The organism is Paenibacillus wuxiensis (assembly GCF_040195695.1).
GTDB classification, from domain to species: domain Bacteria; phylum Bacillota; class Bacilli; order Paenibacillales; family Paenibacillaceae; genus Paenibacillus_B; species Paenibacillus_B suaedae.
Genome location: NZ_JBEFZI010000006.1, coordinates 403,700 through 461,370 on the forward strand (window position 1 = coordinate 403,700; position 57,671 = coordinate 461,370).

Consider the following 57,671-nt stretch of genomic DNA (forward strand, 5'->3'; position numbering starts at 1 on the left):
CTGCTGTCAGCTCTGGACGGTTCCAGTAACCGCGCGCCAACCCCACTCCCGCGATGCACAGTTCACCAGCAACGCCGATCGGCTGCACTTGATTATGTTCATTCACGATATAAATGCTCGTATTGTCAATTGGCTTGCCAATCGGCACACTTACATAAGTCTGGCCTGGCTCGCAGTCGAAGTACGTTACGTCCACCGTCGCCTCAGTCGGCCCGTATAGATTAATAAGCTGCGCTCCGCTTGCAGTTGCAATATAACGGTGGAACCGCTCGACCTGTGAGGCAAGCAGTGCCTCGCCACTCGTGAACACCTGCCGCAGCGGTGCGAGACCGCGCTCACGCTCTGCCTCTGTCATTTGCTCCACATGCTCAAGGAACGCGTGCAGCATGGATGGAACGAAGTGCATCGTCGTTATTCGGTGACGCTCAATCGCATCCACAATCGCATGTGGGTTCTTCTCCCCACCGACTGAAAGCATAAGCACCTTCGAGCCGACAAATGCCCACCAGAACAGCTCCCAGACCGATACGTCAAACGTGATCGCCGTCTTCTGCATAATCGTATCTTCCGATCCTATCGGATAGCGTTTCTGCATCCACAGCAAGCGGTTGATGACCGAAGTATGCTCGACCATAACCCCTTTTGGACGTCCGGTCGTTCCCGACGTATAGATGATGTAGGCGATATCGGTCGGCTTGTTGACTGGCTCAGGATTCGAACCGTCCTCATCGTATGCTTCTGCATCATCCAGATTGATGATGCGGCCCGCGAAGTCAACCGCTTCTCCCGCGCTTCCTTGAACAAGCAGCACCTGAGCCTTGGAATCGTCCAGCATATATCGAATGCGATCCTCTGGATAATCCGGTGCGATAGGCACATAGGCGCCTCCTGCCTTCAGAATCCCCATAATGCCAACCATTAGCTCCAGAGAACGCTCTGCCATAATACCGACAATCTGATCGGGTTCAACCCCTGCCGCACGCAGCGTCCTTGCCAGCCGGTTCGCACGTTCGTTCAGCTCTCGGTAGGTTATGACGTCATCCCCATACAGCACTGCTGCAGCATCCGGCGTCCGCTGCACCTGCTCTTCGAACATCCGATGAATCGTCTGTTCGCGAGGGTAGTCGACAGCTGTGTCATTGAATGCAGATTGGACTTCTGCCTTCTCCGCTTCGGTAGCGAGCTGCACTTCAGCAATGGAGATTGCAGGATTGCCTGTTACTTGCTCCAGTACATGCATCAGATGATGATGCAGCCGTTCCATATGACCGCGATCATACACTTCCGAGTTGAAATCAAAGCGAATGATAAGTTCATCACCCGGCACGACCATTAGATTGAAATCATAATTGGTCTGTTCAGCTGCTTGAACATCGGTTAAAGCGAGAGCTCCGTCGTTACCGTCTCCGGTTTGCTCCATTCGCTCGTCCAATGGATAGTTCTCAAACACCATGATGTGGCTGATTAGTTCCGACTTCTGTGACGTTCTCGATTGAATCTCATAGAGCGGATAATAATCATATCGCCCAGATTCGAGTGCCGCATTTTGCAGCTGCTCCATCACGTCTGAGAAGCTTGCGCCGGCTTCGCAGCTTACACGAACCGGAATCGTGTTAATGAATAGTCCAATCATCGATTCGACACCCGGAACATCAGCAGGTCGACCCGATACGACTCCGCCGAACACCACATCTTGCGTCCCGTTATACTTCTGAAGCACGATCCCCCAAGCCGCTTGCAGCAGCGTATTTAACGTAACTTGATGCTGCTTGGCAATCCGAATCATACGGGAAGTAAGCTCAATTCCGAGCTTGCGGGACGCTTGTTCCAGCACATATGGCTTATCCTTGCCTGTGATCTTCCCATTTGGCAATCGTGTCTGCTGCTCGTAGCCCGCCAAGTACCCGTTCCAATATTCTGCCGCCGCACTCATGTCCTGCTCTGCCAGCCATTCGATATATCGGCTATAGTCTGGCAGGTTGGCCTCTTTGTTCCACATGGATCCTGCAGATCCGGAAGTTCCGACCGTTCCAGTAGCTTCAGTAGTTCCGGCTGCATGATTCGTGACAGCTGAGTATATGCGGAACAACTCGTCCGTCAACTGCGGCAAGCACCAGCCATCCATCAGAATATGATGAGAACTCCACAGTACATGGCAGCTAGATGCCTCCGTACGCATCAATGTGACGCGAACAAGCGGATCGCGTTCCAGATCGAACCCTTGCAGCTTGTCGCTCGCGACAACACGTTCCATCACAACTGCTTGCTCATCAGCTGGCAATTGGCTCAGATCCTCGTACGTGAATGTAATTCGTCCTTCCCGGAACACCACCTGTACCGGTTCCCCGTCCAAGCTGCAGAAGTTCGTCCGCAGCACGGAATGCCGGGCAGCCAGCTCGTGCAGGCTCTGGGCAAACAGGACAGGCTCAAGCTCACCTCGCAGCGTAAATCGGGTTTGTTCGAAATAAGCACCCGATGCGCCTTCTTGACCATCGAGAGCGTTATGGAACCACATCCCCTTCTGCATCGGGGTCAGCATGTACATATTTTCGATGATGCCAAGCTCTTTCGTCTCTTCAGCAATCTGCTCCAGCTGTTCGATACTCAGTCCTTGCAGCAGTAGATCACTCGGTGTCAATTCTGTCTGCTCACGTGAGACACAGTGGTCGATGATCTCGAGCAGACTCTCGTGGAAATGGCCTGCCAGCAGTTCCATCGTCTCCTTGCGGTACTCTTTCTCGCTGTAGCTCATATCCAAGGTCAATATGCCGTCAGTTATGGCGCCATTGATGTCGAGGACATATTGACGTGTATGCAAGGCGCTTCCATCGGAACCTTTCGAATATGGAGACAACATCAAGCCGCTTCCCATCGAGTCTTGAACGAATTGTCCCAAGTAGTTGAAGCTAATCTCTGGGGCAGCTCCCCATTCCAAGCTATCTTGCGGCTCAGACAAGTAGCGGCATATGCCGTAACCGATTCCCTTGTTCGGAATCTGCCGCAATTCTTCCTTCGTTCTCTTGATGTGGTACGCCAAACCTCGATCTTGCTCCGCTTGCAGCAGAACCGGATATTCGCTTGTGAACCAGCCGACTGTCCGTGAAATATCTAGGTCGCCTGCGATTGGCTCACGTCCATGACCCTCTAGGTTGACGAGAATTTGATTGTGCCCACTCCATTTCTGTATGGCTATCGCGAGAGCGGCCAGCAAGATCTCATTCATATCGGTGTTATAAGCTCGGTGCACCCGTTTCAGTAAATGCTCCGTATCCTGTTGATCCCAAGCTACGGTGACGGAATTACTGTCCTGCTGCAGACTTGATTCTGTGTCAAAGTCCTTCGGCAGCGGATTCGCTCCAGCGTTCAAGACGTGTCTCCAATAGCTGCGCTCATGACCCAAATCCGTGTGTTCAGCATATTCGACCAAACTCCGTGACCACGCGGCATAAGAATCGGTCTTCGAAGGCAAGCGGATGTCGTCACCCTTGCACGCTTGCTCGTAGCCTGCCGCGATATCTTCCAGCAGGATACGCCATGATACTCCGTCTATGACAGCATGGTGGATCGCGATGAGCAGATGATGGCCTTGCTCGCAGCGGAACAATCCAGCCTTCACAAGCGGCCCGCCCTGCAAATCGATGCTAGCCTGTATGTCGTTCGCTTTCGCTTCGATAACCTGTTCAGCATCTCCACTGTTTGCGATATCGAAGGCAAGGAAGTCGAACAGCTCCCCCTCTTCGATTGCCCGATTCCAAGCCGTAACCCCAGCGTCTGATTTACGGAATACCATTCGCAGCGCATCATGATGCTCCACGATGGTTCGTAAAGTCTTGCGCAGAACCTCCTCATTAAATCCGTCCTGCCGATACAGCATGAACGACTGGTTATAATGATGCATGTCATCCAGATCCAGTCCGAAATACCAGCGTTGGATTGGCGTCAGCTCAGCCTCGCCAGACACCTCGCCTTGATCGGCTATCCTGCCGATCGGCTGAAGCTGTAGACTCAATTGCGCTATCGTTGGGTATTTGAACAGGTCGCGTATTTCCAACTTGTATCCAGCCTGATGCAGACGCGATGACACTTGAATCGATTTGATCGAATCTCCACCCAGTTCGAAGAAATGATCATTCGTTCCAACCCGCTCCACATGCAAGACACTCTGCCATGCGGCAGCCAACGCAATCTCTGCATCCGTGCGTGGAGCTTCATATTCCGTCCCCGTATACGCAGCGCCTTCCGGTGCTGGAAGTCCCTTGCGATCCAGCTTGCCGTTCGGCGTAAGCGGCATTCGCTCAAGCCTCATAAAGTGCGATGGTATCATGTAGGCCGGCAATTCCTTCGCTAACGCAGCTCTCCATTCACCTGCCGTAAGCTCACGCTCGGATGTGTAATAAGCACACAGTACCTTCCGCCCGCTACCATCTTCCTTCGCGACGACGGCTGCTTCGCGGATATGCGGCGTTTGCTGCAGCTTCGATTCGACCTCTCCGATTTCGATGCGGTAGCCGCGAATTTTCACCTGATGATCGGTGCGCCCGATTAATTCAATGTTGCCGTCCGGCAGCCATTTCGCCAAATCCCCTGTACGATACATGCGTTGACCGTCAGCGAACGGATCGCGCACGAATTTGTCTGCTGTCATTTCCGGCCTATTCCAGTATCCGCGTCCGACTCCGGCGCCTGCGATATACAGCTCCCCAGCCAGACCAACAGGCTGAAGCGACAAGTTCTCACCGAGAATGTACATCGATACGTAAGGAAGCGGCTTACCGATTGGCACAGAACGCACTGGATCTGATGAAATCGGCTCATAATAGCTCGAGTCAACGCAAGCTTCAGTGACGCCATAGCTGTTAATGATGCGTAAATGTGAACCGAAGCGATCGAGCAGCTTGCGGAATTCATCTGCAGGACACAGATCGGAGCCAATAATTAATAATTTCAAGCTGTCGATGTCCATGCGATGCTCATACACATGCTCCATAAGCGGAATGACGAGAGCAGGTGTCGATTCGAACATCTGAATGCCGCTGCTGCGAAGAAGCTCTGCTAATGCACCCGGGTTCGCTCTTGTATCGCTCGGGCAGAGTACAAGCTCTCCTCCATGCAGCAGTGTGCGAGCGAGATCACCTGAGAATACGTCGAACGAGAAGCTCGCCCATTGCAGCCAGCGAATGCCCGGCTCATGCAATTCATACTCGGCCTTCCAAGCCTCTGCCATCGCAGCGAGCTGACGATGCTCGATCATGACTCCCTTCGGATTGCCGGTTGTACCCGATGTATAGATGACATAACAGAGATGGTCAGGCTCGCAGTTCGGCTCCAGGTTCGTATCGTCCTCATGATAGGAAGCTTCGTCTTCCAGCAGCACCCACGTTCCCTCGAAGGACACTTTATCTTGTAAATGACACTGCGTCAGAAGTATTCTTGCCTTCGCATCTTCCAGCATGTAGCGAATGCGATCCTCCGGATATTCCGGATCAATCGGGACATAGGCTCCGCCTGACTTCAAGACGGCCATGACTGCCACGACCATATCAATCGAGCGATCAGCCATAACGCCAATTAAGTCATCTGACTCCACACCTTCTGCCCGCAATGTTCTCGCAAGCTTATTCGCCCGTTCGTTCAACTCGCGGTAAGTCATGCGCTTATTCCCGAATACGACTGCTGGTTGCTCCGGTGTCCGTTCTGCTTGTTCTTCGAACAATCGATGAATCGTTCCGTCAGGAGTTTTCAATGAGCGAGTTGGATTGAACACCTGCAAGATCTCGTCGCTCTCCTGCACGGTAAGCATCCCTAGTTCGCCCATTTGCGCATCCGGGTGATTGACGATGTCCTTCAACAATTGGCTGAAATGCTCTGCCATGCGGTGGATCGTCTCTGATTTGAACAAGGAAGTCGCATACTCGAAGCTGCAATCCAGCCCCGCCTCATCCGCCTTCACATCCAAGCTTACATCGAACTTCGATATTGTGTATTCCAGTGGATATGGCTTCATTTGAAGCTCGCCCAGGGAATCAGCCTTCATGTCCGTATTGTCTAGAGCGAACATGGTGTCAAACAGCGGATTGCGGCTTAAATCCCTAGTCAACTGCAGACCTTCCACCAATTCCTCAAATGGATACTGTTGATGCTCGTAGGCCCCCAGCATTGTGCTTCTAATCTCATCCAGATAGGAACGGAATGCCTTAGCACCTGCCGGATAAGCACGAATGGCAAGCGTATTGACGAACATACCAATTAACGGTTGAAGTTCTTCATGTGTTCTGCCGGCAATCGGTGTTCCGACCACGATGTCTTCTTGGCCCGTATACTTGTGCAGCATGACGGTATAAGCAGCTAGGAGAACCATGTATAATGTCGTTCCGGTGTCAGCGGCAATTCGGTTCAAACCATCTGCCACGTCCTTATCGATTCTAAATGGCAGCGTTAGACCACCGTATTGCTGCATGGCCGGACGAGCATAGTCTGTTGGCAGCTCCAATATCGGCAATTCACCTTGGAATTGGTCAAGCCAATATGCTTGCTGATGCCTCAACTGTTCCTTCTGGGCCTCTGATTGCTGCCATGCAGCATAATCCTTGTATTGAATATGAAGCGGCGGTACCTGTTCCCCGTGATAGTGCCGCATGATTTCCTGCAGCACGATACCAATCGATACGCCGTCGGAAATAATATGATGCATATCGAACAGAAGCACATGCTGTTCCTTCGTCTCCGCAATCTCGATCAACCCGACACGAAGCAGCGGCGGCTTATCAAGCTCGAATGTGCGGATAAACTGTTTTACTTGCTGCTGAACCTCTTGTTCTTCGACTTTCCGATATTCAATCGCGAAATCCACAGTATCATGTATTCGCTGTACAGCCTCTCCCTGCACAAGCTCGAAGCCGGTACGCAAAATATCGTGACGCGCAATCAATTTGCGGAATGCAGCCTCGAACCTGCTTCGATCCAGCTCGCCTTCGAGCAGCATGATGCCAGGCATGTTATAGCCCTGCTCCGCCCCTTCAAGCTGGTGAAGGATATACAGCCGCTTCTGAGCGGAAGATACCGGATAATGATCCTGAGCCTCAGCAACCGGAATTGAAGAATAGGATTCCTCCGCCATCTCGGACATGGCAGCTGCCAGTTCTTCTATCGTAGAGAAGCGGAACACATCGCGCAGCGGCAACTGGATATTCATCTCTTGGTGCACCCTGTTAACCAGCGCAGTTGCCCTTAAGGAATGTCCGCCTAGCTCGAAGAAATTGTCTGTCACGCCGACCTGCTCAATTCCAAGCAGTTCCTCCCACATGCGGGCTAAGCTAGCTTCCATTGGTGTACGCGGCGCTACGTATTCCTTGCCCGTGTTGATGCTGCCTTCCGGTGCAGGCAGCGCCTTGCGGTCAACCTTCCCGTTGGAGGTAAGCGGCATCCGCTCCATCTGCACGAAGTAGGATGGAATCATGTAAGCTGGCAGCTCCTGCGCCAATTCGGTTCTCATTTCTCCTACGGTCAGTTGCCGATCCGCCACGAAATATGCACACAACAGCTTTTCGCCATTCTCCTCTCGTGCAATAACAATGGCTTCACGAACCGATTCTACCTTCGTTACTTGGGCTTCTACCTCGCCTAGCTCGATTCGATACCCGCGAATTTTTACTTGATGATCAATCCGGCCAAGGTATTCAATGTTGCCGTCAGGCAGCCACTTCGCCAAGTCGCCTGTCTTGTACATCTTGCTGCCCGGTTCGAATGGATTGTCAACGAATCTGTCCGCGGTCAACTCAGGGCGATTCAAATATCCACGTGCAAGCCCTTCTCCTGCGACGAACATTTCCCCGGCCACGCCTATCGGCACGCATTGTCGATTCGCATCCAGAATATAGATGCGCAAGGTCGGGATTGGGAATCCGATATTGCTTCTTGCCTGCTCGATCTCGGTTTCCGTGATCTCTTTGTACGTGACATGAACCGTAGTCTCGGTAATCCCATACATATTGATCAATTGCGTGCGCGGATATTTCGCTCTCCAGTCCTTAAGCAGCTGCGGACTCAGCGCTTCTCCGCCGAAGATCACCATTCGAATGTTCAATTCTGGGCTTCCATCCGTAAGTGCTTCCCTTATTAATTGATAGAAATAGGTCGGCGTCTGATTCAAAATCGTTACCCGCTCTTCAGCCAGCAGCTGCAGGAACATCGCAGGGTTTTTGGCTGTCAGCTGCGGAACAACCACCAATTTCCCTCCGTATAGTAAAGCGCCGTACATTTCCCATACCGAGAAGTCGAAGCAGAAGGAGTGGAACAGCGTCCATGTATCGGTTGAACGGAAGTCGAACAGATTTCTGCTGTTGAACAACAGCCGCACGACGTTCTTATGTTCAATCAATGTACCCTTCGGCTTGCCCGTCGTTCCCGATGTATAGATGACATAAGCCAGATCGGAAGGTTTGTTGACTGATGGCGGGTTGGACTTGTCCCCGCTGTATGTCTGCTCGTCATCAAGGAACAACACGGTGCCCTCATAGGCGACTTGATTCTGCAGATGTCGAGGCAATAGCAAAATATCTGCCCCGGAATCGCTCAGCATATAACTGATGCGCTCATCTGGATATTCGGGATCGATTGGTACGTAAGCTCCTCCGGCCTTGAGTATGGCGATTAGCCCCACAAGCATATCCGTCGTACGCTCGGCCATGATGCCTACCAGCTTGTCTGCTCCGATGCCTTCTGCACGCAGTACCCACGCCAAGCTGTTAGCCCGTTCATTCAGCTCCTGGTAAGTCAAGAATCCGTCTGTTCCCGTTACAGCAATCGCATCAGGCGTTCTTTCGACCTGTTCCTCGAACAGTCGGTGAATCGTCTTATCACGCGGATAATCCGCTGACGTATCGTTGAACTGTTCGATCAATTGCTGCTTCTCTGTCTCCGTTATGATGCCAAGCTGCTCCAACCGAGCTTCGGGATTGCTTATGACTGCTTCCAGCAATTGATTGAAATGGCATGCCAGCCGTTCGATCGTTTCTCGATTGTACAAAGCGGTTGCATATTCAATGCTGCACGCCAGGCCATCGACATCTTCTTCGACATGAAGTGTAAGGTCGAACTTAGCAACGGCATGCTCAATCGGATTCGGCGTCACGGCAAGTCCATCGATGGACCATGCGCCTTTTTCCGTATTTTGCAGGACAAGCACAGTATCGAATATTGGATTGCGGCTAACATCCCTTGTTGGTTGTATATGTTCAACGAGCTCTTCGAACGGATATTCCTGATGCTCGTACGCTTGTAGTGTGGACTGCCGAACCTCCTCCAGGAAGGAGCGGAACGTCTTCTCTCCAGCCGGATAATGGCGAAGTGGAAGTGTGTTGACGAACATACCGATAAGCGGCTCGATGTCTGCATGCGTTCTACCGGCTATCGGCATCCCCACGATGACGTCTTCTTGTCCGGTATACTTGTGAAGCAAGGCCGTATACAACGCCAGCAGCACCATGTACATCGTGGCATCCGAACCCGCTCCAAGCTGCTTAAGCTGGTCCGCCTTGTTGGCAGGAACAATGAATTCCAACGTGCTTCCTGCAAAGCTGCGGAATGCAGGCCGAGTGTAATCCACTGGAAGCTGCAGAACCGGAAGCTCGCCTCGTAATGATTCCAGCCAATACGCCTTCTGCTCTTCCATCTTGGACAAGAATGCTTCCGAATGCTGCCACGAAGCATAATCCTTGTACTGAAGACGCAATTCAGGCAATTGTTCGCCGCTATACAGTGCAACGAATTCATCTAGCAGAATGCCCATGGATGCCCCGTCCGAAATGATATGATGCATATCGAACAGCAACAGGTGCCGACCTGCGTCCACTTCGATCAGTCCGACCCGAAGCAGCGGTGGCTTATTCAATTGGAACGCCCGTACGAACGAGCGAATGACGGACTCCGCTTCCGATGCAGCTCCAACTATCCAATGCTCGACAGTAAATTCTACATCGCTGTAAATTCGCTGCATGGGTTCCCCGTTGTGCATTTCGAACCCAGTACGCAGCACTTCATGTCTTGCTATCAAGCTGCGGAATGCCGTCTCCAAGCGATCGCGATGGAGCTTGCCTTCAATCGCCATGACGCCCGGCATATTGTAGGACAGTTCTGCGCCCTCCATCTGATGAAGAACGAACATCCGCTTCTGCGCGGAAGATACCGGGTACCACTCTCGGTCTTCCACCCGAGGTATGGATGCAAAGCTTTCCTTATGCATCCCCTGTATGGCGAGAGACATTTGTTCAATCGTCGGGTAGCGGAAAACATCCTGCAGTGGCAGCACAACACTCAACTCCCGATGCACCTTGCTGACGAGGGTCGTCGCGCGCAAGGAATGGCCGCCCAGTTCAAAGAATGAATCTGTAACGCCTACGTTCTCGAGACCAAGCACATCCTTCCAGATGAGTGCGAGCTTAGCTTCCAGTTCCGTGCGCGGCTGGATTTGCATATTCAAACGCATTCGTTCCCCTGGTTGAGGCAGGGCTCTGCGATCCACCTTGCCGTTAGGTGTCAAAGGAAGTTCTTCAATCTGAATAAAATGCGACGGGATCATGTAAGCTGGCAGTTCACGAGCCAGTGTCTCCCTTAGTCCACTAGCCGATAGCTCAACTTCCGCTGTGAAATAGGCGCATAGCTCCTTCTGTCCACTCGAATCCTCCCGCGCGATTACAGCCGCCTCTCCTACTTCATCGACCCGCAGAAGATAGGCTAATACCTCACCTGGTTCAATCCGGTAACCGCGAATCTTCACTTGTTCGTCGCAGCGCCCGATAAATTCGATTGAACCGTCTGGCAGCCATCTCGCCAAATCGCCTGTCCGATACAAGCGTTCACCTGGGAGAAATGGATCATTCACGAATTTCTCTGCTGTCAATTCCGGACGATTCAAGTATCCTCGTGCCAAGCCATCTCCGCCCGCATACAGCTCTCCACATACGCCAACAGGAAGAGCGTTCCCAGCTTCATCCAGCACATACACTCGCGTATTGCTAATCGGTCGGCCAATCGGAATCGAGCAGCCTCGATCCAAATCAGCAGCCGTAATGGTATGGCAGCAGGTGAAGGTTGTATTTTCCGTCGGCCCGTAGCCATTAATCACCCTTATACCTTTATGCTTCTCCATCACTTTACACACGTGTGTAGGAGATACAACATCTCCCCCCACAAGCAGCTGCTTGACTCCGTAGAAGCCCTCGATTTGCTGTTCAACCATGACCTGGAACAAACCAGCTGTCATCCACAACGTCGTCACCCGATGACGCTGAATCGCTTCGCTCCAATCTGTAAGCGACACATTGCCAGGAGGCAGGATGGCCAGCGCAGCCCCATTCAGCAGACTTCCCCATATTTCAAAGGTTGCTGCATCGAACGAGATTGTGGAACCTTGCAAGAAGACATCCGAGCTGTCGATCTCGACATACGTCGCGCCGCATACGAGCCTGACCACCCCGCGGTGCGTTACGCAAACCCCTTTCGGCGTTCCCGTAGACCCTGACGTATAGATGATGTATGCCAAATCGTCTCCAGCCCCATCAATAGACAGGTTTGTACTTTCTATATCTTCCATTAAGTTGCTTACGTCTGTCTCGTTAACATCCAGCACGATCACGTTAAGATGTTCAGGCCATAAACTGCACAGATGCTTCTGCGTAACCATCGTCGCAATGGATGTATCTTCGAGCATTGCACTAATCCGCTCTTGAGGGTAAGCCGGGTCGATCGGTACATAAGCCCCGCCGGACTTCATAATTGCCAGTAAGCCGACGACCATATCCAGCGATCGATCCGCGCAGATGCCAACCAGTTCACCGCTCGTCACCCCGGCATGCCGGAGTCTCCGAGCCATTCGATTGGCTGCGGCATTCAACGCTCCGTAGGTCATCTGTTCATTTCCAAACACGACAGCAAGCGCGTCTGGCTCATGTTCAGCTCGCTCCTCGAACAATCGATGGATCGACTTCTCGCGCGGATAAGCCACGAACGTATCATTAAATTCGCTCATCATTACGGCACGCTCTTCATCCGTCGCCAGCTGCAGCTCTCCTATGGATATCCGCGGATTCGATGCAACTTGTTCCAGTACATGCAACAGATGCAGCTTCAACACATTCATATCCGCTTCTTCGAGTGCTTGTTTATTAAAATCGAAGCGAATGACGATATTGTCGCCAGGTATGATGATGAGGTTCAGATCATAATTCGTCTGTTCTGTTACGGTAACGTCTGTCAGTTTCAGTCCACTGCCGTCTGAACTGTTAAATTGATCGAGCTGCTGCTCCATCGGATAGTTTTCAAGCACCATGATGTGAGTAATGAGATCCTGCTTCAGGGTGCACTGTGCTTGGATTTCGTACAACGGATAGTAGTCGTGCTTGGCAGATGACAATGCATCTTCTTGCATACGCGTCATTACTTCTGCAAATCTCTCGTGCGCCTGACTGCTCACACGCACAGGAATCGTGTTAATGAACAAACCAACCATCTCTTCGATTCCGACTAGTTCTGCCGGTCTGCCGGATACAACGCTGCCGAATACAATATCTGAAGTTCTGTTGTATTTCTGGAGCAAAATTCCCCATGATGCCTGCAGCAATGTATTCAGTGTCACTTGATGCTGCGTTGCAACTTGATTGAGAGCGAGGCTCAGGCTTGTACCTAGATCGATCTGAACCTGACCTGCTTCATATTGACCAGAATGTCTGCGCCCCTTGCTATGCGGAAGTTCTGTCGTCTCTTCAAATCCAGACAAATAATTGTTCCAATAGGCCGCGGCTGCGGAATCATCCTGCCGCTCCAGCCATTGAATGTAATGATTATAGGAAGGTACCGAAGCAAGAATCGGCTTCTTGTCTTCCACCAGCGCGGAGTACGTGTTGAATACTTCAGCAGCGACGAGCGGGAGACACCATCCATCCATGACGATGTGATGGGAGATCCATAGAACTTCATACACTTCGTCTGCCGTCTGGAGTACGGACACGCGCATGACATCCCCATTCTCAAGGTCAAAGCCTTGTGCGCGTTCCTTGGCCGCTTCGTTCTCAATCGCCACAGCCTGCTCATTTGGATTCAGAGAACGCCAATCTTCGTACTTCACGCTGATGCGCTTGCTCCGAAATACAACTTGCAGCGGCTCGCCGTTCGAATCAACGAGGAAGTTGGTACGGAATACAGCATGCCGAGCCGCCAGTTCATTCCAGCTTGCGGCGAAGGCTTCGATGTTCAGCGTTCCCTCAAGCGTTAAGCGTGTAAGCTCGAAATAGGCCCCCGCCTGGCTATCCATAGCTGTATGGAACCACATTCCCTTCTGCATCGGCGTTAATGCATAGATATCCTCCACTTCACCGATACCGCTTGTCCGTTCAACGATCTGCTCCAGCTCTTGAATGCTAATGCGCTGCAATGACACGTCACTTGGCGTGAGCTCTGTTCGCTCCTTGGCCACACAATGATCGATGATTTCAAGTAAGCTGTCCCGAATCAAGCTTGCCAGTCGCTTAATCGTCTCAACACGATATTGCGTCCGTCCATAGCTGATGTCGAGCTGCAATTTGCCGTCCGAGACCATGCCATTCATGTCCAGCAGATAAGGTCTTAGCTGATCTCCCCCAATATTGCTGCCTGTAGAATACGGCGATGGAGAAAAACCGCTGTTCTGGAAATCTTGGTCGAACTGCCCCAAGTAGTTGAAGCTAACCTCAGGTGCTGTTCCCCAATCATCCTGCATACCCGCGTCTGATAAATATCGACAAATGCCGTAACCGATCCCTTTATTCGGAATGCTGCGCAAAACTTCTTTGACCGACTTGATGATTCGCGGCAGTTCTTCCTCAGAGCCCACCTCGAGAAGCTGCGGATACTCACTCGTGAACCAGCCTACCGTGCGTGTGATATCAAGATCTGGCAGGATCGACTCCCGACCATGTCCTTCCAAATTAATTCGGATGCGCTCATGCCCACACCATCTCCGGAATGCAATGCCGAGTGCCGTTAAGAGAAGATCGTCCATCTGCGTGTTATACGCCCGATGCGCCTGTTTCAACAGCAGTTCGGTCTCACTAGCATTCCATTCAACCGTGACCGATTCGCTATCTCGTTGAAGAGCAATTCCCGCGTAATCCGTCGGCAGTGGAGTAATCGTCGTCTGTGCGACTTGCTGCCAATATTTCAGCTCTTCGTTCATGTTAGACTGCTGCGCATATGCTGAAAGCTGTCTGGACCATAACCGGAAGGAGTCGGTCTTGTCAGGGAGACGAATCTCGCTGCCTTGAAGTGCCTGTTCGTATCCGGTGGCAAGATCCTCGAGCAAAATGCGCCAAGATACGGCATCAATAACAGCATGATGAATGACGATAAGCAGGTGATCTCCATCTGGGCAGCGGAACAATCCTGCGCCTACAAGTGGCCCTGCCTCTATATCGAACCCCGCCTGAATCACATCGGCTTCAGCTATGAACATGTTGTGAAGAGATTCTTCGCTTTCTACGCCAGCGGAACGTTCCTTGATATCCAACACATCAAGACGGTAAAGCTCGCCTTCTTCGATTCTCCGGTTCCAGGCCGCGTATTCTCCCTGTTCCGTGCGGCGGAATACCATGCGCAGCGCATCATGATGTTCAGTTATCTTGTGCAATGCATTGCGAAGTGCCGCTTCATCGAATCCATCTTTGTGGTGCAGCATTATGGATTGATTGTAATGATGCAGACTCACTTCATCTCGATCAAAATACCAGCGCAATATAGGAGTGAGCCCAACCTCGCCGCTCTCTTCTCCCTGCTCAGCTTTTCGCTGAACCTCCACTAGATGTGGACTTATTTGTTCAATGGTCGGATACTTGAACAGATCCCGGATATCCAGCTTATATCCAGCTTGCTGCATGCGAGAAGATACTTGAATGGACTTGATCGAATCCCCACCTAGCTCGAAGAAATGATCCAAAATACCCACTCGCTTGACTCCAAGCACCATTTTCCAGATGCTAGCCAGCGTTTGTTCCGCTTGGTTACGAGGCTCCACATAAATCTTGCCGGAATAGTCCTGACCAGACGGTGCAGGCAATCCATTCCGATCAATTTTGCCGTTCGGCGTAAGCGGCAATCGTTCCAGCTTCATGAAATAAGACGGAATCATATAATCCGGTACTTGTTCTGCTAGGGTTGAACGCAATTGCTGTACGGATATCTCGCTGTCGGCAACATAATAGGCGCACAGAGCTTTCAGTCCATTTTCATCCTCTCGCGCTACGATAACGGCTTCCCGCACGAGTGATGTTTGCAGCATGCGCGTTTCAATTTCACCTATTTCTATCCGGTTACCCCGAATTTTAACTTGATGATCGAGCCTTCCAAGGTATTCGATGTTTCCGTCCGGCAGCCATCTTGCCAAATCACCTGTCCGATACATCTTTCCTTGTGAGTAGGGGTCATCAACGAATTTTTCTGCTGTCAAGTCATCACGGTTCAAATAACCTCTGCCGACACCGGCTCCACCTATGTAGAGCTCTCCTACAATTCCAATTGGCTGAAGCGCCTTGTTCTCGTCTAGAATGTACATAGATACCGAAGGCAGTGGTTTACCTATCGGAAGCATGGTGATGGAATCCACACTACCATTTCTCTCGTAATAGCACGCATCGACGCAAGCCTCAGTCACGCCATAGCTGTTCAGGATTCTCATTTGCGAGCCGAATCGTTCCATCAGCTTGCGATATTCCGCAGCCGGGCAATGATCCGAGCCCACAACGAGCAGGCGCAGACTGCTTACATCCTTCCCTTGTTCATGCACGTATTCCATCAACGGAATAACGAGGGCTGGGGTTGATTCGAATATGTGGATGCGATGTCTTGCGATTAGCTCGCATATCGCTTCAGGATTAGCTCGCGCTTCGCTTGGGCAGATGATAAGCTCGCCTCCGTACAGCAGCGCTCGCACCATGTCTCCCGTAAATACGTCGAAGGAGAAGCTTGCCCATTGCAGCGTCCGAATTCCCGATTCATCTAATTGATAGGCATGCTTCCATGCATCCCCCAAGGCTGTAATCTGCTTATGCTCAATCATGACGCCCTTCGGCTTGCCAGTTGTACCGGATGTATAGATGACATAAGCCAAATGATGTGCTTCGTTGACCGACTCCAAGTTATCGCGGTTTGCTTCATAGTCGTTCTCATCATCAAGCAATACCCATGTTCCTGTGTAACCGAGCCGTGTCTGTAAATGACTTTGCGATACGAGTACTCTTGCATTAGAGTCTTCCAGCATATATAAAATGCGCTCTTCTGGATATTCAGGATCTATCGGAACGTAGGCTCCACCCGCCTTCAATATTGCAAGTATACCGACGACCATCTCAATCGAGCGGTCTGCCATGATGCCTACGAATTGCTCTGCTGCTACACCATGGGCTCGCAATGTTCGAGCGAAGCAATTGGCTTGTTCGTTCAGTTCCTTGTAGGTTAGGTGCCGATCTCCGAACACGACAGCAACCTGATCAGGCGTGCGTTCGACCTGTTCCTCAAACAACTGGTGAATCGTTCGTCCAACAGGCTGCGGCGTTGACCAATTCCCGTTGCTGAAGCGTGTCAGGATGATCTGAGCTTCCTTATCACTGATCATGGACAACTGCTGCAAGCTCTGGCTCGGATTACTCAACATCTGATCAACGATGGTCATCATTTGATCGATGATACGAATGACTTCATGCTCTTCGAACAACTGTTTGCGATAATCGATATTGAAAATGATCTGATTATCATCCATCATATCTTCTACGTGAACTGCAAAATCGTCTACCTCATGACCGCAAAAGCTGCTGCGTTGGCGGGCGGCTAGTTCTCCGTGACTGAACCAGCGTATCGGCATATAGTCGATGGAAATACGGTACAAATCCCGAATCTCAACACTATTATTTTGCTCTCTTAAATCAAGAATAAGCTGGTTGTAAGGATACTTCTGATGCCGCAAAATTGCTTTTTGCTCTTTGGCAACGTTATGTAGGAAGGTTAGTACATCTTGGTCTGGGGTAATCGTCAAACGAGCGGCTACCGTGCTTACGAACATGCCCAGCGCATCCTTGTCTTGCCTGGAAGTTCGATTCGCATAAGCGGCACCGACAGCAATATCGTTGTTCCCTGTCGTCTTATATAGAAATGCGTATAAAGAACCTAGAAATAGAGTAAAGAGACTGATATCGTGCTGCTGGCTAAATCGGTAAAGCTTCTCGTACATTTCTCCGCTAACCGTGATGCTTGTCCGACTGGCCTCAGTGCCGATTGAATGAGGAGGGTAAGATTTGATACTTATCACTTCTGGCATTGTGCTGAACTTATCCAGCCAATATGCCTTATCTTTCGCGTATCGATCAGATTGTTCATACTCTCGTTCCGCGAATATGTAATCCAGGTAAGTGCTCTCTTGTTCATCCGTGTCCGCGTTGCCACTCAACATTGCTGTATAATTCTTCATGATTTTATAAACGATAAGATGAGAAGAGACTCCATCCGTTACAATATGATTCATTTTCAAATTGAACCATGCTTCCTCATCATTGACGTTAAATACGACAAAGTGATATAACGCTGGGTCGAACATATGGATAGGAATATGATTAAATCGATGTAACCAGCTCTCAGCTTCTATCTGATTATCCCACTCTAAGTAATCAACGTGAGGGACGATTTGCTCTACAGGAGCAAATTGCTGCTTCGGCTGATTGTCTGTCATTGCGATTCGTATTCGGAAGGCATCATGCTGCATGATCACTTGATATATCGCCATTTTCAAAATCTCAACGTCTACCTTGCCTCGTATGTACATTGTTCCAGCAACGGTAGTAACTGACGTATTAGGATGCATCATTTCTGTGTACCAGATTCTGCGCTGCGCTTGCGTCAAAGGATACCATTCGTTAGGATTCGCGTTCACGTTGACTCTCCCCTATTCGAAAAATATTCGTAAGCGTCCGGAAACATCATCAGTAGATTCTGTTCCAAAAGAGTTCACAATCATATCCGCAGAAGAGATAAGATCCATGGCTATATGAAGTTATAATTGCTCGTCATGATCGTGGCTATCAAGGTTATTGTTGAAAAATCGTAAACTGTGATGGGGATCTAAGTTGGATTACGGGCAAAACCTGTTCCTGACAAATTGCGACGAAGTAGTGTAGAGGCAGAAACGAATATAGACATGTATGAGGCTCAAATTAGGCATTGCTTGTGATGCTGGACACCTCCTCATATAAAACTCTACATGCGTAATTCTATGGAGGAAGAAGATGCACCTTTTGTAGAGAAAGTTAATGATTTCCATAACGTATTATATACAGTATTGAGGCCATTAACAATATCATTTACTATAAATTAGCATAATTCTTTAATTTCTTGTAAATGATCACCGTTTTTTGTCAATCATTTTTCACAATTCACCCACTGCTGCACAATCCCCTAAAACAAAACAAGACAGAAGCCCCTCTTCCTCTATGCAATCGAACTGAAATTTGCATGAAGAGCGGGCTTCTGTCTTTTATGAATTTACGTACATCTGATTCGAACATGCATGGATTTAACCATCATAATTGACAACATAGCTATGAAGTTCCGTATGATAATACCCTTCGCTATATTCAATCAACGCCCCGTCAATGTCATATGAATAGCGGGAACGCTTTAATAGCGGCATTTCGTGACTGACTTCAAGTATTGATCTCGCAGCCTCTGGTGCAGTCGCAACAGCAAACTCGTCTTTATATTTTCCAAGCTCGATATGCTGATCTTCGAGCCATTCATACAGCGACTGCTCGCTCAATTCAGATAGATCGAGCCCTTCCTCCTGAAGCCTTACATAATGGGTATAGTGAATATATGGCGTTCCGTTCAAATCATATACCCGTTCAATGCACAGGCAATGTCCCCCGAACAACTGGAATGGAATCGTTCCTGCTTCATTGTGTATGACCTCGGCCCGAATGACTCTTTTCTGAATTTTGTGGCCTTCTTCGACTAGGATTTCCGTGAACCGCTTCCATTTGGACAGCTTCGAGACGGAAGTATTGCGAATGACCTTGGTTCCCTTGCCGCTTCCTTTCTCCACATACCCTTCCTGCACAAGCTCAATAATTGCATTGCGTACTGTAATTTTGCTAACTTGGAACTCTTCTTCAAGCTGCGGTTCCGAAGGGATGTATGTCCCTAACGGATATACACCATGCAAAATGCGCTCTCGCAAAATATTTCTTACCTGTACATACAAGGGACGTTTGTTGCGTGACAATCTCAATGTTACTGCCTACCTTTCTACATCTATCCCAGACTCCACCATCGCTCGCAATACCTCACGCTCCGTGGCCATTGGTGTATCACCCTCAAATGTGTGCGCAAGCATACTGGAAGCTGCGGCGAACTCTACCGTCTGCTCTGGAGCGAAGCCTTGGAATTCTCCGTGCAAAATACCGCATGTATAGGCATCCCCCGCTCCGATCCGATCATGAACCGCAAACGTTAATCGTTCCGAGAAGGTAAAGGAATCCTGCTTATACATGAAGCCTTGCAAGGAATGCGTCTGATTCTCGTGAATAGCGCGGTGAGTACCTGCTATGACCGAAATATTATACAGCTTCGCAACTCGAGGAATCAACTCCTCCAGCTGTTCGCGCCGATCCGTCTTCTCTGTCTCCATCCCGAGCGTCAGCATCGCGTCCTTCTCATTCATCATGACGATGTCCGCGAACCTGAGCATCTCTTCATAATGTACTCTTGCCTTCACATAGCCCTCTTCGCCCCAATGCGCAGGACGATAGTTGCAATCGAAGATGACAGTACCTCCCGCAGCCTTGACGGCGGCAGCTAATGCCTTCATATGTTTTCGAACACCATCATTCATCGCGAGTGCAATGCCGCAGAAGTGAATCGCATCGATGCTGCCAGCAATCCCACTGTATGGATACACATCATCGGGCGCCGTATTGAAGCTGCTTCCAAGCCGATCTGTATAAGTTACGCGCCCAGGACGGGGACCGAATCCTTGTTCTAAAAAGTACATGCCGATATATTTGCCGCCACGGCTAATAAATGCCGTGCCTATCCCGAGCTTGCGCAAATATGCCTCCGCAGCTTCGCCAAGCGGATTGTCTGGCAGCCGCGATATCAAATAGGCATCATGGCCGAAGCGAGCAAGCTGCGAGCTAACGTTGACGCCTGTACCCGAAAACGAGTAATCCAGATGATTTGCTTGGCTTAATCGCTCCACGCCAGGCACCGTCAGCCGCATCATCACTTCGCCGAAGGCCGCTATTTTCTTCATGCCCAGCTTAGGCACATTAGGCATAATACTCGACCCATTTCTTCATCTCAGCGTATAAAGTGCGAATATCCTCTACCTTCGTGTTGCCCGTTGCTTTGTCCACGATTGAAGAGTACACATGTGGAATGACAATTGGCACCTTCGCTTCTAGTGCAATGCGCAGGATCGCTTCGAAGTTATCCAGATCAATGCCACCCGTCGGTTCTAGTGCGAACCCTTCTTCACCGCACGCCTTTGCAACCGCCCGAAGCTCTTCTTCGCAGGCAAGCCCGTTCATCGGGAAGTATTTCAATGCATTCCCACCCATATCGCGTACAAGCGCGATTGCACTCTTAATAGGAACAATAGCCTTGTCTGCCTGATCCGCACTTACCGGACCCGTCGAAATGTTAACGTATCCCACCTGTCCAGTCGGCGATACCAAGCTGTTAATCCAGCTATCCTTGCCATTCAAGTTCGCGTGTGTTGCCCCAACCGAAGGGAATACTTGATTGATATGACCGCCGCCATAATGCTTCGCAATCTCTGCCACTACTGCCGCTTGACGATTGTCGCCAGCCCCGAGTCCAATTGAAACTGCATCGTCAATCGCAGCGCCGTATTCCTTCATCGCTTCTACAGCCGACTCAACCGTCGGATAATTTTTGGACAGGACGCCAACAAGTACATGACCTTCTGCCGCCTCGAAAATTTCCTTTGCATTTTCCACACTGTTTGCCAGCACATTAAGCGCCGCGCGTCCTTTGTATAAACGTTTATCCATATTAGACATGAGTAGGCCCTCCCACTAATTTGCGAATATGTGACTCAATGACGTCCATGTCATCCCCCATAAGCGGACGCGGATCGATATCGAAGTATCCTTGTCTAACCCCGTAGTCACGGGTATAAATGGCGATCTCCCCTTCTTGCAAGCCCTTCACAACGTCCTTCGCCGTCGTGCTGGCCAGAGCAGGATCGATCTGAATGCGAGCACGGTATATTGCACGCCCCGCTTCATCCTGTACAATCGTGCATGTGACACCCTGGAGCTCATTCAGCGGCATAAGCTTGGCAAGCTCTGCCTTCTCCTGTTCGCTCTTGTCTTCCTTCACCATATATTCGTCCAAAGCCTGCAGCAGTCCGAACACGGATTCTTTGCCTACCTTCATGCTCCGCCCGATCCCGTGAAGCTGTACCTTCACCCATTCGATGGCTTGACGTTTGCCCGCCACTATACCTGTCGTTGGCCCTTCAATTGCTTTGGAGCCGCTATAGATCGCAAGGTCAGATACCTGCACATACTTGTGCAAATCTTCTTCCGCAGCCGCATCGACGATGAGCGGTACCCCATTACGCTGCGCAACTTCCCAAGCTTCCTCAACGGATATCATGTTTTTTTGCACAGCATGGTGGGATTTCACATAGAGAAATGCCGCGGTGTGCTCATGAATGGCATCCTCGATATGCTCAGCCTTGCCTTCGTTCGCATACCCAACCTCCACGAGTTTCCCGCCGCCTAAGTAGACCATCGTCTCGACAGGTGCACCGTATTGGACATTATGACCTTTTAAAATAATGATCTCGTTCTTCTCGATCGGATCTTGATGCAGGCGAAGACTCTTGCGGCGGTTGCCTTGCGTCACGATTGCCGCAACAGACAGTGCAATCCCGCTTGATGCTGAGTTGACAATAACGGCTGCTTCGGAATCGATGAGCGCTGCAACGTAATCGCCTGCTTTATTGACGAGGTCGGCAATTTCTACATAGCTCTGTCCGCCGATCTTCATCGCTTCCATTACCGTATCGGACACAGCCGATACGCCCAGAATACTCATGCGTCCGCTGGCATTAATGACGCGCTTCAGTCCGTACTTTACATGCAACGTACTCGCCATTCGCAAACACTCCCTTGGTTACGATATGTTGATGCCCGATACGGACATCGCCTTCTGAATCGATAAGTTCAATTGGCTCATTGCGTACTTCGAACAGCGTCAAGTTCGCGCGATCTCCTACTTGAATGCGACCAAGCTCCGGCTTGCCTAACCATCCCGCAGCACGTGTCGTCACGCCGCCGATCACTTCTTCAAGCGTATACCCTAAGTACAAGAACTTCGACAGCACATGCGCCAAGCTGTATACAGGACCGTTCTGCCGGTTACCGCGATAAATGTCTGAGCTGATTGTATCCACGGGAATGTGATGACACTTAGCCGCTTCCGCTACCTTGAAGGAGAAACTAGCCGTTCCGTGTCCAACATCAAGATGGATACCGCGTGCTACCGCCTCCTTCAGCACATGAAGCGGTTCTCCCTTCGCATCAAATAAGTTATTTGCTTTACCATTTAAATAATGTGTGATGATATCCTTCTGCTGCAAATAAGGAACGATCTCTTCAATATCCGGAGGTGCTGACCCGATGTGCACCATAATAGGCAGCCCCATGTCCTCGGAAAACTGCCGTGCCTTGCGAAGCGGTTCAATGCCGCTATCCAGCACAACACTCCGACTAATCCGAGCTTTGAGGCCAACAATGAAGTCTTTATATCGCTCTACCGCTTCCTTCACCGCTGATTGATCGATCCAAGACATATCCGATAATTCATCGATACGCTTCAGCCCAATTTTGGAGATATTGAGGAATGCCAGTACATTCGTGACAGATTGTTCTGCCTTCTCCTTCAGTTCCCCTATTCGCTCTGCCCCCAAGCTTCCGGCGTCAATGATGGTCGCAACTCCCTGCTCGACACCTACCTTATCAATAGCGTCGCCATAAGGATCAAATTCTTCAAACGCATGGACGTGCATATCAATCCAGCCGCTTGACACGTATGTATCCGTACCGCTATAATCCAATATCCGGCCACCTTGACCCTTGCCTGCTTCCGTGATGGCGGAGAGAGTTCCATCATCGACTACGATGTCTATTGTTGTGCCGTCCACACACTTCACGCCTCTTACGACGATCCGTTCGCTCATACTGCTCACCTCGCTTCGTGTAAACAATCTATCAATCTAACAACTTTATTTCACATTGGAAGGATAAAGACTAAGCGAAACATTATAATGTTTGAATTCATAGTAGCACCGCATGTTACCGACGTCAATATAACGTTATAATGTTTATGGATATAAAAAACGAGTTATCACGTTTCTGTCATAACTCGTTAACTAGACACCTAATAGTGCTCTTTATTCCTCCGGAAATAACTCTCTTAATCGACGCAGAATTATCGAAACATTCCCATTTTGAATAACGGCTGCGAACATTCCTTCATTGAATCGATCGCCACGAATATAGCAGGTCATAAGTTTACGAAGCGTATCGATATCCGCGTTCCTAATTTGTTCATCGATATTATTCCTGATGTCCTGATAGGTTTCGTGCTCCGCGAGCCAAGCTTTCCAATCAAACACAACCAAAAATCCAATATCATCAAGCGCTTTTCGAAATGCGGTAACCACTTCACTTTCACAAGGATACCCGTTCACGATTCGAATATGTTCATGATCGGCGTCTTGTAAACAATCAATGAAAACGAGAAGTCTTTCTATTTCTGTCCTTGCTAGAATATGAATGTCACTCAATGCGCCAACCACCCTTTACAAAAAATATTCGTCTGCAAGTTGTAGATTTCCTGCATTCAATTCTCGTGCGGTATAATCCTCAAGGACAATTGCTTCTGTCCCCTTAGTGTCAAGGAGCTGCATCGGAACCCATCCGCTGATTTTTTGGTTCCCCTCTGATTGCGTCGTGCAGAAAATCCAGTTCTCCCAATTTTCAGGCCCTTCATATTTTTCCCCCATAATGACGGATTGTCCCTTTATTAACGTCAGCGGATTGGGATAATTGGATCTATGCTTCTTGATCACGATATAATCATTCATTTGCGCACACCTCATCATGTAATTACTGCTTCACATACGAGTATTGTACCATCATAGCCTTTCCCAGAAAAGAACAAATGTTCGATGTCATGAAACGTTACTTACCCCGCGTACTAACTGCTGAGGCTGAACATTCACATCCCTCAAAACATCATTCTCGCCTTACTTGTAATACAGTTCATCGCGCTTCTTTAACGGCAAATTTTAAGGCCATCCAGTGTGGATGGCCTACATATTGTCACAATATATATTCATATTCTCCTTTAATCACAAAATACGAGCCTCGAATTGTTCCCGCCAATTTTGATTTCTGTCTGGCAAACTTAAACTTCCCCTCTAACTCCTTTGGTACCTCCATCCCCTCAGAAAGCTTAAATCCAACAGCTCGCTTCTTCGGGTCATCCACCGTATACATGACATTGAGCCCAAGACCATCCTCATAAAAAACGTAGGTGATTTGAATATTTTCCACTTGAAAGTGCGACGTTTCTAAAGGTTTGGCCGCAAACTCAATATCACGTTCCTCTTTTAAGATTCGGTTCACGTAATCAAGGTTCTCCTGACTTTCGCTAGCTGGTACAACCGTAAATTCATGTTTGTATTTATTCATGAAGTAACGGGCTTCGTTAGCACGTAAACCAGCAAGTGTTTCTGCTACAGGTGAAGATTCTAAACCAACCGTAGACACATTTTTAAAATCAACGATATACGACACTTCGATCCCTCATTTCTCTTTCTTTGGTTTCCTAATTCTCTTATCAAAACTAATGCCAAACATGATGATTCAAGGGAAAATTTCGACTGGCAAATTTGCTGGTTTATTAAATGGTGTTCACATAGACTGGTATTAACAAATGTCTCTCTAGATATACGACGTTGTTGCATCCAATCCCCTTATCTAGCGGGGCGAAGCAAAACACTCCATTCCGCCAATCTCATGCTGTATTTAATCAAATTGGATCGACCGTATCGATTACGAAGGAGCAGTTCATGCAGACATTTAGCCGCTTGAAAGAGGGGAAGACACCTTGACCATCTCTTTATTGTCAGCATGAATGCTTTTCATTCCTTCAAAAAATGGATACTCCCTGCTTAAGTATTTTTCTAACTCTCCGTTATCATGAAGCAGCTGTTTTAAGTAATATTTTGAACTGTTTATCCTTTTTTGAATTTCCTCCTGATTCTGTGTTGTCGATCCATGTCCAGGTATGTGAGTCGTTATTTGATGATTTAGCAAAATATTTTCTGCTTTATTGATCGTATGTACATAGTCTTCATAACTGCTAAAAATGAACGGAAACTCAACATCTGACAGGTAATCTCCAGAACAAAATAGACCATATGGTTCGATCACTGTAAATAAACCATCATTCGTATGACCAGGTGCTTGATAAAATGTCATGGTTATCGAATCTAGCTCTAATTTATGTCCATCGGCTGAAACAACAATATCTACCGTTGGATATACGGGTGAATAGCTTCTATGTAAATAGTACTTTTGATCAAATTGTTTAATCTTTTGAATGCTGTCTTCTTTGTTCGGATTTTCATCCAATTGTTTAGATGCAATTACCTTAGCTTCTGGAAAGGCCCCTGACCCAATAATATGGTCAAAATCGCTATGTGTGTAAATAATATATAGTTGCTTATCACCTTTCATTTTATTTATATAGCGCTTAATTTCTTCAATTTCGGCAGGCAACCAATTAGGATCTGTCATAATGATTGCTTCATTAGTTTGAATGATTGCCGTGGTAGTCATATATAGTGCACTTTGAAAAACAGTAATATTATCTTTTTGGAATTGAATCATCACGAACCTTCCTTTTCCCTTTATTATTCGCGCCTTTAATCCCCTAATTTATCCTCTCTTAAATTAAAAAAGTTCGAAGAGTATCGATAAACTCCTTCTTATCGTTATTCTTCCAACAATACAGCCTTCTCTATTTAGAATATAAGTAAATTAACCTTTTAACTATTTAAGAAAATAAAATTTTAATTAAATTTAATAATAACTCCTGCAGAAAAGAGATGGATACTTTTGGAACAAGTTTTTATCCGTTATATCTGAATAATAGTATGTGATTCATCCTTAAAATAAAGTATAGTTAGTATCTAATTAAATAATCCTCTCATTAAGGATGTGTCAGCATGCGTATTAATAAATATATAAGTGAATCTGGAAAAGCATCTAGACGAGGTGCCGATAAATTAATTACCGATGGAAGAGTTACTATTAATGGTAAACTTGCAACTATAGGAAGCCAAGTTGAAGCTGGGGATGACGTTCGAGTAGATGGCAATCCAATCCAAAACCGAGAAGCAAAGCATAATGTCTATATTGCCTTAAATAAACCTGTAGGCATCACTAGTACAACAGAAAAAGGGGTAAAGGGGAATATTGTTGATTTCGTCAACCATCCATTACGAATATTTCATATTGGACGCCTGGATAAAGATTCAGAGGGCTTAATTCTACTTACAAACGATGGCGACATTGTTAACGAAATTCTGCGTGCTGAAAATAAGCACGAAAAGGAATATATCGTTACAGTAGACAAACCAATTACTCCTGAATTCTTGAAGAGGATGTCAGAGGGTGTCAAAATATTAGGTACAACAACACTGCCTTGTAAAGTAGTTCAATTATCAAAATTTGATTTTAAAATCATTTTAACACAGGGGCTTAATCGTCAAATTCGCCGCATGTGCACTGCATTAGGATACAACGTTCGCCGATTGCAAAGAATCCGAATCATGAATATTCATTTAGCCAACCTTCCTGTTGGACAATGGAGAGATTTATCCAAGAAGGAGCTATCTCAATTATTTAAAGACTTAAATTATGAGCCAAAAGAATGGTAAAAACTAAGGGACATCAAGTTTAAGTTAACTTATCATCGGATTATTATCCAACGGCAAGTTTTGAGCAAGTCCATCCTGCTTAAGGATGGACTTCCTTAACGTTTGTCTTAGATTAACTCGATCGCTTTTTCAAGAACTGCATCTCGCGCACTATAAATATCTTCACGCTTGTATTCCACTTGGATGTCCGGTGTGATACCAATGCCTTCGAACGGTTCCCCGTTTGGAAAGAAAGCTCGTAGAGAACCTACTCCGACCTGAATATCTTCACCGAAATTCCGAACTATTGGCTGACCAGTTGACCCCCAAGTTTTCTCCCCGACAATCGTTGCTCGAGCATTATCCTTAAACGGCATGATAAAATCTTCAGCAGCAGAACCGACAAACCTGTCAGCAAGTAAGACAAGCTGTCCATTAAAACGTTCCCTTTCCCCTGCTGGCTCTTGCCATTCCGGGCGCCACTCAGCAAAGCTGTAATTTTCCGGAAAGATGATATCTCCACTGCTATGACGCTTCCTTAGCCATTCAGGATGGCGTGACCGTTCTACCCACCATCGGTAGGGACGATCCATTAGTTTCTTGGTCAACTGGCTTGGCGTAGACCCTCCACCGTTTCCACGCACATCAACAATAATTGTTTGAGCATGACCGTACTCTTGAACAAGCTCTAATGCGCGTTGTTCATATCTGGGCTCTCCGAAGCTGGGAATTCGAATGAAGGCTACTTTGCCTTCCTGAATCCATTTCCCCTCAGTTTCTAGGGGTTTCGAGGACAAGGTAAACCGATCATCATTGCGCGCTAATCGTGGTAGAAAAACCGTTCTTCGGGAATTGTTTTGATCCTCGATTTCTACTTCGATTGATTTGCTATGAATAAAGGAAGAGAGCAATTGGTCAGCTCGAATTTTTTGAGAGATTTTATTCGTTATCCCTGTATACGGTTCAATTGCCCTGAACCACTCAGACGGATGTTTTCCCTCAATGGAGAGAACCAAATCACCTGATTTTAAAATATCCGTTACATCTCGATTTACAACCCAATGCTCCTTGAGCTCCAATAAGGAAAAACTAAGTCTTCCATTCTCAGGTGCTGGCTTCAGCTTGTCGAAGTACCAAGAATGAGCATTCCTCAATTGCCCAAACAACTCCCACATCACCTTTTGAAAGTCAAGACGTGTCTCTGCTTCTACTGCTTTTTCAAAAAATGTTTTCGCCATCTGATCCAACTCATCCGATTTTAGATTTGCATCATCCCAATGTATGAAAGCACGCTCTACCAACCGAATAGTTTCCGACACGATAAAGAGTCGCCGATCCAATTGTAAATGCTTCTCGTCCATCCTAACCACCACTCCCCCTCGAAAATCTCGTCAGGTAGAGATATTCGATATTAACTTATAAAATCCCTACAAGTAAGAAAGAGGATTATCATGACAGAGCAAGACTTCAAGCTGCACTCCTCGATCAAATCATGCCAGCCGTTAAGCAGCTTTAACAGAAACCTTTATACGTTAATCCCAAAAAACTTGCCATAACTTAGGATACGGTACTCCGCGCTGTCTGTAACAGCAAGTAAAGAAAAAGGACGCAATCCAGTTGTCCTTAGATGCGTCCAAAATTGAGTTCTGTTATGCGGTCTTATTCTGGGAATATGATGACCATTTTTTTGCTGCCTAAATATTCAACCGAAGTATTAAGCTGCTCCGACACAAAGCGTACTGGAACAAACGTGCTGTTATTTCTCAGTAGTAAAGGAGCGTCGGACATCACAGTTTGCTGGTTTATCTTAACTTGCTTATTCCCCACAACCCAACGAATCGTTTTGCTGTCTTTTTGAATCGTTACCTCCTTCGTACTCTGGTTCCAACTTACATTTGCCCCAAGTTTCTCGGAAATGAAACGGATAGGTACGTAGGTACGACCTGTCTGAATGAATGGCGCTGCTGTTAGATTGTAGATACTGTCGCCCACATAGGCTGTCTTGCTGCCGATCACCAAGCGTTGAGTCTTACGCTGAGACTTAATACCATAAGGATCCGCATTCAATTTATTAAATATTTTATAGGTTTGGGTTCCTTGGCTTAATTCCAAGTAGTTATCGTTCAACTGCAGTCCGTAGCGTTCCGCCCCCGTATCCCAATGAAAATCATAACTATTATTTTGAATCGGCTCCAAATCCCACACCCGGTTGTTGTTCAAATGTAAGATTTTTAGGGCTTTCAATTTTCTTAACGGTTCCAAATTCCACACTCGGTTGTTATTCAAGTAGAGGGAATCCAACTTGTTCAAATGGTTTAATGGTTCTATATCTTTAATCTTGTTAGAAGAAAGATCCAAAGTAGACAAGTTAGTTAATTTTGCTAAAGGAGCAAGACTCTCGATGTTATTGTTGTTAGCAGAGAGACCTTCGAGATTTTTGAATCCTTCCAGCAGCTTAAGATCAGTTACCTGGTGTCCATCAATCCCCAGATATGTCAGACTTTTGGACAGCATTCGTAGCGGCGAGAAATCCTTAATTTTATTGTTAGATACATTAAGATATGTCAACTTTTTCATGTTGCCGAGAGGAGCTATGTCTTCTATCGCATTGTCGTCCATTTTCAAATACGCTAATTCTGCGGCACTAGAGAGTGCTGGAACATTCGAAATTTGATTGTGGGCGGCGCCCAACTCAATTAGACGAGGCAATTGTTTCACTACATCTAGGGATGAGACCCGATTCCAACTTATTTCTAGATATTTCAACTGCTTCAGAGCTGACAATTCCTCAATTGATGAAATTTTATTGGCTTTGAGGCTGAGAGTATGGATCTTTGAGAGTTTCTTTAGCGGTGCAAGATCAGTAATTTCATTAATGTCTAAATCGAGATCCGTGATATTGACGGCATACTCCAATCCCTGCAGATCTTTAATTCCTTTACCTGACAAAGATACAACGGTGAGAGATTCTAAATCCGCTTTGGTAAGGGGTTCATCGTCTTTTATACCTATCCATGAACGAATCGATTTTTCGAGATTTCCATCTTTAATAATCGGTTCTTGGCTAACCGCTTCCATCGAAGCTTGTCCTGGAAGGGCCAAACTTAGGAGAAAAATAAAAATAAGTAAGCTTACAGCACGTTTCTTCATGATGATCATTCCCTCTGATGACTGAATTTTATTACCTTGAGCTACTCTTGATAAGAACAGACATAATGAATATCCGTTACGCTATCGACAAATTAGTGTAACACCTAAAGTTTTCTAAATAAATAGGAGAATGTTGGGTATCGTGAGGTTGGCTTATACGACATCCGCGCCCTCAACGCTGTGGACTAACAGGTGCTCTGAATTTCAAAGGATTGAGAAATAATTTCTTGCAATCCTTCAAGTCCATCTATCGGGATACGCTCTTGAGTTTCAACGTAATCAATATGATGTTCCCGATAATACTTCTTCCAAAAGGCTACCGCTCGTTGGTTTGCTGCTAACTGACAGATGGAAATCTTCCCAGAAAGCTGCCCAAGCACCTTCTCTACTGTGATTGATGCAATTTTCGTACCCCGATATTTCTTCAATACAAACAACTCTTGAACGGTATAATCAACATCTTCGGGTACAAATGGTGAAGCACAAACCAAAATGAAGCCGTCTGTACGAAATCAAGGTTCATAAATAACAACGACAACCAGTAATGCTGCTAGAGGGAAAATGATCGCGGTTACGATACACTGTTTTCGATTGCTGGAATACTTCCATTCGATGAAAAAATTGAACGCTCCTGAAATCGTCAAAAATGATATCCAAAACATCTTCAGTACGATGGTATTGGAATAGATGTAATCATAATAGTAGAAGAATACACCTAAACAGATGATCGCTACTAGGATCAAACCCCACCATTGTAATTTCTTTCCTTCTTCACGAATCTCCGTTTTTTCTGGCCCTATAATCAATCTGCTGAGTATCGATTTAAGCAGCACTATAAAAAGAACGATAAATGAGATCATAGATGAGTTGGGTATCGTATTCACCCCTTTATTTTTATCAGATTCGAAATTCTACATGGGTACGTTCAAGCAGTCGTATTTCTTCTACTCGCTCTTCCCCGATTTGTTGATAACTTCCCGCAGTTGATTGGCATAGGTTTTTCCTATTTCGTATCCTACTTCAGAATGATTCAGGTCGACTAGTAAGCCTTTCTTTCCTCTCTCTGCACCTAATGATAAATCGTACTTCGCAATCGTATGGTCAGAATAAGTAATGGTCATGCGATATTCTGCTGCGTAATCTAATGCGCCTGGCAATTTCGTCGCTGTATCGGTTGCCCTTTCGAACTTCTTCATGATCTGCTCATTACTACTGCTATAATTGCTGCACTTCTCCACTCGTTCCAACCCTTGACACTCTAGCTCTATAGAAACTATGGATTTACTTCCACAACCGGTAATGCCTAACAACATTAATAAAAGCAGTAATGTAAAGATTCCTTTATGCATAAGTATCAGCTCATTTCAAAATAAGATTGCTGTTTAGACCAGACACACTATAGAGCAGTATTCACGAGCGTGCGAAAATTTAGGAACAATTTATGTATCGTTCAAGCAGCTTCTGAATGGCATTATATAGAAACTGATTTTATGGGGAGAGGTGCTCATTTATGAGCTTTTACGGCACGATTGATTCCATCAAGTGGTTTACGGTCTGGGATTTAATCCTTAGCGCTTTGAATTTATTTGTTCTGATCTGGTATACTGTACCGATTCAGAAATATTACAGGTGGTTAGACTTTGTGCCGAGTATCACCCTTCTTGGAGCAGTTATAAGCATTTTAGATGGGGATACTTCAGATCTATCCTTGCTCATCTATTCTTGGACATTCCTCATATTCATCTGCACCATCAAAAAGGTATTCAAGCCTTCTCGACACATCCTTGTTCCTAAGTATCGAATATGGCGGATTATAGTTTGTATCGTCGGGGTGGTCCCGCTTGTAGCTGCACTGATGTTCGCAGGGCAATTGAGGTACAATCCGGTAAGCGACTTAAGCAACCTGAGTTACTCCCAAGCATTTGTAAAAATGAATGAGCGACTATCAGTGGAATACCCGTTCAGTGATTGGAAAAAAATCAATTGGGATGCGCTAAGAAGTAAGTTCGAGCCTATCTTCCAAAAAGCTGAAAAAAATCAGGATAAAGCTCTCTATTACCAGACCTTGAAGGAATACGTCAGTTCCATTCCCGATGGTCATGTCGGACTTAAAGAAAATAAGTCAGAGCTTAAGGCTCAAATTGGCGGCGGATTCGGCATAACCGCGATCCGGCTGGATGATGGTACGATACTCGTGAACAAGGTCATTAAGGATAGTCCTGCTGAACAGAAAGGAATCAAAGTCGGTGCAGAGATTGTGACTTGGGATGGCCGTGATGCGAAAGAAGCTTATAATAACTCAGGCTTCATTGTTACCTCTTTAGCCACAGAACAAGCGAAGATGCATCATCAAGGTCTGCTTATGACGCGAGCCCCAATTGGCAGAGAGGTTGAAGTCGCCTTTATCAATCTAAACGAAACGAAAACCCAAAAAGTTACACTTCAGGCATACGACGACAACTTTTTAACTTTACAAAGGGAGAATGCTGGACAGGACATCATTGAAGGTCAATTATTAAGCAGCTGGTACGGCTATTTGAAGATTAATTCTTTTCAGAAGGAGCTCTTCGCTACAAGTCCGGAAGAAATATTGATTACCAAGTTGCAGGCATATCTGGATCATCAAATGAAAGGATTGATCATTGATGTTCGAGATAATCGAGGCGGTGAAGACCAATTAGTAGCGGAAATAGCCCGGCATTTTGTACAGGAGGAACGCTTTTACGAAATTACGAGCTATTATAACAGGTATACCCACAAATTCGAGTTGGATCATAATGAAACTAGAACGCTCACGCCTACAGAACCATCGTTCAACGGGAAAATCGCCATCTTAATCAACAGTCAAACGGTCAGCTCTGGAGAAGGAATTCCACTTGCCTTGAAAGGACTGCCCAATGTCAAAATCATTGGATTTACGCCTACCAATGGCTCATTTGGTCTATACACGGCTCCGATTACCATTCAGCTGCCAGAGGGATATGTCGTTCAACTGCCAGACGGCAGATCATTGAACCGCAACCATGAGATTCAAGTCGACAGCGACTTTAGCGGAAAAGGTGGCGTTACCCCAGATATTCAAATTCCGCTAACAAGAGAAACGTTTAAGGCCAAGTATGTTGATGGTATAGATGTGGAGTTGAAATATGCGATTCAAGCACTGCAATAACTTCAGATGTGACCGGTCTAATTAGATGACATAGGAAGGAGCAACCGTCTCCCATGTGTGGAAGCTGTTGTTCCTTCATTACTAACCATGTTCGCACTCCCTACTCCAGTTTCCTGTAAGCAATGAATCTATGGCTCCGCTACCTCTTGTCTACGTGAATGCGATGGGAGCGGCACTTCGATATTGCTACACTGAAGCATCTGAGCTGCTGGACTCCTGTGCAGATGAAGTTTCTCCTTTAGCAGCCTTTATCCACCTTCGTAGTCGGCGTATGCATAACGCCAATCCAAAGCAAGACCCAGAGTGGCGCATTGCCAATTGCATGTGCAGCGAACGAAGCCCATGTCGAACCCGTATACTGTGCAATCCATGGTGCAATGAGCATGCCCGGAAGCATTCCGATAAAATGCCATTTTAAGCATGCATGTATTAACAAAGCCCACAGCAATCCGTTAACGACCCAAGCATATGATCCGAATAGCTCGATTTGCAAGGGAAGCATATACCCTCTCCACATTAGCTCTTCGCTGAACATAGCAACCAAATGCAGCGGAATGAACCAAGCAAGCAGCTTCCCATTTCGACGCAGCGGTGTATGAAAAAATTCAGTAGGCGGTATGGAAAATTTCTTAAGCGGATTGAAAGGCGCCGGAAGGTATGGAGGTGGAGCAAAAAGGCGTTTGCGTGCGAAATATTTACCTACCGGTTCTAATAACTGATCAAATAAAATAGTAAAAACAACGGCTCCAATGACCCACAGCCAGTCCTGGCTATCAATGGGCGTTAAGCGGAATCGCTCTACGAAAGATGCTAGAGACAGAACGCCGCCATCTATCCAATACAGCAGTATGCTCAAGGGTATCAACAGGAGGACTGGTGACCATAAAAAGAACCAAAACGAGAACAAAAGAGAGACGCCCCTGTTTACGAGCTTTGGTGTCCAAACATACAAACCGCAGTACACCAGTGCTCCTACTACTCCGTATAGTAAAATCTGAGCCCACAGTGACATCCACATTCTCCCGCTTTCTACCTAAAAGTTTGTCGGTTCTTTTTTCCTATCTTTTAATTGTTGCTTCAGCTTGCGTATTCGCATTTCCTGTTGCGTTTCATATTGCTTTTTATGCTCATTTGTTTCAAGGTTTGAACGACAGTCCTGCTTCTTGCAAAGCATTTCTAAGCTTAGGCAATGATGCTGGGCCCATTCCGTGATACTGCATAATCTCTTTTTCACTATACTTAGCTAGCTCTGCCAACGTGGTTATTCCATTGTGCTCCAACGCACGTCTAGCTGGTGCTGAGAGAATCGCTAGAAACCCCTCCTGCGGCTTGCGCGCTTGCTCACAAACCGGACAAGTTGGACAATCTGTGCTTTTATAATATTGGTGTCCCTGTTTACATGTTCTTAGCGTTTTATTGGACGCGGTCATAGTGGTTGTCCCCTCTCCTATTGCTAGCTGTTAATTGTACATGATAAGCAGATCTTAGGCCGAGATGCTGCAGCCACAACACCTTCCACGATTATACATTCAATTGTGTTATGACAAAAGATATTTGCTTACATCTGAGGGAATTTGACGTTTTTGCTTCCCTTTCACCTTCGCTTCGGAAGAACGGAAACGGAATCATTATTAGAAATCCTGCGAAAAAACAAACACTAGCTAATCGTCTTGACTCTCCTCTTAGGGAAGGCCTTACACTACATAAAGAAGGGAGGAAGAAAACGTTTGTACACCGTAAAAGAAGTATCCGAGATGTCCAATATTACAATCAAAACGCTTCATCATTATCACAAAATCGGTCTCCTCTTGCCTAGCAAGAGAAGCGAGGCTGGATATCGGTTATATGGAACGAAAGAGCTTGAACGTCTGCAAGAGATTTTATTTTACAGAGAATTAGATTTCTCCTTAGATCAAATCAAGGACATGATGGAACATCATTCAGATCGATTGTCTATTCTTGCCCAGCAAGAGGAGCTGCTCCTCCATCGTAAAGACAGATTGGACACCATTGTTCAAACATTACGTAAATCCATTGAGTGTAGTAAGGATGGTGAATCTATGGATAACAAAGAAATGTTCATAGGGTTTGCAAGCGAAGAAGAGTGGAACAAAGCGCTGATTGAACAAAATGAGTATTTGAAGGCTTCGTACGGGATGGATTCTCTGGAGGTTGCTCCTGAGGAAGTTCAGAATATCAATGAACAAGCAGTTGAAGCCATGACATTCATGAATAAAATGGCTAATTCCTTACGAGATGGAATTAAGCATAACGATGAGAAAATAGTCAGTCTTATTCGATACCATCTAGCGTTTATGAATAACCATGGGCACAATACGTCTGCTAAAGACTTTGCCGCACAGACTCAATTTTTTCTTAGTGATGATTTTCATCTTAATATGCTCGAGAGTCAGCAGACTGGATTGGCTTATTATCTTGCAGCTGCGGCATCGTCTTTCGAGACAACAAATCCATAACTCATCGCCCAGAACAAATGGGCATATAGGCTGATATATTTGATTACTAAAAAGGCCTTGATCCTGTAAATCTCAGGATTAAGGCCTCTTCATTATGTTTATCGTCTACACAACGGGCTGAAGCTCACTGTTAAGACCAAGCGTACGTTCAGTTAACGCATGAATTTCTTTAAATAGCTCCGGGTTTTCCGCAAGCGCTACACCATAGGAAGGAATCATTTGCTTGATTTTTGGCTCCCACTCCTTCACATACTGTGGGAAACATTGCTTAATGACCTGCAGCATGACATGAACGGCTGTTGAAGCACCTGGAGATGCACCAAGCAAAGCAGCAATCGATCCATCAGCAGCACTAATTACTTCTGTGCCGAATTGAAGTGTGCCTTTGCCGCCGTGTGTCGTATCTTTAATAACTTGCACACGCTGACCTGCCACGACCAAATCCCAATCCGCACTTTTTGCGTCCGGGACAAAGTCCCGTAAATCCTTCATGCGCTTTTCTTTTGATAACATGACTTGTTGAATAAGGTATCTTGTCAATGGGACGTTCTTCGCTCCAGCTGCTAGCATCGTAAAGAGATTATGCGGCTTCACCGATGTAATCAAATCGAACATGGAGCCCGTCTTCAAGAACTTTGGCGAGAAGCCAGCAAACGGTCCGAACAACAATGTTTTCTTGTTATCAATATATCTAGTATCCAGATGCGGGACAGACATTGGCGGAGCGCCAACAGGAGCCTTCCCGTATACCTTGGCATGATGCTGCTCTACTATTTCCGGATTATTGCATACCATGAACAATCCACTTACCGGGAAGCCACCGATGCCTTTGCCTTCAGGAATTCCTGATTTTTGCAGCAAATGAAGACTGCCACCCCCGCCGCCGATAAAGACAAACTTTGCCGAATGGCGTTCGACGGTACCGCTTTGCATATTCCGAACCTTCAGCTCCCATAAGCCATCCTTCGTCCGCTTCAGATCATCCACACTATGCTTGTATTGAATCGCAACGTTTTTGCTCTTCAGATGGTCAAGCAGTATGCGCGTTAAAGCGCCAAAGTTAACATCCGTTCCGGTGTCAATTTTGGTAGCTGCCATCGGCTCATTCGTCGTTCTGCCTTTCATAATAAGCGGAATCCATTCCGATAGTTTGGCCGTATCATCGGAGAATTCCATACCTTGAAACAGCGGATTATTTGATAGCGCTTCAAAACGTTTTCTTAAAAAGGCGACATTGCTTTCCCCTTGGACTAAGCTCATATGAGGCAAGGGCATAATAAAATCCTGCGGATTACGAATTAATTTGCTGCTTACGAGATAAGCCCAGAATTGCTTTGAAAGCTGGAATTGTTCATTAATCTTAATCGCCTTGCTAATATCTATGGTTCCGTCCTTCTTCTCGACGGTGTAGTTAAGCTCACATAGCGCAGCATGCCCTGTTCCTGCATTATTCCATTCGTTAGAGCTTTCTTCTCCTGCGTTAGCGAGCTTTTCAAAAACTGTAATTTCCCAATCCGGTGCTAATTCTTTCAGCATTGTCCCCAAAGTCGCGCTCATAATTCCGGCACCAATTAAGATAACGTCTGTTTTAGTTTGTCTGTTGATCATTTTTACCGTCCTTACATGCTAATGTATTTGTAGAAAAGATATAGGCGCACCTGCCTGCTTGACTCATTCATCCAGATAGTCAATCGGGATGCATAAAAACCAAGGCCTTCTCCCAACTACTTGCAAGGAATGTTGCTTTGGTTTGCTCCGATTCCAGTGAATAACCGCCCTGCGAGCCCCCTAGTTTGCGCTGTACTGCTTTTTTGGACTTGAAAAATGCTCTTCGCAATAACATCGTGGTACCACCAATTTTGGATTAGCGATCATCCCCAATATGCTTTTCTCACCAACGACTTGTAAACAGCAATCTTAACAGCAAAAAATTCAACCTGAGAGCAAAGTTCCATGTTCTCAGTGGAAAGGAATATCAATTGAGACCCCTTTGTCAAACTCTAGATTCAAAAATGATTGAATCTCCTCAGTTGCTGTATATCTGGGGTGCCGTGACTCCTTTAGAGGATTAATATTATCATAACATAAAAAAATCCATTTGTTAGTATTGATTTTAAACATAAATGTATGGATAGTCATTGATTTTTGTTTGGATCAGGTCATACCGTCCAAACCCTCATTGTAAATAAAATGAGGCTCCCACCTAAGTCGCCTTGGACTGGAGTAGCCTCATTGTATTATTTAACTGTTAATGGACTAGATTACTTCCACTTGAATGGCATTGTCGGCTTTCAAGACACTAATTTAAATAGAAACAAATTAAAATAACTTGAACTTTAACATGTACATCAGAATTCTTTTTACAAAAACATATATAGATTCTACATCATTAGAATTCATTGATTCCCACGGTGCAGTTTTCTCTAGTTTTCCCCTAACGACTTGATTCTGTGGTGATAGAGATACGATTGTTCCATATACAGTATCCTTTTCATTTGCAGTTACTGTTGCAGTTGTTGGTGATGATGTTGTTGTTGAAGTATCATTTACAACTGGCTCAGACTGCTTTTCATCTATAGTTACAATGACGACATTACCTTGGAAGAGATACATTAAGTCTGGTATCCCAAACCCCAATATCCAATCCGACCCTCATTAGGCTGTTTCTTAACATCAAAAAAGGGGGTTCACTTGTTAAATGATCGAACTTCCTTTCTCAGTCTAATCAATTATTTCACTCTACTTACCATTTACAATCTCGAAGACTCGACAGAAACATACAAATTAATATTTGTTTCAAGTTTCACTCATTAATCTATAGTTTATGAAACGGTATTTCCACACCTTCATCAATAAAAATTCCTTCAGAAATATGGATATAACTCATCGTGTTTCGAATCCAATACAGATTAGGTTCAACTTTAAATAAATGGGTATCATGTTGGTCATGGAAAGAAATAATATACGAGTTTATTCCCTCTTTAATTATGAAGGATGTACCATATTCATCAGCGAGTTGATAAATACCTGTGAGATTATCAGCACTATTGAATTTCATGATACTAGGATGCTTTGGAGCATCAGGTTCTTTACTTTCACTAGCTTGGTTTAAGAATTCTAATATCTGCTGCTCGTAAAAAGGGCTTACCTCTTCATTCGTTAAGAGAACCGTCACCTCTCCGCTTGTCACAGAACATAAGCAATGCGACGAATAGCCAGGCCAGCCACCAGAGTGACCAATAGAACCGTCTTGAATGATAAACCCACAACCATATGAGCTATGTAACGGTGAAGGAGTAAGGGCGCGATTCACCATTTCAAGCGATACTAATTTACCTTGAAGAAACCCTTTTACAAATCGGGCTATATCTTGAGCTGTTGCATAAATGCCTCCGTCACCATAAAAATCGTGTTTCTTATCGATATCTTTAAAAATCGGATCGTCTGTTGCATGGATATATTTCTTATTTATAAAATCAAATAGCTTACCGACAGCAGTTAGTTTCAATTTTGGCTTCGTTGTCGTGTTTTGAAGTTGAAGAGGTTGGGCGATCATTCTTTGTAAATAATCCTCATAAGAAAGTTGACTTGCCTGTTCGATAATTTTAGCTAGCAAAACATAATTTGTATTTGTATAAAGCCAACCGCTACCTGGTAGGAAATAAGGCTCCTTGTTATGTAAAATATCTTCAATTTTCTCAACTGAAGAATTATCGATATATTCTGGGATACCGGATGTATGCATCAACAAATCTTCAATCGTTACATCTTTAAAGATACTTGTATCAAACCACTTTGTTAGGTTGTCTTTAAAATGAATCACATTCTGCTCTATTAATTGAAGAACCATTACAGCAGTGTACATTTTGCTTAAAGAAGCAATGTTAAATAGTGTTTCCCCCGTAATCGGAACTGAATTCTTCATATCTGCAAAACCTATTGTCACATCTACAATTTCGTTATTGCTCGTTTCTACATAAACTGCACCATTGAACTGGATTTTTTCAAGCGTAGAATAAATAGAGTTGAACATAATTAAGCCTCCTAAACATATTAGTTATCTAACATATTGGATGTGAAGAACTCAAATGAACTCTTCAGCTGCAATTTGTTTCAATTTTTTCGTAATTCTTTCTAACTCGTTACGTTCGGCAACAGTTAGTTTAGAAAATAAACGATCGGCCACAGAGCGCTCGACATATTCTTGCTTTTCAAAGTACTCCTCGCCTTTAATTCCTAGCGTAATAAACACTTCTCGGCGATTATCAGGATTGATAGCACGATGAATAAACTGGTTTTTCTCCATCTTCGCAATAAGCTGGCTTACTGCACTAGAACTAATGTTCATTTCTATAGCAATCTCACCTACCGTTATTTTGTTGGCTGCATATACAATATCCAGCAACACGGCTTGCTGAGTGGTGATAGAGCTAGCTAAATATGGTTCATAGTGTTTAAAAATCAAGCGGTTAATGGCATAATCAGCTTCATTAATTTGTTTTACTTGTTCATAAATGTTCACGCAGCTCACCCTCTGAAATATGTTAGATACCTAATATATTAGAGGGGGAACTACAATAAGTCAAATTTTTCGATGATGGATTGTAGTGTGGTAGCTTTTAAGCGATAGGCAATTAATGTTGACAATATAGGTCGGAATAATTATAGTTTACTAGTATCAACATTCTTCTTAGAAAGCGGGTTAAACATGACCAGTCACATTGAGAACAGACAATTGAGTTTTGGACAGAAAGACGCCCCTATTAAGGTTGAGGTATTTTTGAATTTAACCTGCCCTTACTGCGCAACCTTCTTCGGCATCGCGGAAGATGTTCTGCCAGCCTACTTGGAACAAGGTCAAGTTGAATTTATCGTCAAGCATTATGATAAGCCTAGAGAGATGCTGTTAAATGGAACGCTCGTGAACTTGTTCTTGGACTATAAAAATCCTGCGCGTGCAAGAGAGATTATCAAAGAATTATTCGAAACCCAACCCCAATGGGATCAGTTGAACAATCAAGAAATCAAAAATCTGCTAGCTTCCAATTATCAACTGCACGAAGAGCCGGATAACACGGAAATTAGCTTGCATGTCACGGCAGAAGCCATTCGCAGAAACGTGAAGATGGTTCCGACTGTATTTATCAACGATAAAGAATATCAGTTCCCTAAAGAAATTGATGCAGACGAATTGAAGACTGAAATCGAAGCTCTCCTGGCAAAGTAATCTCTTTGTCATCATTCATTTTGTTGATTTTTTATCTATCAATTCCGACTTTACGCATATGTTTACACTACACATAAGATGCAAGCATGCACAATCTAACAATCTACAGGAGGACATTATGAAGCAGCATTTATCTAAATCCTATCGTCTATTGTTAACGTTAACGATCTTTGCCGTATTTCTAACCGCCTGTGGTACAGGTAAAACTGGCAATTCTGCCAATTCGGATATCGCGAAGGATGCCCAAGGAGCATCAACGAAAAAAGTGCTTCGCGTCGGGACTTCTGGCATTTATCCGCCTTTTGTATCAAAAGGTAAGGACCAAAAGCTTGAAGGCTATGATGTCGATGTATTGAATCTAGTTGGTGAAAAACTAGGCTATGAAATTGAATGGACGGTAGCTGAATTTTCCGGATTATTCGGCATGATGGACAGCGGTCGTATCGACACTATCGCCAACCTAATTGCCGTTACCGATGAACGGAAAGAAAAATATGACTTTACCGATCCCTATGCATATTATTCAGTTACTCTCGTCGTCAAAAATGACCGTGATGATATCAAGTCCATGGATGATTTGAAAGGGAAAAACCTAGGTGCCCTGCTTGGTAACAATATGCACAAGTATGCAACAAAGTGGAATGAAGAGCATGGGAATGAGATCAATATCCGTGCCTATCAAGACGTAAGCGGTACATATAAAGAAGTGGCAATGGGACGAATCGATGCCTTTATTGACAGCAACTTTGTTGCGCACTCGCGAATTCAGAAGGAAGGCTTGCCGCTGAAGATTTTCTCGGAGAAGCCTCTCTACACAACCGAGAATGCATTTCCATTTGTGAAGAGCAAAAAGAATGAAGAGTTCATTAAGCAGTTCAGCAAAGCGTTGCAAGAGTTGAAAAACTCCGGCAAATTGAAGGAGCTTTCGGACAAATGGAGTGAGATTGACGTAACGAAACCTTAAAGCTCGTCATTCAGCTCATAATTAGATGTTACAGATCCCCCTATCTCAGGGGGTTTCTTCATTCCCTATTCAAAATGAATTAAGACTACAATTGGTGGTGTCTAAACATGAATTTTGATGTGAAATATATGCTTGGGCTGTTTCCATCGCTGCTCGAATATTTGCCGCTCGTCCTGTACATCACGCTGCTGGCTTTCTTATTCTCTATTTTGCTAGGCATGGTGTTTACTTGGATCATTTCAAATAAAACAAAAATTATATATCCGATCTTGCTCGTTATTATTTCTTACTTCCGGGGAACTCCGTCTCTCATTCAAATCTTTGTTTTTTATTTTGGAATGCCGCAGCTGTTCCCGTGGATGAATTCGATGGATGCAGTTACAGCCGTCATTATCGCATTAAGCTTGCGCAACGCCGCATATCTATCGGAAGTCTTCCGTTCTGCATTGGCATCGGTAGATAAAGGGCAAGCTGAAGCAGCTTTATCCGTCGGGATGACAAGATGGCAAGCAATTCGAAGAATTGTACTGCCACAAGCCGCAAGAACGGCAATCCCGCCAACCGGGAACTATTTTATTATGATTTTCAAAGAAACCTCGCTCGCTTTTACAATTGGGGTTACAGATATGTTGGGACAAGCCAAGCTGGAAGCGGCTGTTACGTATAAGTTCCTGGAGGCATTTCTGGCAGTTGGATTCATCTACTGGGTCGTCACTGCAATCTTCTCCTCGATTCAATCCCGAATCGAATGGAGAATGGAGAAGCCTTTTCGATAGGAGGAGCACCATATGATTACAATCGACAATTTGCATAAAAGCTACGGAAATACCGATGTGTTAAAAGGGATCAATCTTCAAATCGATAAGGGAGAAGTTATCGCCATCATCGGCCCATCTGGCTCAGGAAAGTCCACCTTTTTACGTACGCTCAACTTATTGGAACAGCCTCAGAAAGGCAACATTACAATCGATGGTGTTCAGATCAACGCGGAGAAATATACGAAGAAGGATGTCTATCAGCTGCGACAGAAAACGGCAATGGTGTTCCAGAATTATAACCTTTTCAAACATAAAACAGCTCTGGAGAACGTTACGGAATCCCTAATCGTCACTCGCAAGATGAATAAAGCGCAGGCTGTAGAGATCGGCATGAAATTGCTGCACGAGGTCGGATTGGAAGGCAGAGAGCATCATTATCCGGCCGCGCTCTCAGGTGGTCAGCAGCAGCGAGTAGGTATCGCCAGAGCATTAGCGCTTGATCCCTATGTGATCTTATTCGATGAACCTACATCGTCATTAGATCCGGAATTAGTGGAAGAAGTGCTGCATGTCATTAAGGAAGTTACGAAGAAAAATACGACCATGATTATCGTTACGCACGAGATGGATTTTGCTCGAAATGTAGCCGACCGCGTCATTTTCATGGCTGATGGTTACATTATCGAGGAAGGAACACCCGAGGAGCTATTTTTGCACACGCAAAATGAAAGAACCAAGAAGTTTATTAGAAATTACGTCAACACGCTCAATGGATATTCAACGGAATATTCGATATAAAGCCTCTCTTCTCCATGTTACAACGACGCTGCTGGCATCATCATTGTCAGCAGCGTCTGTGCAAGTAATACAAAGTTCACTTCTATTAATTGGCCATCCATCTACATGGAGTAAATATAGGTATTAGACCGAGCAGCATCAAGCTGTTGCTCACGAATGCTCCACAGCCGTTGCCTCGTACTTTAATTTGCCGTTTTTTACTACAAGTTATGATTATTAGGTTGAAGGTTGAGCCCTTTTTCCGTAAGATAATTTTTGTCTTTCACAAATGTGACCACATTAATTTCCCCTATCTGCAATCATTCCAGCGACTTTCAGAGATATTTTATACGTAGGGTTATTCAACTGTCGTCTTTTCCAAATGCAGCTCTCGCAACAATAAAAACATAGGCAGCCCAAAAGAAACTCCTACAGTTAATGTGCCAAGTATCGGAACCCAGCACAAACTCATTTTCACCCCAATTCGTTTTCCCTCGTATCGAATGAAAGCTAATAATACGACCACAGATACAATGACATCTAACCAGGCAAATGAGCCAATTCGGGTTCTCGCTGCTTCTTCGATAAGCAAAGGTAACTGCAATCCATGTTCGTATATCCAGGGAATGAGCTGAGAGTACGGCAGCACAATCCCAAGTAACGCTAAGACCCCATATAGAACCTTCATCTGATTCCCCCACTAAAATAATGACATCAGCTTTATGAAACAGGCTATGGCTTCACAGCACGCCAGATGTATTTCTGTTCCTTGAACCCAATTCTCCCGTTGATCATGTTCTCGTCTAATTTCTTAGCGAGCTCATCCTTCATTTCTGGTACCGTATAGTCTGGATTTCCAGGTATGTCAGAGAGGAAGGTCGCGAACTCGAATTCGTTCGGGAAATAATAAATAGCTTCGTTAAATTCTTCGATATGTATATCTACAAATCCGTTCAGGTTCAAATCGTTCTTTTACAGCATCTACACAATTATGAATCCCAAATATGACGCCACCTGGCACTAACAATCTACTATGATTAATGATAGAGGTAGGACCACGGCGATCATAGATGAGGTCAAACTGAGCATCATCAAACGGCATATCTGATTTGGTCGTGGCATAAGCTTCTTGCAATCATATCATACCAATCGATTCCCATCGGCCGCCTCCTCATTCGATATTCACAAGCATTTGCATAATTAAACCTTCTATGACCAAGGAATAACTGCATATATCATACTATTGGATTCCATATTGAACCATATCCGAATAATAGCTGGAGTACAAGCCTTGAATCACAAAAAAAGCCTACAACAATTATTGCAGACTGATTCAACGGTGTTTCCTCATGATGTATTCCATTAACTCATACTGTCAGAAGAAAATAAAGTTCTAGACTGAAAAATAAAGTGGTAGACTGACGATACTTCATTCAAGTTAACGGGCAGAATTACACAATACAGTCGCCCTGGGCCAGAATGTTCAGCCATACATCTTGCCCAATTCTATTTATATCCAACTCATTGAAGCCAAAATTAAGAACTTGTGTCATTGCTTCGGTTATTAAGAGCATATCCAATTTCCGTACGGTGATGGGCTCCGTAACTCCCATTTTACACGAAAACTCGCATGGGCCTTTTTTACTGCCGCATTTCATATTACAAGCTGTCTTTTAAAAAAATTTTTTCAAAGTGCCGATTTGAAGATACCGGTTCGTTGTATTTATTAAGAGGTCAATTTTTGCTTTTAAAAAGAAGGAGGAGATTTTTATGCTGTTTATGTTGATTGTAAAAGCCTCGAAGAATTCGGAAGCCGGAAATCTTCCGAGCCCTGAGCTCATGGAAGCCATGGATAAGTACAATGAGGAATTAGTTAAGGCGGGCGTGCGGGTTATGGCGAAAGGACTTCATCCAAGTTCAAATGGGATTCGCCTTTCGTTTCCGAAACCAGGGGAAAAGCCGATGGTTACGGATGGCCCATTTACGGAAACGAAAGAATTGATTGCCGGGTTCATTCTGATTGATGTGAAGTCGAGAGAAGAAGCCATCGAGTGGGCCATGCGGATGCCGGACCCGCAAGGACATGGGGAAGGTCAGATTGAATTGCGTCAAGTATTTTAGTAGGCTTTGTACATTTGAAATCATAAACATCTCGCTAAGCTAATGAGAACGTTAGTTCAATGGAACAGCGACAGTCTAGGACTTTATTCTCTCGTCCTTAGCTGTCGCTGTTCTTATTTCTCAGGTCAGTCTAAAACTATTTTATGGAGTCTGGTGGTATGACCAGTATCTTGATCATATCCGGAGCCAGCGGATTCCCTGTACTTATTGAGATTAAAGGATATGTCCCCCTGCCCACCCTCATATAATTCTAAAAAACCACCCCGGAGGTACCAAAGCAAATGAGTGATGTGCTAAGAGCAGTGGATGATGAAATAGAGCGGCTGACGAAAACACTTATCGAACAGCAGCGACAGGATGGATCCTGGCGTTTTTGCTTTGAGAACGGGACGTCAGTTGATGCTTATGTGATTATTATCTTTCGATTGCTGAACGTTCCGAATGAAGAGTTGATTAGGCAGCTGCATAACCGGATTCTTGCCGCACAGCAGCCAGATGGCTGTTGGAGACTGTTTGCCGATGAAGAAGAAGGAAACTTGTCCGCTTCCGTTGAATCCTATTACGCCCTGCTTTATTCCGGGTACAGCCAGACGGCAGACGAACCTATTCAGCGAGCCAGGCGATATATTTTATCCAAAGGCGGTCTCGGAAAAGTGTCCAACATCATGACCACAGCCATCCTCGCCGCCACAGGTCAGAGGAAATGGCCTGCATCCATCTCGTCCATTCCGCTCGAGGTTGTTCTTTTTCCAACTTATTTTCCGATTACTATTTATGATTTCTCAGGATACTCAAGGGTTCATCTTATCCCAATGCTCATTATGGGCGACAAGCAGTTCACGATGAGCTCCGCTCATACGCCAGATCTATCTGATCTTTATGTTCGAACGATGGACGAGGAAGATCCTCTCCCCCGCAGTTTCCAGGAGATACAAAACATGATAAAGGAAGGGCTAAAACTGCTTATCGGCACCCCCCGTTATATCCACGAAGCAGCTACAACCAAGGCCGAGCAGTTCATGCTAAAAAGGATTGAAGCCGATGGTACACTCTACAGCTATGCTAACAGTACAATTCTCATGATTCTCGCCCTGCTTGCCCTAGGGTATGATCAGCAGCATCCTCTCATCACCCGTGCCATTCAGGGACTTACCGACATGCAGTTCCATTATAACGGGACAACTACAATGCAGAACTCCCCGTCAACCGTATGGGATACCGCTCTGCTTGCCTACACATTGCAGGAAGCCGGAATCGCCGCTGATCATCTAACGATCCGGCGTGCCGCCACGTATCTGCTATCCAAACAGCAGGATAAGACTGCCGATTGGAGCATTCATAACCCGGACACCATTCCCGGAGGCTGGGGATTCTCGGAGACCAATACGATCAATCCCGATGTGGATGATACAACCGCAGCTCTACGGGCGATCAGGAGGTTATCTAATACCAATTCTACTTACCTGGAATCTTGGAATCGCGGACTGAATTGGGCTCTATCCATGCAAAATAATGACGGAGGCTGGCCCGCATTCGAGAAAAATACTAACAATGAATTGCTCACCTGGCTCGCCATAGACGGCTCCAAATCTGCGGCCATTGATCCCTCGGAGGCTGATCTTACTGGGCGCACATTAGAGTATCTCGGGAACTTTGCCAGACTCGATAGTCGGCACGAATTCATCAAACGGGGGACAAATTGGCTAGTTCGCCACCAGGAGAAGGATGGATCCTGGTACGGGAGATGGGGCGTTTGTTATATTTACGGTACCTGGGCGGCACTGACGGGATTGGCAGCGGTCGGCTTTCCAGCTAGCCATGAACCCTTACAACAAGGAGCCCGTTGGCTTCTAGACATCCAAAACCCGGACGGCGGATGGGGCGAATCCTGTCAAAGCGATCGGCTGCGGCACTATGTGCCCTTAGGGGAAAGCACTCCTTCTCAAACCGCATGGGCGTTAGACGCCTTAATCGCTGTTCAGACACAACCAACACCAGAGGTCGATCAAGGAATCCATAGACTTATCGCATTACTCCATGAAGACGACTGGAAGAGCACTTATCCTACAGGTGCCGGCCTCCCCGGTTACTTCTATTCTCATTATCACAGTTATCGCTATATCTGGCCGCTTCTGGCGCTGATCCACTATAAGAAGCGGTATGGGAATCTATAGATCAACAAAAGAACGGACCGTATTCGCTGCCGTCCGTTCTCGCTTTTCCATATTTGACCTACGACTATATACTTGAGCACTATTCTGTGAGGATATCCATTTATTAATCATAAAATCCTAAAATCTTTCATACTTTCTCCAAGAATATAGTGTGAAAACCACATCAAATTCTGCTTCATAATAGCCACATTAATTCCTGGCTGGTCAGAACTATATGCCATTCCTTTAAATATAATGAATTCTGTATCAACTCCCATATCCCTTAATCCTTGATATAGCTCATATGCATTTGAAATTGGGATCCTTGCATCCTTTTCGCCATGTTGAATTAAGGTGGGCGTACAGGCTGATTTAATATACGTCATTGGTGATGTTTTCGTATATATCTCTGGATCATTCCATGGATTATTTCCTAAATGCATCTTAATAAAGTAAGGTATATCTGTATTTACATAATGGGTACTCCAATTTGTAATTCCACCCCCAACTGAAATAGCTTTAAATCTACTACTATATGTAGAACAGAAAGCTGATATATATCCCCCGTTGCTCCATCCCATAACTCCTACTCTATCTTTATCTACAATCCCTTTGTCTACTAGTCTATCCACTCCAGATATAACATCATCGTAATCGGAAATTCCCAGTTTTCTATAGTTTGCTTGTAAAAATTCATTACCATAACCAGAACTTCCCCTGTAGTTTGGTTCTAAAACGATAAAGCCTTTTTCAATAAACTGTTCAATCGGATACTTCTCACTAAAACAGTCCGAAAATATCGGAAAGGACGCCCAGGCCGGACCACCATGGATTATCACTAATAAGGGATATTTTTTATTTGTGTCAAACTCTACTGGGGTCGATAACACTCCCTCTATTTCAAGACCATCACTACTTTGCCATGAGATTATTTCCCTGTTACTTGTAAGCTTTCCTTTGAAAAAGCTATTTTCATTCGTTATTTTTTTATCGTCTACATAGATTTCAAAAGTTTCATTTGTTATAGCTTTATTATAGGATATATGATTGCCATCCCTTGTTATAGAAGCCTCCATTATAAAGCCATCTACTTTTTCGCTTACCATTTCCACAGTGCCATCCTCAGATAGCAACCCAATAAGATAATTCGTTTTATTCTGCCATCTAATTAATATTCCTTTAGCTGTCCAGCGTAATGGAATAACCGTACTATCAAAGTCTGTTAAAGGTTGAATTAGCTCTCCATTATTAATATCATATATCTCAAGCGTACTGTCTTGTATATGGCTCTTATAGTAATCCTTCTCCCTAATGCTTGCCGAGTAACATATTTTGCTGCCATCAGGAGAAAAACAGACGCTCCCTCCCAACAACTTATTTATATTCAGCTTTTGTAGCTCTCGAGCTTTAATATCTAGTATGTATAGATCTCCATTCATATAATCTCCCAGATTTGAGCTTGGTGTAGCCATAAATACAACCTTTTTTCCATCATTTGAAATATCAAATTCATGGATATGAAAATCCTTACCATCAGTTAGTTGATAAACAACGCTATTTCCGTGTTCATAGTTATCATTTTGTATCGCTTTTTCTATTTCAATGTAATATAAACAATTATTCTGGTGTTCCTTACCTACATGATGGAAATCTCCATATAGTTGCTTACGTTTCTTTAACGTCTCTGATTCTTTTGACTGTGCAACATAATAAATACCCTTGCCAGTAGGCTCCCATTGGAATATACTGACCCCTTCTTTCTCATCAGTAATTTGAACCCTACTATAACCATCTATTGATTTAACAAAGATCTGATTTTTCTTATTATCCCCGCCACCGACTGGGCTAAGGTATGCGATATCTCTAGAATCTGGAGACCATAATGGGTATGTACTATCTATATCCCCAGTTGTTAATGGATAACTCTGCCCCTTATCTTTTTCATATATCCATACATGATTCCTATATGTATTGTCTTTCCAGTTAGCTGTCTTCTTGACAAATGCTACGTTTTTGCCATTTTCACTTATATTTGTACCTGATAAGGTTGGTAATGAGATAATTTCTTCTATACTTAGATATGTTTTTTCATTCATTTGATTAGTAAACCCCCTCGTAACAATTCTTATCTTGGGAACATTGGCCATTGCTAATATAACTTATCTCCATGTTAATACATGCTATTACCAAAAACCAGATATTTTGGTAATCCGAGTAGGCTGGCCGTGGTCTGCAGATATCATAATGAAATGAAACAAATAGTGACAACGGAGGTTTATTCAACTTTTCAACCCGTAACTAGCAAAATGAGCAGGCTTCGGCAGCCTGCTCAACAAGATTAGCCTTGGAATGGAACAGTGGGTTTTACTAGTCCAAGTACAGCTTTGTATTCCGAAGGTATATAGGTTACAGCTTTTAACTCCGTGATGACTTGCATGTACATTTTGTCAGGATCAGGCTGCACGACTCTATATTGAATAGTGGCCACGCCTTTCGAGAATTGGATGCCCGTGATCTCGAGTCCATATCCAGAGTGAGGAACTAGAGCGGATAACGTAACTCGGGTGACAGAATCCGTTTCTTTTTCCGAAGTGCTTTTTACTTGGTTGAGATCGGAAGTATCAGGTGTTTCCGGTTTTGTGTTTTTAATGAATGTTAACGTTTTGCGGATCATATCGGCAGCTTCTGCTCGGGTGATATAGCTCTTCGGATAGAAGCGTTGCTTGCTGTCTAGGGATACGATCTTGGCAATGAGCAGCTTCTGAATACTGTCCATGTATCCGTCTGTCACCTGGTCGGCATCCGAAACGCTTTGGAAAATTTCGATCCATGCATAATTTCGTTTATGGCTTACTTGCCCAAATAGCCATTTGGCGAATTGCTCCCGTGTGACTTTAGCAGAAGGATTAATGTCTTTCGCAATGCCTAGCCCGTTATAGTGAGCGATGATGAAGTCTTCCGCGTATGAAGAGTTGTTTTTAACCTTCGTATAATAGTCGGTTGCCTCCGGGATCTTGATAAATTTAATATTGTCGATGTTTAAATCCAAGCCTTTTACGATCATTGTCACTGCTGTTGCCGCGTTCAAGCTTTCTTTCCCTTCTTCTTTTCTCTGATTGTTCTCTTTATGAGCAAAAGCGGAACCGCTAATGCCCATGCTGAAGACGGCGATTAACATGAGTAAAATCAATGGCTTTTTCATTACATTTCTCATCTTGTTTCCCTCCGCATATCTTTATTATTCTCCTAGACGTGAATGTGCTGAAATATGTTACATAGATGGAAAAATAATAAACCTCTTAATCGATTCCCTTAATTGTACGGACATTTCGGCTTGTCCCTCCATGGAATCAGTGACTTTACTCATCGCCACATTCATTTCTCCTAGGCTTTCCTTCATTTCACTGGTGTAACCTGCAGCCCTAGAAGAACTCTCGGAGACGCCTTCAATGACTTCCTCAATATTCGCTACGGCAGAACCCATTACTTCCGTAGAAGTATGTACTTCCTCAGAAAGCGACAGGATGGCTTGAGCATCTCGCTGGTATTGTTGACCTGTCTTGATAAGCAGTTCATAATCCGCTTTTGCCTCATTGTTCATATAGTCCAATATGTCCTGAGAACTCTTCCCCAGTTTTAGGAATGCATTCTTTACTTGTACGACCATTTCATCAATATGAGAAATAGCTTCTGTTGATTCACCGGCTAATTTTTTTACTCTTTCGGCTACAACCTGAAATCCTTTCCCTTGTTGACCGGCTCTCGCTGCCTCAATGGAAGCATTTAAGGCTAATATGTTGGTCTGTGAAGAAATTTCCTTGATGCTTGCAGAAATCACATGAATCTCATCCACGATGCGTCCAGCCTCTATGGCATTCCGAAGATTCTGTTGCTTCTCTTCATACGTTCGAATAGCCTTCTCAAGGGAATAAACGGCCTCGACTTCCATTTGCGTCGCCCTTGTCTTTATAGCGCTAGACGTTTCTAAGGAAGCCTTTACCTTATGTGATAATTCATCATTGGATCTAGTTATTTTAAGAAGGGACAACTTAGCGCGTTGTGTATCGTTCAACAAATTTGTCGCGTCTTGTGCAAGAATATGTGACTTCGATTGAATCCTTGCTATACTCGCTGTTGAATTGCGCGTTGCGTCCAACATTGCCGAACTAGATTGTTGGATGTTATTCGATGCGTTATCAATTTCCACCACCAATCTCTTGATACTTGTTGAGCCTGTATTTAAAGATTTGCATAACTTGCTTATATCATCATTCCCCTTGAAGCATAGTTCAGAAGACAAATCGCCTGCTCCAAGCTTATCTGTAAATCTTACAACCAATTGAAGTCTCCTTAGGACTAGCCGATCATACATGAAAACAACAACGAGTACCGATATCAGTGTGCTAAAAACAGAAGATACATATAAACCAATGTTGCCCTCCATAAACTCGTTTTGGATTCCTGCCTTGGCGATAACTTCCTTACTGGTATCCAAGACGAAATTCACGAACTCACCAATGTTCGTACCGAGAATTTGAACGAGCACGATGGGGAATATCAGCTTGAATTTAATGGACTCAACTGTCCATTTCTTTAGGGTGTCCATAATTTTCATAAGTGTCTCCTCAGTAAATGTTGTAGATGCGTAGAAATGATAGCACCCCTCCGTCAGAACAATGTTATTCGGCCGTTTTTGGGAATCATAATTCTTTTATGGTCATAAATCCTAGTGCCTAATTGTCATATGACACTTTGAAGTGTCTTGATATTTAGGGTGACGAAATGAAACTTGTTGATATGACAAGCCTTTTGCCATACTCGGATCAGCCGGTTGTTATGAGGCAAATACATGTTGAGGAGAGACCATTTATGAACAAAAAGACTCGCACCATCGCGGTTCTGCTATTATCCGCTATGGCAACGACCGCATGGATGCCAGCTAGCGGCCAGGCAGCTGCCGCAACAATGGCCACAACGAATGCACCTGTAAATTCTAGCTTGGAGGGGCCCCGCGATGCCAAGGAGGCAGAAGCATTTGCAGATAACGTTTTTAAGGACATGATGAAGAAGCATAACACAGTCGGTTCTAATTTCTCGCTCGTAGCCGATGGGAAAGTGTTAGTAAGTAAAGGTTACGGTTATGCCGACAAAGAAAAGAAGATTCCCGTTGATAAAGACACCGTTTTCCAGATCGGCTCTGTTACTAAGCAATTCACGGCCTTGGCTGCTATGCAAATGGTCGATAAGGGGAAAATCGATTTACATGGCGACATTCAAAAGTACTTAGGAGGATTCAAGATTCCGAATAAGACGGGGAAAAAGCTGACCATGTATGATCTGCTTACCTATTCAACCGGATTTGATAAGCCCGATATCAGTTCGTATTATTCACCGGAATATCTTAAGAAAGAATATCCATTAAAGGATGTTCTCAAAACACATATGCCAACGGTTGTGAGGCCTCCGGGAGAAGCTTACGTTTATGACAATTTTGGGTTTTTGCTAGCGGGGTATGCGGTAGAGAACGTCTCGGGAATGCCCTATTCGAAGTATATGGAGAAAAACATTTTGGGCCCGCTAGGCATGACCTCAACGAGTGTGCGGATTACTCCTGAACTGCTAGGCAGAATGTCTGCTCACTATGGACCGAAGGGTGAGAAGATCTCTATGGATGGAACTATGCCTACAGAGAAGCCTGAAGGTGGTATGGTCTCAACAGCAGATGACATGGCGAAGTATCTCATCATGCATCTGAACAAAGGAAAGTATGATGGCAAAGAAATTGTGAGCCAAAAAAGCATAGAGCAAATGCACACCTACCAGTATTTTGCTGATAAAACGCTTCCTATTTCAACAATCGGGTTCGAAGGCTACTTCCGTGAGAAGATGAATGGTCAACATGTGATTCTAAAAGGAGGGAATGTTACAGGGCATTCATCCCTGGTTGTTATTCTGCCTGAGAAAAATGTAGCCTTTTATATGTCCAACAATGACGACAACGTCCCGTTTAGCATGGACGTGTATACAGCATTTATGAATCACTATTATCCAAAAAAGAAAGAGGTAAAGCCAACCTATTCGGCACTCAGTGAGCAGCAAGCCAAAGCGTATGTCGGATTATATGTAAACATGCGTTTTAATGCTTTTAGAAATAAGATTTCTTATTCGAACGGGCACTTAGTTTCGGAAACACCTTCAGGCAAGCATACGCTGAAAATGATCAGCCCTACGCTGTTCGAAGATGAATTAGGTAATAAAGTGCCGTTTACGAAAAACGCAGCTGGCAAAATTGCATATATGTATATTGTAAATATGCCAGAGGCAGCTTCAATGGCAGAGAAAGTTAACGTTGATTCACCATTCTCTGATGTACCTGCGAGCAGTAAGTATAAACCATATATTAACAATCTAAACGCTTTGAAAGTCATGAGCGGGAAGTCTGCCCATATCTTTGATCCAAAAGGAACGATGACTCAAGCTGAATTCTCAGAAGTGCTGCTTCGCGCCAATGGGTGGCATAAACAGCCTTTCATGCTTGAAACCAATAAGAAGCAGATGGTAGCCGGACTGCCTAATTTTAATCCTAATTCTCCGATCACTAGACAAATGGCGGCGGTAATGATCCAAAACATGAAACAGCTAGAGCCTAAAACGAAGGTTAAACTGAGTGGCACTACGGATGCTTGGGCAGTTGAAGCCATCAAAGCGCTTGTATCCCAAGGGATCATGGACCCAGATACTAAGGTTAAATCTGATGGCTCCGTGAACTTCCGTTCACAAGAGCTTTTGAAACGTCAAGAAGCTAGTGCCTTATTGGATCAAGCATTTAATTATTATACTCTACCCGTCCGTCACTAATGAATTCGATTCATGAACTCTAGCCAAGTTGAAAGGCTTATATAGTAAGAAACAAGCGGCTGCCTATGCTGCCGCTTGTTTTTAGTTATTGCGTTGTCCAGCGGCATTCTACACCGAGCGATAAGGTTATTCCAGCAGCCCGGCCTCTAGTGCCTTTTGCACCGCTTCCTCCCGGTTGCGAACTCCCAACTTCATATAGGCCGATGATGCATAGTTTCTAACCGTACCATCGGATAAATACAATTTGGAAGCAATTGTTTTATATCGTAGTCCTTTTGATACGAACTGCAATATTTCAATCTCCCGTGAGGTTAAATCATAGGCAGCTCCCATCTGGGTTGGCGACATATCGTCCCTAGTCTTATCCGCCTCCAGCTGTGCGAACAATTTGTTTGACATCTCTTGATCGATCATGGTGCCTCCTCGATAAACCGTGCGTATTGTCTCAACAAGTTCTGCCGGCTTTATCGATTTTAATAAATATCCGTCAACTCCGCTTTGCAGTGCCTCCAGAGCTTGCCTAGTATCTTCGAACATAGTAAGAATCACAATGCGTATCTGGGGCCACATTTGCTTCATGGTACGAGATGCGGTGATCCCGTCCATGTTAGGCATGTCCAAATCCATAAGAACCAATTGAGGTTGAACCTGCTTGCATAGCTCAATGGCTTGTTCGCCATCCTCTGCTGTCCCTACAACTTGCAAATCCTGCTGCTCCTCCAAAAGAGTCCGCAAGCTTTCACGAATAAAGGGTTGATCATCGACGACTAACAGGCGGATGACTTCTTCCTTAAGCTCCGTTTGCCGCGGCAAGGTGCAGGTAACGAGGGTGCCTTCACCCGATTGGGTATAGACAGCAACATGACCTTGCAAATTCAACGCTCGCTCTTTCATAGCGTTTATGCCGAAGCCATCCTGCACTTGTTCCATTCTATGACCATTATCTTGAATTTCCAGCCTCGTCTGCTGAGGCTCGAACTTCATTGATACGGTAATCTCCTTCGCACGTCCATGACGCACAGCATTCGTGAGCGATTCCTGCAAGCAGCGATACAGCGCTGTTTTCGCTTGCTTCGTTACTGGATATTCCTCACCAAAGGTCTGAAAACGAACCGATACCTTCGCATGCTCCTGAAACTCCTCGGCCAGCTTCCGCAAATACTGAATCAGCGGGAGCGCCTCCTGGGGAGATTCAATCTGATGCAGATATCCTCTTACTTCCACCATATTTTGACGGGCTAGGTTCAACATGGAATCTAGCCGTTCCATTCCTGTCTCGGTCGCAAGCTCAGGCCGCAAGGTTTCCAACCCCATAATAAGGGAAGTGTAAGCATGGCCAACGGTATCATGGAGCTCTTTGGAGAGCCGGCTTCGTTCCTCTGCCAAAGTGATACGCTCCACTTGCGATAAGTACTGTTCCAACACCCCATTTTGCTCCCGGATAATCTCGCCTTGACGATGACTAACCATCAATAAATGGAAGGAAAAACCGACCACATACGCTATTCCAACATGAGTGGTCATGAGCCAGAAATCACTCTCCTCTTCAAGCAATTTAATAATGGCGGGTACGAGTATAACAGATATAGGCCCCGACCAGAGATAGGCTCTTTGACCGCTGTTAGCGGCAATTAAAAATGCATACAACAAGAACGAGAGATAAGCTTCCGGAAAGAAGGAAGCTAAATACAAGCACAATCCGCCCGAGATCACGATCTCTGTAAACAAGTAGTATGTATAATTGAGCTGTAAGCACAGCCAAGGAACAGAAAAAGAGACAATCTGCAAAATCACAAGACCCCAAAGCGGCAACGAGAAATAAGCTGCTCGCTCAACGATTGTGAAAAAAAGAAAACTGCCGCAAATCAACCGGATCATGAGCATGAACCAGTCATACCAGAACCACCGCTTCACCATATCGAACATAAAATCAACCCCTCAGAACTTTCAGAATAACATTACGTAACAATTATTGAGTACACCACCATCCAACGATCCTTTTTTAGTCAAAATCGAGGCATGCCTTCTAGCGGTTCACGCTATTCATCATAAGACGAGTGTAGTGACCTAGCATTCGTGTGGAGCAGCTTGCAGAGCAAATGCCCTTAAAAAAGAAAAAGGACGCCCACAACCTTGCGGGCGCTCTCCATTGATTTCGGCGTTGACAAAGTATGTTCTACATAAACACCTCGTTCGGCAACTCGAATTGCTATACGCTTATAGCCTTCTCTCCGCTTCATGGCTACGCCATGCTCCTCGCCTATGGATACCTTATTTGCTCTGCGGCTTCAAATATTTATCCAAAAACTTGATCATTGTACTGAAGAAATCGATCAAGTTCTCTTCGTTAGTGAAGCCATGTCCTTCATTATCCTTGACCATATACTCCACTTGCACGCCGCGTTTTTTGAGTGCTTCGACAAGTTGGTCGGATTCTGCTTTGTTCACCCGCGGATCATTCGCCCCTTGAGCCACGAATAATGGAGTTACGATCTTATCGACGTGGAACATCGGCGAAACTTGCTTCAGCATTTCTTTGTCCTTTTCGACATCGCCGACACGTTCGTTTAAGAGATTTCTCATGGTCTCCCAATACGGTGGGATCGATCCCAAGAACGTGAACATATTCGATACACCTACATAATCAACAGCAGCAGCATACAATTCCGGCGTTTTCGTAATGCCCGTCAAGGTTGAGTATCCGCCAAACGATTGGCCATAAATACCAACTCGTTTCGGATCAGCAATCCCTTGCTGAATCGACCACTTCACACCGTCAGTAATATCATCTTGAATTTTCAATCCCCATTGTTTATTTCCTGCATCCCTAAAGGACTTCCCATACCCCATTGATGCACGAAAATTCACTTGAAGTACGGCATACCCGCGGTTTGCGAGCAATTGTGCTTCCGGGTTGAAGCCCCACGTATCACGTGTCCACGGTCCACCATGCGGATTTACGATCATCGGCAGGTTTTGAGGC

General features: G+C 45.2%; 38 protein-coding genes (2 of these 38 running past the window's edge). 10 read left to right on the forward strand and 28 right to left on the reverse strand.

The features are described 5' to 3' along the window. The 10 genes from ABN764_RS15855 to ABN764_RS15900 form a co-directional block, all read right to left on the reverse strand. A protein-coding gene (locus ABN764_RS15855) for a non-ribosomal peptide synthase/polyketide synthase (RefSeq protein ID WP_446672463.1) crosses the window boundary here: on the reverse strand, positions 1–17,944 show its 5' portion. Its footprint begins 2,021 nt before the window's first position; the window shows 17,944 of its 19,965 coding nt (coding positions 1–17,944); the start codon lies at positions 17,942–17,944; its stop codon lies off the left edge, out of view. A gap of 639 nt (positions 17,945–18,583) precedes the next feature. Next, on the reverse strand, positions 18,584–19,297 hold the full coding sequence (locus tag ABN764_RS15860; protein ID WP_138185325.1) for a GntR family transcriptional regulator: 714 nt from the start codon (positions 19,295–19,297) through the stop codon (positions 18,584–18,586). 9 nt (positions 19,298–19,306) lie between these two features. Beyond that, complete coding sequence (locus tag ABN764_RS15865; RefSeq protein WP_446672464.1) at positions 19,307–20,344, reverse strand: sugar kinase; 1,038 nt, start codon at positions 20,342–20,344, stop codon at positions 19,307–19,309. Continuing rightward, positions 20,337–21,092: a 2-dehydro-3-deoxy-phosphogluconate aldolase gene (dagF, locus tag ABN764_RS15870; RefSeq protein ID WP_446672465.1), complete on the reverse strand. Its 756-nt coding sequence runs from the start codon at positions 21,090–21,092 to the stop codon at positions 20,337–20,339. The genes ABN764_RS15865 and dagF overlap by 8 nt, the downstream gene beginning before the upstream one ends. After that, positions 21,085–22,197 (reverse strand): DgaE family pyridoxal phosphate-dependent ammonia lyase, encoded by a 1,113-nt coding sequence (locus tag ABN764_RS15875; RefSeq protein WP_446672466.1) that lies wholly within the window; start codon positions 22,195–22,197, stop codon positions 21,085–21,087. The genes dagF and ABN764_RS15875 overlap by 8 nt, the downstream gene beginning before the upstream one ends. Next, positions 22,151–23,281, reverse strand: coding sequence for an amidohydrolase/deacetylase family metallohydrolase (locus tag ABN764_RS15880; RefSeq protein ID WP_446672467.1), 1,131 nt, complete (start codon positions 23,279–23,281; stop codon positions 22,151–22,153). Before ABN764_RS15880 ends, ABN764_RS15875 begins: the two co-directional genes overlap by 47 nt. 213 nt (positions 23,282–23,494) lie before the next feature. Then, complete coding sequence (locus ABN764_RS15885; RefSeq protein WP_315744840.1) at positions 23,495–23,890, reverse strand: DUF6508 domain-containing protein; 396 nt, start codon at positions 23,888–23,890, stop codon at positions 23,495–23,497. A gap of 15 nt (positions 23,891–23,905) precedes the next feature. Beyond that, the gene (locus ABN764_RS15890) at positions 23,906–24,190 is read right to left on the reverse strand and encodes an SH3 domain-containing protein (RefSeq protein ID WP_446672468.1); all 285 of its coding nucleotides are present in this window, start codon (positions 24,188–24,190) and stop codon (positions 23,906–23,908) included. A 238-nt stretch (positions 24,191–24,428) separates the two neighbouring features. After that, entirely contained in the window at positions 24,429–24,905 is a 477-nt protein-coding gene (locus tag ABN764_RS15895; RefSeq protein WP_268624663.1) for a DUF8821 family protein, read from the reverse strand. Between the two features lie 285 nt (positions 24,906–25,190). Next, the gene (locus tag ABN764_RS15900) at positions 25,191–26,003 is read right to left on the reverse strand and encodes an MBL fold metallo-hydrolase (RefSeq protein ID WP_446672469.1); all 813 of its coding nucleotides are present in this window, start codon (positions 26,001–26,003) and stop codon (positions 25,191–25,193) included. A gap of 338 nt (positions 26,004–26,341) precedes the next feature. Between ABN764_RS15900 and rluF the strand changes: the two genes are divergently transcribed. Further along, on the forward strand, positions 26,342–27,055 hold the full coding sequence (rluF, locus tag ABN764_RS15905) for a 23S rRNA pseudouridine(2604) synthase RluF (protein WP_446672470.1): 714 nt from the start codon (positions 26,342–26,344) through the stop codon (positions 27,053–27,055). Positions 27,056–27,162: 107 nt separating this feature from the next. On the opposite strand, the gene ABN764_RS15910 is transcribed toward rluF, so the two are convergent. The 4 genes from ABN764_RS15910 to ABN764_RS29555 form a co-directional block, all read right to left on the reverse strand. After that, positions 27,163–28,395 carry a S41 family peptidase gene (locus tag ABN764_RS15910; protein ID WP_446672471.1) on the reverse strand — a complete coding sequence of 411 codons (1,233 nt, stop codon included), beginning with the start codon at positions 28,393–28,395 and terminating at the stop codon, positions 27,163–27,165. A gap of 298 nt (positions 28,396–28,693) precedes the next feature. Further along, positions 28,694–30,184 (reverse strand): stalk domain-containing protein, encoded by a 1,491-nt coding sequence (locus tag ABN764_RS15915; RefSeq protein WP_446672472.1) that lies wholly within the window; start codon positions 30,182–30,184, stop codon positions 28,694–28,696. A 185-nt stretch (positions 30,185–30,369) separates the two neighbouring features. Next, complete coding sequence (locus ABN764_RS15920) at positions 30,370–30,612, reverse strand: hypothetical protein (RefSeq protein WP_446672473.1); 243 nt, start codon at positions 30,610–30,612, stop codon at positions 30,370–30,372. A 516-nt stretch (positions 30,613–31,128) separates the two neighbouring features. After that, positions 31,129–31,533 carry a YhfM domain-containing protein gene (locus ABN764_RS29555; RefSeq protein ID WP_036591870.1) on the reverse strand — a complete coding sequence of 135 codons (405 nt, stop codon included), beginning with the start codon at positions 31,531–31,533 and terminating at the stop codon, positions 31,129–31,131. A gap of 161 nt (positions 31,534–31,694) precedes the next feature. Between ABN764_RS29555 and ABN764_RS15930 the strand changes: the two genes are divergently transcribed. Beyond that, a complete protein-coding gene (locus ABN764_RS15930) occupies positions 31,695–33,353 on the forward strand; it encodes a S41 family peptidase (RefSeq protein WP_446672474.1) in 1,659 nt (552 codons plus the stop codon). Positions 33,354–33,591: 238 nt separating this feature from the next. Here the strand turns inward: ABN764_RS15930 and ABN764_RS15935 are convergent, their stop codons facing one another. Continuing rightward, entirely contained in the window at positions 33,592–34,365 is a 774-nt protein-coding gene (locus ABN764_RS15935) for a CPBP family intramembrane glutamic endopeptidase (RefSeq protein WP_446672475.1), read from the reverse strand. A gap of 124 nt (positions 34,366–34,489) precedes the next feature. Beyond that, complete coding sequence (locus ABN764_RS15940) at positions 34,490–34,783, reverse strand: RNA polymerase alpha subunit C-terminal domain-containing protein (protein ID WP_446672476.1); 294 nt, start codon at positions 34,781–34,783, stop codon at positions 34,490–34,492. A gap of 297 nt (positions 34,784–35,080) precedes the next feature. On the opposite strand from ABN764_RS15940, the gene ABN764_RS15945 reads away from it, so the two are divergent. Next, positions 35,081–35,830 (forward strand): MerR family transcriptional regulator, encoded by a 750-nt coding sequence (locus tag ABN764_RS15945; protein WP_174807881.1) that lies wholly within the window; start codon positions 35,081–35,083, stop codon positions 35,828–35,830. A 105-nt stretch (positions 35,831–35,935) separates the two neighbouring features. Here the strand turns inward: ABN764_RS15945 and ABN764_RS15950 are convergent, their stop codons facing one another. The 5 genes from ABN764_RS15950 to ABN764_RS15970 all read right to left on the reverse strand — a co-directional run bounded on the left by ABN764_RS15950 (position 35,936) and on the right by ABN764_RS15970 (position 40,352). Next, positions 35,936–37,438 (reverse strand): malate:quinone oxidoreductase, encoded by a 1,503-nt coding sequence (locus tag ABN764_RS15950; RefSeq protein ID WP_268624654.1) that lies wholly within the window; start codon positions 37,436–37,438, stop codon positions 35,936–35,938. Positions 37,439–37,517: 79 nt separating this feature from the next. Then, on the reverse strand, positions 37,518–37,673 hold the full coding sequence (locus ABN764_RS15955; RefSeq protein ID WP_155987265.1) for a hypothetical protein: 156 nt from the start codon (positions 37,671–37,673) through the stop codon (positions 37,518–37,520). A 476-nt stretch (positions 37,674–38,149) separates the two neighbouring features. After that, positions 38,150–38,467 carry a hypothetical protein gene (locus ABN764_RS15960; protein ID WP_446672477.1) on the reverse strand — a complete coding sequence of 106 codons (318 nt, stop codon included), beginning with the start codon at positions 38,465–38,467 and terminating at the stop codon, positions 38,150–38,152. A gap of 178 nt (positions 38,468–38,645) precedes the next feature. Next, complete coding sequence (locus ABN764_RS15965; RefSeq protein ID WP_446672478.1) at positions 38,646–39,863, reverse strand: serine hydrolase domain-containing protein; 1,218 nt, start codon at positions 39,861–39,863, stop codon at positions 38,646–38,648. Positions 39,864–39,914: 51 nt separating this feature from the next. Beyond that, positions 39,915–40,352 (reverse strand): MarR family winged helix-turn-helix transcriptional regulator, encoded by a 438-nt coding sequence (locus tag ABN764_RS15970; protein ID WP_072730784.1) that lies wholly within the window; start codon positions 40,350–40,352, stop codon positions 39,915–39,917. Positions 40,353–40,538: 186 nt separating this feature from the next. Between ABN764_RS15970 and ABN764_RS15975 the strand changes: the two genes are divergently transcribed. The 4 genes from ABN764_RS15975 to ABN764_RS15990 all read left to right on the forward strand — a co-directional run bounded on the left by ABN764_RS15975 (position 40,539) and on the right by ABN764_RS15990 (position 43,577). Further along, positions 40,539–41,057 (forward strand): thioredoxin domain-containing protein, encoded by a 519-nt coding sequence (locus ABN764_RS15975; protein WP_446672479.1) that lies wholly within the window; start codon positions 40,539–40,541, stop codon positions 41,055–41,057. A 118-nt stretch (positions 41,058–41,175) separates the two neighbouring features. Then, positions 41,176–42,021, forward strand: coding sequence for a transporter substrate-binding domain-containing protein (locus ABN764_RS15980; RefSeq protein ID WP_446672480.1), 846 nt, complete (start codon positions 41,176–41,178; stop codon positions 42,019–42,021). 107 nt (positions 42,022–42,128) lie between these two features. Continuing rightward, complete coding sequence (locus ABN764_RS15985) at positions 42,129–42,797, forward strand: amino acid ABC transporter permease (RefSeq protein WP_446672481.1); 669 nt, start codon at positions 42,129–42,131, stop codon at positions 42,795–42,797. A gap of 12 nt (positions 42,798–42,809) precedes the next feature. Then, complete coding sequence (locus ABN764_RS15990) at positions 42,810–43,577, forward strand: amino acid ABC transporter ATP-binding protein (RefSeq protein WP_446672482.1); 768 nt, start codon at positions 42,810–42,812, stop codon at positions 43,575–43,577. 337 nt (positions 43,578–43,914) lie between these two features. Here the strand turns inward: ABN764_RS15990 and ABN764_RS15995 are convergent, their stop codons facing one another. Both ABN764_RS15995 and ABN764_RS16000 read right to left on the reverse strand, forming a co-directional pair. After that, complete coding sequence (locus ABN764_RS15995) at positions 43,915–44,244, reverse strand: DUF2834 domain-containing protein (RefSeq protein ID WP_446672483.1); 330 nt, start codon at positions 44,242–44,244, stop codon at positions 43,915–43,917. A gap of 44 nt (positions 44,245–44,288) precedes the next feature. Then, a complete protein-coding gene (locus tag ABN764_RS16000) occupies positions 44,289–44,519 on the reverse strand; it encodes a hypothetical protein (protein ID WP_446672484.1) in 231 nt (76 codons plus the stop codon). Between the two features lie 807 nt (positions 44,520–45,326). Here ABN764_RS16000 and ABN764_RS16005 point away from each other — a divergent pair. Next, on the forward strand, positions 45,327–45,677 hold the full coding sequence (locus ABN764_RS16005) for a YciI family protein (RefSeq protein ID WP_446672485.1): 351 nt from the start codon (positions 45,327–45,329) through the stop codon (positions 45,675–45,677). Between the two features lie 281 nt (positions 45,678–45,958). Next, entirely contained in the window at positions 45,959–47,851 is a 1,893-nt protein-coding gene (gene shc, locus ABN764_RS16010) for a squalene--hopene cyclase (protein WP_446672486.1), read from the forward strand. A 107-nt stretch (positions 47,852–47,958) separates the two neighbouring features. Here shc and ABN764_RS16015 read toward each other — a convergent pair whose 3' ends face one another. From ABN764_RS16015 to ABN764_RS16025, 3 genes are all read right to left on the reverse strand, one after another. Continuing rightward, positions 47,959–49,926 (reverse strand): S9 family peptidase, encoded by a 1,968-nt coding sequence (locus ABN764_RS16015; protein WP_446672487.1) that lies wholly within the window; start codon positions 49,924–49,926, stop codon positions 47,959–47,961. Between the two features lie 242 nt (positions 49,927–50,168). Further along, positions 50,169–51,044 carry an S-layer homology domain-containing protein gene (locus tag ABN764_RS16020; RefSeq protein WP_446672488.1) on the reverse strand — a complete coding sequence of 292 codons (876 nt, stop codon included), beginning with the start codon at positions 51,042–51,044 and terminating at the stop codon, positions 50,169–50,171. Positions 51,045–51,101: 57 nt separating this feature from the next. Continuing rightward, positions 51,102–52,169, reverse strand: coding sequence for a methyl-accepting chemotaxis protein (locus ABN764_RS16025; protein ID WP_446672489.1), 1,068 nt, complete (start codon positions 52,167–52,169; stop codon positions 51,102–51,104). A gap of 530 nt (positions 52,170–52,699) precedes the next feature. Here ABN764_RS16025 and ABN764_RS16030 point away from each other — a divergent pair. Further along, positions 52,700–54,688, forward strand: coding sequence for a serine hydrolase domain-containing protein (locus ABN764_RS16030; protein ID WP_446672490.1), 1,989 nt, complete (start codon positions 52,700–52,702; stop codon positions 54,686–54,688). A gap of 126 nt (positions 54,689–54,814) precedes the next feature. Here the strand turns inward: ABN764_RS16030 and ABN764_RS16035 are convergent, their stop codons facing one another. After that, a complete protein-coding gene (locus ABN764_RS16035) occupies positions 54,815–56,614 on the reverse strand; it encodes a response regulator (protein ID WP_446672491.1) in 1,800 nt (599 codons plus the stop codon). A gap of 345 nt (positions 56,615–56,959) precedes the next feature. Continuing rightward, positions 56,960–57,671, reverse strand: partial view of a S9 family peptidase gene (locus tag ABN764_RS16040; RefSeq protein WP_446672492.1) — the 3' end only. 1,637 nt of this gene lie beyond the right edge of the window; 712 of the gene's 2,349 nt are visible here — the last part of the coding sequence; its start codon lies off the right edge, out of view — the gene reads right to left on this strand; its stop codon occupies positions 56,960–56,962.

Coding starts and splice junctions, on each gene's coding strand:
- ABN764_RS15865 (WP_446672464.1), bottom strand. CDS start 20,344: ATGCCTAATGTGCCTAAGCTGGGCATGAAGAAAATAGCGGCCTTCGGC.
- ABN764_RS15975 (WP_446672479.1), top strand. CDS start 40,539: ATGACCAGTCACATTGAGAACAGACAATTGAGTTTTGGACAGAAAGAC.
- ABN764_RS15930 (WP_446672474.1), top strand. CDS start 31,695: ATGAGCTTTTACGGCACGATTGATTCCATCAAGTGGTTTACGGTCTGG.
- ABN764_RS15915 (WP_446672472.1), bottom strand. CDS start 30,184: ATGAAGAAACGTGCTGTAAGCTTACTTATTTTTATTTTTCTCCTAAGT.
- ABN764_RS16015 (WP_446672487.1), bottom strand. CDS start 49,926: ATGAATGAAAAAACATATCTAAGTATAGAAGAAATTATCTCATTACCA.
- ABN764_RS15900 (WP_446672469.1), bottom strand. CDS start 26,003: ATGATTCAATTCCAAAAAGATAATATTACTGTTTTTCAAAGTGCACTA.
- ABN764_RS15940 (WP_446672476.1), bottom strand. CDS start 34,783: ATGACCGCGTCCAATAAAACGCTAAGAACATGTAAACAGGGACACCAA.
- ABN764_RS15950 (WP_268624654.1), bottom strand. CDS start 37,438: ATGATCAACAGACAAACTAAAACAGACGTTATCTTAATTGGTGCCGGA.
- ABN764_RS15980 (WP_446672480.1), top strand. CDS start 41,176: ATGAAGCAGCATTTATCTAAATCCTATCGTCTATTGTTAACGTTAACG.
- dagF (WP_446672465.1), bottom strand. CDS start 21,092: ATGTCTAATATGGATAAACGTTTATACAAAGGACGCGCGGCGCTTAAT.
- ABN764_RS15995 (WP_446672483.1), bottom strand. CDS start 44,244: ATGAAGGTTCTATATGGGGTCTTAGCGTTACTTGGGATTGTGCTGCCG.
- ABN764_RS15935 (WP_446672475.1), bottom strand. CDS start 34,365: ATGTCACTGTGGGCTCAGATTTTACTATACGGAGTAGTAGGAGCACTG.
- ABN764_RS15875 (WP_446672466.1), bottom strand. CDS start 22,197: ATGGCGAGTACGTTGCATGTAAAGTACGGACTGAAGCGCGTCATTAAT.
- ABN764_RS16020 (WP_446672488.1), bottom strand. CDS start 51,044: ATGAGAAATGTAATGAAAAAGCCATTGATTTTACTCATGTTAATCGCC.
- ABN764_RS15880 (WP_446672467.1), bottom strand. CDS start 23,281: ATGAGCGAACGGATCGTCGTAAGAGGCGTGAAGTGTGTGGACGGCACA.
- ABN764_RS29555 (WP_036591870.1), bottom strand. CDS start 31,533: ATGCATAAAGGAATCTTTACATTACTGCTTTTATTAATGTTGTTAGGC.
- ABN764_RS16005 (WP_446672485.1), top strand. CDS start 45,327: ATGCTGTTTATGTTGATTGTAAAAGCCTCGAAGAATTCGGAAGCCGGA.
- ABN764_RS15965 (WP_446672478.1), bottom strand. CDS start 39,863: ATGTTCAACTCTATTTATTCTACGCTTGAAAAAATCCAGTTCAATGGT.
- ABN764_RS16030 (WP_446672490.1), top strand. CDS start 52,700: ATGAACAAAAAGACTCGCACCATCGCGGTTCTGCTATTATCCGCTATG.
- shc (WP_446672486.1), top strand. CDS start 45,959: ATGAGTGATGTGCTAAGAGCAGTGGATGATGAAATAGAGCGGCTGACG.
- rluF (WP_446672470.1), top strand. CDS start 26,342: ATGCGTATTAATAAATATATAAGTGAATCTGGAAAAGCATCTAGACGA.
- ABN764_RS15910 (WP_446672471.1), bottom strand. CDS start 28,395: ATGGACGAGAAGCATTTACAATTGGATCGGCGACTCTTTATCGTGTCG.
- ABN764_RS15890 (WP_446672468.1), bottom strand. CDS start 24,190: ATGAATGATTATATCGTGATCAAGAAGCATAGATCCAATTATCCCAAT.
- ABN764_RS15985 (WP_446672481.1), top strand. CDS start 42,129: ATGAATTTTGATGTGAAATATATGCTTGGGCTGTTTCCATCGCTGCTC.
- ABN764_RS15955 (WP_155987265.1), bottom strand. CDS start 37,673: ATGTTATTGCGAAGAGCATTTTTCAAGTCCAAAAAAGCAGTACAGCGC.
- ABN764_RS15990 (WP_446672482.1), top strand. CDS start 42,810: ATGATTACAATCGACAATTTGCATAAAAGCTACGGAAATACCGATGTG.
- ABN764_RS16035 (WP_446672491.1), bottom strand. CDS start 56,614: ATGTTCGATATGGTGAAGCGGTGGTTCTGGTATGACTGGTTCATGCTC.